This is a genomic window from Streptomyces spirodelae (assembly GCF_017676385.1).
GTDB lineage: Bacteria > Actinomycetota > Actinomycetes > Streptomycetales > Streptomycetaceae > Streptomyces > Streptomyces spirodelae.
In genome coordinates this window covers 170949-228619 of record NZ_JAFFZN010000002.1, presented here as the reverse complement: position 1 = coordinate 228619, position 57671 = coordinate 170949, and the positions used below count along the sequence as shown (strand labels likewise).

The 57671-nt window shown below is 71.5% G+C and carries 50 protein-coding genes and 1 tRNA gene (1 of these 51 only partly in view); 28 read left to right on the top strand and 23 right to left on the bottom strand.

Annotation, left to right across the window (positions count from 1 at the left end; genetic code table 11):
* The first annotated feature begins 63 nt into the window (after window positions 1-63).
* Both JW592_RS03305 and JW592_RS03300 read left to right on the top strand, forming a co-directional pair.
* The gene (locus JW592_RS03305; protein ID WP_209263316.1) at window positions 64-744 is read left to right on the top strand and encodes an HNH endonuclease family protein; all 681 of its coding nucleotides are present in this window, start codon (window positions 64-66) and stop codon (window positions 742-744) included.
* A 110-nt stretch (window positions 745-854) separates the two neighbouring features.
* Window positions 855-2582 (top strand): alkaline phosphatase D family protein, encoded by a 1728-nt coding sequence (locus tag JW592_RS03300; RefSeq protein ID WP_209263315.1) that lies wholly within the window; start codon window positions 855-857, stop codon window positions 2580-2582.
* A 67-nt stretch (window positions 2583-2649) separates the two neighbouring features.
* Here the strand turns inward: JW592_RS03300 and JW592_RS03295 are convergent, their stop codons facing one another.
* On the bottom strand, window positions 2650-3744 hold the full coding sequence (locus JW592_RS03295; protein ID WP_209263314.1) for a superoxide dismutase family protein: 1095 nt from the start codon (window positions 3742-3744) through the stop codon (window positions 2650-2652).
* 195 nt (window positions 3745-3939) lie between these two features.
* Here JW592_RS03295 and JW592_RS32450 point away from each other — a divergent pair, with 195 nt between their 5' ends.
* Window positions 3940-4941, top strand: a complete 1002-nt coding sequence (locus JW592_RS32450; protein WP_307805268.1) for a DedA family protein — start codon at window positions 3940-3942, stop codon at window positions 4939-4941.
* Here JW592_RS32450 and JW592_RS03285 read toward each other — a convergent pair.
* The gene (locus tag JW592_RS03285) at window positions 4904-5926 is read right to left on the bottom strand and encodes a chitinase (protein ID WP_209263313.1); all 1023 of its coding nucleotides are present in this window, start codon (window positions 5924-5926) and stop codon (window positions 4904-4906) included. The genes JW592_RS32450 and JW592_RS03285 overlap by 38 nt on opposite strands.
* Window positions 5927-6178: 252 nt before the next feature.
* Window positions 6179-6250: transfer RNA gene (locus tag JW592_RS03280), tRNA-Val, on the bottom strand.
* Window positions 6251-6419: 169 nt separating this feature from the next.
* Between JW592_RS03280 and JW592_RS03275 the strand changes: the two genes are divergently transcribed.
* Window positions 6420-7676 (top strand): hypothetical protein, encoded by a 1257-nt coding sequence (locus JW592_RS03275; RefSeq protein WP_229375150.1) that lies wholly within the window; start codon window positions 6420-6422, stop codon window positions 7674-7676.
* A gap of 117 nt (window positions 7677-7793) precedes the next feature.
* The gene (locus JW592_RS03270) at window positions 7794-8537 is read left to right on the top strand and encodes a DUF4383 domain-containing protein (protein ID WP_372446443.1); all 744 of its coding nucleotides are present in this window, start codon (window positions 7794-7796) and stop codon (window positions 8535-8537) included.
* Between the two features lie 20 nt (window positions 8538-8557).
* Here the strand turns inward: JW592_RS03270 and JW592_RS03265 are convergent, their stop codons facing one another.
* From JW592_RS03265 to JW592_RS03255, 3 genes are all read right to left on the bottom strand, one after another.
* Entirely contained in the window at window positions 8558-9322 is a 765-nt protein-coding gene (locus JW592_RS03265) for an HAD family hydrolase (protein ID WP_307805283.1), read from the bottom strand.
* Between the two features lie 143 nt (window positions 9323-9465).
* The gene (locus tag JW592_RS03260; protein ID WP_209263475.1) at window positions 9466-11934 is read right to left on the bottom strand and encodes a phosphoribosyltransferase; all 2469 of its coding nucleotides are present in this window, start codon (window positions 11932-11934) and stop codon (window positions 9466-9468) included.
* 89 nt (window positions 11935-12023) lie between these two features.
* Window positions 12024-13202 (bottom strand): HpcH/HpaI aldolase/citrate lyase family protein, encoded by a 1179-nt coding sequence (locus tag JW592_RS03255; protein WP_209263311.1) that lies wholly within the window; start codon window positions 13200-13202, stop codon window positions 12024-12026.
* A gap of 242 nt (window positions 13203-13444) precedes the next feature.
* Here JW592_RS03255 and JW592_RS03250 point away from each other — a divergent pair, with 242 nt between their 5' ends.
* Window positions 13445-14788, top strand: a complete 1344-nt coding sequence (locus JW592_RS03250; protein ID WP_209263310.1) for a TerD family protein — start codon at window positions 13445-13447, stop codon at window positions 14786-14788.
* A gap of 163 nt (window positions 14789-14951) precedes the next feature.
* On the opposite strand, the gene JW592_RS03245 is transcribed toward JW592_RS03250, so the two are convergent.
* From JW592_RS03245 to JW592_RS03220, 6 genes are all read right to left on the bottom strand, one after another.
* Window positions 14952-15713 carry a TerD family protein gene (locus tag JW592_RS03245; RefSeq protein ID WP_209263309.1) on the bottom strand — a complete coding sequence of 254 codons (762 nt, stop codon included), beginning with the start codon at window positions 15711-15713 and terminating at the stop codon, window positions 14952-14954.
* Between the two features lie 135 nt (window positions 15714-15848).
* Window positions 15849-17000: a DUF475 domain-containing protein gene (locus JW592_RS03240; protein ID WP_209263308.1), complete on the bottom strand. Its 1152-nt coding sequence runs from the start codon at window positions 16998-17000 to the stop codon at window positions 15849-15851.
* 98 nt (window positions 17001-17098) lie between these two features.
* Window positions 17099-17677: a TerD family protein gene (locus JW592_RS03235; RefSeq protein ID WP_209263307.1), complete on the bottom strand. Its 579-nt coding sequence runs from the start codon at window positions 17675-17677 to the stop codon at window positions 17099-17101.
* A gap of 188 nt (window positions 17678-17865) precedes the next feature.
* Entirely contained in the window at window positions 17866-18441 is a 576-nt protein-coding gene (locus tag JW592_RS03230; RefSeq protein WP_209263306.1) for a TerD family protein, read from the bottom strand.
* A gap of 195 nt (window positions 18442-18636) precedes the next feature.
* Window positions 18637-19095 (bottom strand): peroxiredoxin, encoded by a 459-nt coding sequence (locus JW592_RS03225; RefSeq protein ID WP_209263305.1) that lies wholly within the window; start codon window positions 19093-19095, stop codon window positions 18637-18639.
* A 385-nt stretch (window positions 19096-19480) separates the two neighbouring features.
* Window positions 19481-19918, bottom strand: coding sequence for a DUF3052 domain-containing protein (locus JW592_RS03220; protein ID WP_099880468.1), 438 nt, complete (start codon window positions 19916-19918; stop codon window positions 19481-19483).
* 518 nt (window positions 19919-20436) lie between these two features.
* Between JW592_RS03220 and aceE the strand changes: the two genes are divergently transcribed.
* Window positions 20437-23184 (top strand): pyruvate dehydrogenase (acetyl-transferring), homodimeric type, encoded by a 2748-nt coding sequence (aceE, locus tag JW592_RS03215; protein WP_209263304.1) that lies wholly within the window; start codon window positions 20437-20439, stop codon window positions 23182-23184.
* 154 nt (window positions 23185-23338) lie between these two features.
* On the opposite strand, the gene JW592_RS03210 is transcribed toward aceE, so the two are convergent.
* Both JW592_RS03210 and JW592_RS03205 read right to left on the bottom strand, forming a co-directional pair.
* Window positions 23339-23776 carry a peptidase inhibitor family I36 protein gene (locus JW592_RS03210; RefSeq protein WP_209263303.1) on the bottom strand — a complete coding sequence of 146 codons (438 nt, stop codon included), beginning with the start codon at window positions 23774-23776 and terminating at the stop codon, window positions 23339-23341.
* Window positions 23777-24098: 322 nt separating this feature from the next.
* Window positions 24099-25712 carry an MFS transporter gene (locus JW592_RS03205; RefSeq protein WP_209263302.1) on the bottom strand — a complete coding sequence of 538 codons (1614 nt, stop codon included), beginning with the start codon at window positions 25710-25712 and terminating at the stop codon, window positions 24099-24101.
* Between the two features lie 111 nt (window positions 25713-25823).
* Here JW592_RS03205 and JW592_RS03200 point away from each other — a divergent pair, with 111 nt between their 5' ends.
* From JW592_RS03200 to JW592_RS03170, 7 genes are all read left to right on the top strand, one after another.
* A complete protein-coding gene (locus JW592_RS03200; protein ID WP_209263301.1) occupies window positions 25824-26453 on the top strand; it encodes a TetR/AcrR family transcriptional regulator in 630 nt (209 codons plus the stop codon).
* A gap of 159 nt (window positions 26454-26612) precedes the next feature.
* On the top strand, window positions 26613-27872 hold the full coding sequence (locus tag JW592_RS03195) for an alpha/beta hydrolase (RefSeq protein WP_209263300.1): 1260 nt from the start codon (window positions 26613-26615) through the stop codon (window positions 27870-27872).
* Between the two features lie 143 nt (window positions 27873-28015).
* Window positions 28016-28894: a DUF4429 domain-containing protein gene (locus JW592_RS03190; protein WP_209263299.1), complete on the top strand. Its 879-nt coding sequence runs from the start codon at window positions 28016-28018 to the stop codon at window positions 28892-28894.
* A complete protein-coding gene (locus JW592_RS03185; RefSeq protein WP_372446442.1) occupies window positions 28891-30405 on the top strand; it encodes a sensor histidine kinase in 1515 nt (504 codons plus the stop codon). Before JW592_RS03190 ends, JW592_RS03185 begins: the two co-directional genes overlap by 4 nt.
* A complete protein-coding gene (locus tag JW592_RS03180) occupies window positions 30402-31142 on the top strand; it encodes a response regulator transcription factor (RefSeq protein WP_209263298.1) in 741 nt (246 codons plus the stop codon). Before JW592_RS03185 ends, JW592_RS03180 begins: the two co-directional genes overlap by 4 nt.
* A 291-nt stretch (window positions 31143-31433) precedes the next feature.
* A complete protein-coding gene (locus JW592_RS03175; protein WP_209263297.1) occupies window positions 31434-32633 on the top strand; it encodes an alpha/beta hydrolase in 1200 nt (399 codons plus the stop codon).
* Window positions 32623-33867 carry an acyltransferase family protein gene (locus JW592_RS03170; protein ID WP_209263296.1) on the top strand — a complete coding sequence of 415 codons (1245 nt, stop codon included), beginning with the start codon at window positions 32623-32625 and terminating at the stop codon, window positions 33865-33867. The genes JW592_RS03175 and JW592_RS03170 overlap by 11 nt, the downstream gene beginning before the upstream one ends.
* Here JW592_RS03170 and JW592_RS03165 read toward each other — a convergent pair.
* Window positions 33846-34349 (bottom strand): MerR family transcriptional regulator, encoded by a 504-nt coding sequence (locus JW592_RS03165; RefSeq protein ID WP_209263473.1) that lies wholly within the window; start codon window positions 34347-34349, stop codon window positions 33846-33848. The two genes, JW592_RS03170 and JW592_RS03165, sit on opposite strands and share 22 nt — an antisense overlap.
* 94 nt (window positions 34350-34443) lie before the next feature.
* On the opposite strand from JW592_RS03165, the gene JW592_RS03160 reads away from it, so the two are divergent.
* Window positions 34444-35256, top strand: a complete 813-nt coding sequence (locus tag JW592_RS03160) for a serine hydrolase domain-containing protein (RefSeq protein WP_209263295.1) — start codon at window positions 34444-34446, stop codon at window positions 35254-35256.
* Window positions 35257-35272: 16 nt separating this feature from the next.
* Here the strand turns inward: JW592_RS03160 and JW592_RS03155 are convergent, their stop codons facing one another.
* Complete coding sequence (locus tag JW592_RS03155) at window positions 35273-35950, bottom strand: pirin family protein (RefSeq protein ID WP_209263294.1); 678 nt, start codon at window positions 35948-35950, stop codon at window positions 35273-35275.
* A 90-nt stretch (window positions 35951-36040) separates the two neighbouring features.
* On the opposite strand from JW592_RS03155, the gene JW592_RS03150 reads away from it, so the two are divergent.
* From JW592_RS03150 to JW592_RS03130, 5 genes are all read left to right on the top strand, one after another.
* On the top strand, window positions 36041-37228 hold the full coding sequence (locus JW592_RS03150; RefSeq protein ID WP_209263293.1) for a PucR family transcriptional regulator: 1188 nt from the start codon (window positions 36041-36043) through the stop codon (window positions 37226-37228).
* Window positions 37229-37328: 100 nt separating this feature from the next.
* Window positions 37329-38276: an ACP S-malonyltransferase gene (locus JW592_RS03145; protein ID WP_209263292.1), complete on the top strand. Its 948-nt coding sequence runs from the start codon at window positions 37329-37331 to the stop codon at window positions 38274-38276.
* Between the two features lie 22 nt (window positions 38277-38298).
* Window positions 38299-39333 (top strand): ketoacyl-ACP synthase III, encoded by a 1035-nt coding sequence (locus JW592_RS03140; RefSeq protein ID WP_209263291.1) that lies wholly within the window; start codon window positions 38299-38301, stop codon window positions 39331-39333.
* Window positions 39334-39403: 70 nt separating this feature from the next.
* Window positions 39404-39652, top strand: a complete 249-nt coding sequence (locus JW592_RS03135) for an acyl carrier protein (protein ID WP_209263290.1) — start codon at window positions 39404-39406, stop codon at window positions 39650-39652.
* A 79-nt stretch (window positions 39653-39731) separates the two neighbouring features.
* On the top strand, window positions 39732-40997 hold the full coding sequence (locus JW592_RS03130) for a beta-ketoacyl-[acyl-carrier-protein] synthase family protein (protein WP_209263289.1): 1266 nt from the start codon (window positions 39732-39734) through the stop codon (window positions 40995-40997).
* Window positions 40998-41112: 115 nt separating this feature from the next.
* On the opposite strand, the gene JW592_RS03125 is transcribed toward JW592_RS03130, so the two are convergent.
* Both JW592_RS03125 and JW592_RS03120 read right to left on the bottom strand, forming a co-directional pair.
* Window positions 41113-42045, bottom strand: coding sequence for an NAD(P)-dependent oxidoreductase (locus JW592_RS03125; RefSeq protein ID WP_229375090.1), 933 nt, complete (start codon window positions 42043-42045; stop codon window positions 41113-41115).
* Between the two features lie 137 nt (window positions 42046-42182).
* Window positions 42183-42677, bottom strand: a complete 495-nt coding sequence (locus JW592_RS03120; protein ID WP_099880502.1) for a DUF3145 domain-containing protein — start codon at window positions 42675-42677, stop codon at window positions 42183-42185.
* Window positions 42678-43080: 403 nt separating this feature from the next.
* Between JW592_RS03120 and JW592_RS03115 the strand changes: the two genes are divergently transcribed.
* The gene (locus tag JW592_RS03115; protein WP_229375089.1) at window positions 43081-43950 is read left to right on the top strand and encodes an SGNH/GDSL hydrolase family protein; all 870 of its coding nucleotides are present in this window, start codon (window positions 43081-43083) and stop codon (window positions 43948-43950) included.
* Between the two features lie 108 nt (window positions 43951-44058).
* Here the strand turns inward: JW592_RS03115 and JW592_RS03110 are convergent, their stop codons facing one another.
* Complete coding sequence (locus JW592_RS03110) at window positions 44059-44487, bottom strand: organic hydroperoxide resistance protein (RefSeq protein ID WP_209263287.1); 429 nt, start codon at window positions 44485-44487, stop codon at window positions 44059-44061.
* A gap of 130 nt (window positions 44488-44617) precedes the next feature.
* On the bottom strand, window positions 44618-45667 hold the full coding sequence (locus JW592_RS03105; protein WP_209263286.1) for an NADP-dependent oxidoreductase: 1050 nt from the start codon (window positions 45665-45667) through the stop codon (window positions 44618-44620).
* Between the two features lie 88 nt (window positions 45668-45755).
* Between JW592_RS03105 and JW592_RS03100 the strand changes: the two genes are divergently transcribed.
* Window positions 45756-46199 carry a MarR family winged helix-turn-helix transcriptional regulator gene (locus JW592_RS03100; RefSeq protein ID WP_209263285.1) on the top strand — a complete coding sequence of 148 codons (444 nt, stop codon included), beginning with the start codon at window positions 45756-45758 and terminating at the stop codon, window positions 46197-46199.
* Here the strand turns inward: JW592_RS03100 and JW592_RS03095 are convergent.
* Entirely contained in the window at window positions 46168-46821 is a 654-nt protein-coding gene (locus JW592_RS03095) for a TetR/AcrR family transcriptional regulator C-terminal domain-containing protein (protein WP_209263284.1), read from the bottom strand. The two genes, JW592_RS03100 and JW592_RS03095, sit on opposite strands and share 32 nt — an antisense overlap.
* Window positions 46822-46951: 130 nt before the next feature.
* On the opposite strand from JW592_RS03095, the gene JW592_RS03090 reads away from it, so the two are divergent.
* On the top strand, window positions 46952-47344 hold the full coding sequence (locus tag JW592_RS03090) for a cupin domain-containing protein (protein WP_209263283.1): 393 nt from the start codon (window positions 46952-46954) through the stop codon (window positions 47342-47344).
* Between the two features lie 38 nt (window positions 47345-47382).
* On the opposite strand, the gene JW592_RS03085 is transcribed toward JW592_RS03090, so the two are convergent.
* Window positions 47383-48609 (bottom strand): PucR family transcriptional regulator, encoded by a 1227-nt coding sequence (locus tag JW592_RS03085; RefSeq protein ID WP_307805267.1) that lies wholly within the window; start codon window positions 48607-48609, stop codon window positions 47383-47385.
* Between the two features lie 2 nt (window positions 48610-48611).
* On the bottom strand, window positions 48612-48896 hold the full coding sequence (locus JW592_RS03080; protein WP_209263509.1) for a hypothetical protein: 285 nt from the start codon (window positions 48894-48896) through the stop codon (window positions 48612-48614).
* A 310-nt stretch (window positions 48897-49206) separates the two neighbouring features.
* Between JW592_RS03080 and pgfA the strand changes: the two genes are divergently transcribed.
* From pgfA to JW592_RS03055, 5 genes are all read left to right on the top strand, one after another.
* Window positions 49207-50166: a cell envelope lipid trafficking protein PgfA gene (gene pgfA, locus JW592_RS03075; RefSeq protein ID WP_209263282.1), complete on the top strand. Its 960-nt coding sequence runs from the start codon at window positions 49207-49209 to the stop codon at window positions 50164-50166.
* Window positions 50167-50450: 284 nt separating this feature from the next.
* Window positions 50451-51740 carry a glycosyltransferase family 4 protein gene (locus tag JW592_RS03070; RefSeq protein ID WP_209263281.1) on the top strand — a complete coding sequence of 430 codons (1290 nt, stop codon included), beginning with the start codon at window positions 50451-50453 and terminating at the stop codon, window positions 51738-51740.
* Window positions 51741-51747: 7 nt separating this feature from the next.
* Window positions 51748-52476: a class I SAM-dependent methyltransferase gene (locus JW592_RS03065; protein WP_209263280.1), complete on the top strand. Its 729-nt coding sequence runs from the start codon at window positions 51748-51750 to the stop codon at window positions 52474-52476.
* Window positions 52473-57041, top strand: a complete 4569-nt coding sequence (locus JW592_RS03060; protein WP_209263279.1) for an alpha-(1->3)-arabinofuranosyltransferase domain-containing protein — start codon at window positions 52473-52475, stop codon at window positions 57039-57041. Before JW592_RS03065 ends, JW592_RS03060 begins: the two co-directional genes overlap by 4 nt.
* Window positions 57038-57671, top strand: partial view of a condensation protein gene (locus JW592_RS03055; RefSeq protein ID WP_209263278.1) — the start only. The gene runs 845 nt beyond the window's last position; the window shows 634 of its 1479 coding nt (coding positions 1-634); its start codon is at window positions 57038-57040; its stop codon lies off the right edge, out of view. Before JW592_RS03060 ends, JW592_RS03055 begins: the two co-directional genes overlap by 4 nt.

Sequence of the window (57671 nt, the reverse complement as noted above, 5' to 3'; positions counted from 1 at the left end):
GCAGCACCACCGAGCACCACCAGACAGCACCGCTCGACTTCCCCCCACACACCGGGAGTTCGCATGGCGCACAAGCACCGGACAACCCTCACCCTCTACGCGCGTCGACGCTGGTCGGCGCTGTTCGCGGCTCTGGCGGCAGCCCTCGGCGGCCTACTGGTCGCCGTCACACTGGGCGCCTCCCCCGCCGCAGCCGAGCCCCCCACGCCGCCGAGCGCCTCGGAGGCCGCCACCATGCTCGGCGACCTCACCGAGAAGGGCGAGGGCTCGATGGACGGCTACTCACGCGAGAAATTCCCCCACTGGGCCGACCAGGGTGACAACTGCAACACCCGTGAGGCCGTCCTCAAACGGGACGGCAAGGGTGTCGAGACCGGCAGCGACTGCTACCCGACGAAGGGCAGCTGGACCAGCCCCTACGACGGTGAGACCTGGACCAAGCCCTCCGACCTGGACATCGACCACGTCGTCCCGCTCGCCGAGTCCTGGCGCTCCGGCGCCTCCGGCTGGACCCAGGACAAGCGCAAGGAACTGGCCAACAATCTGAAGATCGCCCAGCTGCTCGCCGTCACCGACAACGTCAACCAGGAGAAGGGCGACAAGGACCCCGCCGAGTGGATGCCGTCCGAGTCCGGCTACCACTGCACCTATGCGCGCATGTGGATCTGGGTCAAGCACACCTACGACATGACGGCGGACTCCCAGGAGAAGGCGGCCCTGAAGAAGGCCCTGGGCACCTGCTGAGTTCCTGAGTCCGCACCCGGTCAGGAAACTGGCCGGGCCGCTCCCTCGTTCCGTACGGTGCGGGTGCCAGGCCCGCATCGTACGGCGCCACATGGACGAGGGAGATCCGCATGACCGGCCTCCGACTGGGCCCGCTGCTGCGCTACGTCGACCAGGACACCGCGACCGTCTGGGTGGAGACGGAAGCTCCCTGTCAGGCCGAGGTCCACTGTGAGGGCAGCACAGCGGGCGGTACGGCCCGCACCTGGCAGGTCGCCGGGCACCACTACGCGCTGATCACCGTCGTCGGCCTGGAGCCGGGCACCGAGACGCCCTACCGGGTCACCCTCGACGGCGAGCAGGTGTGGCCACTGGCCGGCTCGCCCTTCCCGACCAGCACCATCCGCACCCTCCCGCCGCCCGACGCTCCGCCCGCCCGTACCCCGCCCCTGCGGATAGCCTTCGGGTCCTGCCGCTGGGCCGCCCGCCCCGCCGGCGCCCGGCACGACCCGATGGGGCCCGACGCGCTGGACGCGCTGGCACACCGGGCGATGAACGGCGGCCCGCGCCCGGACGTACTGCTCCTGCTGGGCGACCAGGTCTACGCGGACGAGACCTCCGAGCCGGTCCGCGCCAGGCTCGCCCGCCACCGCGATCTGTCCCGGCCCCCATGGGACCAGGTCGCCGACTACGAGGAGTACACCGAGCTGTACTACGAGTCCTGGCTGGACCCGGAAGTGCGCTGGCTGATGTCCACCGTGCCCAGCTGCATGATCTTCGACGACCACGATGTGATCGACGACTGGAACACCAGCGAGGCGTGGCAGCGCGGGATACGGGCCACCGACTGGTGGCGCGAACGCATCCTGGGTGGACTGAGCTCCTACTGGGTCTACCAGCACCTGGGCAACCTCTCGCCCGCCGAGCTCGCCGAGGACCCGGTCTTCGCCGCCGTACGGGCCGCGGACGACGGGGCGCCGCCGCTGCGCGCGTTCGCGGAGCGCGCCGACCAGGACCCGGCCGCGGCGCGGTGGAGCTACCGCCGCGACTTCGGCCGCACCCGGCTTGTGATGATCGACACCCGGGCGGCCCGTGTGCTGCCCGAGAGCGAGCGGCGGATGGTCGACGACGAGGAGTTCGACTGGCTGCACGCACAGGTACTGGACGGCGGGCCCGGCGCCGTCGACCACCTCGTCCTGGGCACCTCGCTGCCGTGGCTGCTGCCGCCCGCCGTGCACGGACTGGAGACCTGGAACACGGCCCTGTGCTCGGGGGCGCGCGGGACACGCTGGAGCAGCTTCAGCGAGAAGTTGCGGCAGCGCGCCGATCTGGAGCACTGGTCGGCCTTTCCACGCTCCTTCCGCGCCCTGACCGAACTGATCCAGCGGGTGGCCACCGACCAGGACGCGCCCGCCTCGGTCAACGTCATCTCCGGCGATGTGCACCACGCGTACGTCGCCGAACCGGAATTCGACGACCTGAAGGTCGCCGGTGGCGGACAGCGGTCCCGGGTGGTGCAGCTCACCTGCTCCCCGATACACAACAACATCCCGGCCGTGATGCGGTCGGGCTTCCGCTTCGGCTGGAGCCGGGCGGGGCGCCGGCTCGGCAGACTGCTGGAGCGGCACGCCCGCACCGGGGAACCGGCCCTGCGCTGGAACAGGACCGGCGGCCCCTGGTTCGGCAACATGCTGATGACGCTGACGCTGCACGGCCGCGACGCCACCTACCAGCTGGAGCAGGCCCGCCCCGCGACCTCGGCGCCGGACGGGACGCCGCGCTCCGGGTTGGAGCCGGTCTTCAGCGGCCGGCTCAGCGGAACCGAGCCGGCCGCCCCGCCGAGCCGGGACAAGAGCTGAGGGAGAGCTGAGACGAGGACCGGGGCGGGGGCTGAGACGAGGACCGGGGCGGGGTGCTGAAGGGGGATCAGGCCACGCTCAGCGGTACCGAGAAGCAGGCCACCCGCGCACCGGCCTGGCCCGCGTGCCCGGCCTCCGAACTGGTGCCCCTCTCGTGCAGCACGACGGACCTCGCCTCCCCCTCGCGGAAGGTCCAGTGGTGCCGCGAGACGGCCTCGCCGCGGCCCCTCGAGTCGGTGGTGAAGTCGAGCCACACCTCGTTGTGCGGGTTGGCGTAGCGCGGGTCGGTGGAGGGCTGCTCCGGGTCCTTGCGGTGCTGGTAGTGCGGCCCCGAGTCGTCGGGCTTGGCGCCGCACGGCTGAGTGTGGACATGCGCCCCGTAGGTGCGGTCCGGGACCAGGCCGCGCACCTGCAGCCGCACGCTGGTGCTGTGGTCGGTGGCCGTGCGCGCCACCATGATGCCCGCCCCGGCGGGCACCTTGCTCCGGTCGTAGGTGACCGCGTCGGGACGGATGAAGGCGTTCGCCGGTGAGAACCGGTCGTAGCGCACCAGGATCGACTTCCGGGAGGAGAAGGCGGATTCGTCGGCGGTGGTGCCGTCGACGGCGGCCGAGGCCGCGCCGGGCTCGCCGGTGCGCCCGTCCGTGGCCCCGTCGGTGCGCCCGTCCGTGCGCCCGTCCGTGGCCTCCCCGGTGTGCTCGCCCGTGGCCTCTTCCGTGGCCTCCTCGGTGTGCCGGACGATCGGGTCGGAGCTGTCGCCCCGGCCGAAGGGGAAGAGCCGCTGGCCGCCGCTGACGATCTCGACCTCCCCGGAACCCACCTTCACCTGCACGCTCCCGAATTGGGCGTGGTGGACGTGGTCGGGCAGATCACCTGGGTTCCGCAGCGCGGCGAGGCGGTCGATGTCCGCAGCACCGGAGGCCGAGCCGGCACGGGCGTCGGCACCGGCACCGGCACCTGCACGGGCGTCGGTATCGTCATGGGCATCGCTGAGGCTCTTGAGCACCTCGGTGAGGTGCCTGAGCCCGATGTCGCCCGCGCGGGCGGCGCGTTCCCGGTCGTCGTCCCGCGGCAGGCCGCTCGCCGTACCGGACCCGCTGCCCGCCAGCAGAGCCGTCACGAGCGTCACAGCCGCCACTCCCCGCACCCCCTCCGTGCGCATACCTGCCCTCATCGTGTCGGCCTCCACTGAATTGCGGTTGTCCTATGGTCCGATTCCGCAATATCCGTATCCCGGGTCGCGATGGGAGTGTCGCCACGAGCACCCAGCGTCCCTGAGCGGGGGACCCGGGCGTACGCTGTACGGCGGTAAACCGCCGGCGACGAGAGCCGGACAGGGGAAGAAACGGGGACAGCAGTGCCGGAAGTCCTGGGGTCGGTGACCGGATCCCCGTGGATCTACGTCGTCATCGCCGCATCCGTACTGCTCGACGTCTTCGTGCCCGTCCTGCCCAGTGGCGTACTGGTGATCGCCGCCTCCACAGCGGCGGCTGGAACCACCGCGGCCGACGCCGCCGACCTGCCCACAGCCGCCGCCCGCAGCGCGGCCGGGAACGGCCACCTGATCGAGGTGCTGCTGCTGGTGCTGTGCGCGGCGGCCGCCTCCGTACTGGGCGACCTGGTGGCCTGGCGGCTGGCCTGGCGGGGCGGCGACCGCTTCGACCGCGCGATGGCCCGCTCCCGTCGGCTCACCTCCGCACAGGAACAACTCGGCAGCGCCCTCTCCCGGGGCGGCGGCGCCCTCGTCGTCCTCGCCCGGTTCGCGCCCGCCGGACGCTCGGTCGTCAGCCTGACCGCGGGTGCCACCCACCGCAGCGCGCGGGACTTCGTGCCCTGGTCGGCGCTGGCCGGGGTGGCCTGGGCGGTCTACAGCGTGGGCCTTGGCTACCTCGGCGGCCAGTGGCTGGGCGCCAGTTGGCTGGGCACGGCCGTCTCCGTCCTCGCGCTGTTCCTGGCCGGTGGACTCGCGGCGTATCTGATACGGCGTGAGCCGGCAGCGGCAGCGGCAGCAGCATCGGGCGCGGACGCGGACGCGACGGCGAGCGAGGCGGTGACGCCGGACGACGCCGCCGCGGGAGCGGACACGGCAGCAGCCCGGGAACCGGCTCCGGGACCGGGACCTGGGCCGTGGAGAGAGTCCGGGCCGGGACCGGGGCCCGAGCCTGGGCCGTGGACAGGTTTCGCGGCAGGGGTGGGGTCCGGACCAGGGGCGGGGATGCTCCTCCCCGGACCCACCACATTCCCCCTGCTGCCCATGCTTCCTGTCCTGCCGGCGATGCGCGCGGTCGTGGACGAGGACAGCGGCATCGAGGACGGTACGGTCACACCCACCGCCACGGTTCCGTCAGCGCCCGCGTGAACTCCCACGGCTGCTGCGGCACTCCGGAGCAGCGATCCTCGGCCGGATAGGGCAACTCGCCGCACGGCCGGTCCCGGTTGACGGACCAGAAGGCGAGCCGGGCCAGCCCCCTGGTGTGGGCGTACCACGCGATGAGGCGGAAGTCCTCGACAGTGATGACCTCCTGATGCCCCGTGATGCCGTTCATGGTGGAGATGCCGCTGTGCGCGTACGCCCGCGTCCTGCTGTACCCGTACGCCTCGCGCAGCCGGGCGGCCAGCCCTTCGGCCGCCCGCACCGTGGTACGGCCCATGTCCTCGCGGCGGGCGTGCTGCTGGGCGCTCCCGGCGGTGGCCGGGCCGCTGCCGAACGCGAACGGCATGATGGTCCAGGAGTCCGGCTCCAGCCCCGCCCGCGCCGCGGCCCCGATCAGCCGTGCGTCGGGCCCGCCGCGTTCGCTGGGCAGCGTCACATGGATGGTGAGCCCCGGGTGGGCGGCCTTGACCCGCTTGAGCGCCCCGACGGTCTTCCTGCGGGACCCGGCGCTGTCGTACGCGCGCATCTCGATGTCCACGTCGATGGCGCGCAGCCGGTAGGCCCTGATCACCTTCTCGTAGGCCCCGGCGAGCGCCGCGGCATCCGGGCAGTCCTGCTCCAGCTTGCGCCCCGTGCCGCCGCCGAAGGACACCACGGGCTCCCCGCCGGCAGCCCGCACGGCCCGCACCGCGCGCTCGTCCGTCCCGCCGGTCAGCGGCCGCTCCCCGTCCCAGCGCGGCTCGCATCCCCCCGCGCTCAACATGAACGCGAACGTGAACCCACCCACCCCGGTCTTCCGCAGCACAGCCGCCGGATCGGGCGGGTCTCCCCACCCCAGGGAGAGATACGGCTCCACGGCGGGCCCCCACCCCCGCGCCTGTGCGTTCCCACCCCCCACCCCTGCACCGGCCAGTCCCACCAGCACCAGCCACACCCCCACCACCCGCGCCACCCGCCGCCGCGCTCTCATCCAGCGCTCCCGGCTCTTCAGACCCGTCCGACTCGTCCGGCTCTTCAGCCCCGTCCTTCTCATCCCGCTCATGAAGGACATCCCTGTCCCCCTCGCCCACAAGGCACCGGGCGGCCGGGAATCTTCATACCAACTGACGACAGCCCCCACGGCCCACCCGCACAAGCCCACTCTGGGCCCCGCACAGCAAAAGGCCCCCGCAGAGAACCTGCGAGGACCTTGTTCGCCTCTGGTCAGAGCTTGACCATCCGGTGGGCACAACTGGGATCGAACCAGTGACATCCTGCTTGTAAGGCAGGCGCTCTACCGCTGAGCTATGCGCCCGGGCATGTGTGGGACGACAGCGTACCTCGCCCGGTGCGGGGCAGCGCAAACGTGGGGTGGGGGAAGCGGCCGCGAACGAATCAGCTCGTGTGTTCGTTGAGCCCAGGTGGGAGAATGAGCACCGGTCGAAGAGCCACAGGCGCGTACGGGGAGAGGTTTCGTGACGGCGATGAACGGCGGTGGCATTCGCCGCTGGGGCTGGGGCAATGGCCGCGCGGAACACCTCAGGGCCGACGCGCAGGCCGCGAAGGACGCCGCGGCAGCAGCCTTCTACGACCTCGACACCGCCCAGCGTGAGCTGCGTATCTCCATAGAGACGATCAGCGCGGTCGACAGCTCACCGGCGGGGCGCAAGGCCGCCGGTGACTTCGCCGAGCTGGGCAGGCGCATCGACAGCGTCAGCCACGACTACATCACCGCCGTCGACGCCCATGACCTCGACCGGGACGACCTGGAGGCCGAGGCCGCCTCCCGTGCCCGCGCCGAGCTGGAGCGGGCGCGCGGTGAGCTGGAGCGGGTCAAAGGTGAGCTGGACAGGTTCGCGCAGAGCCTCGGCCCGATGCTGACCCGCGCCGAGAACCAGCTCGCCCGTCTCGCACCCGCCGTGGAGCGGGCCCGGCAGGCGCTGCTCGCGGCGAGCAACGCACTGGACGCGGTGCGGGCCCAGGGGCTGAAGGCCGACGATCTCGCGGCGCGACTGGCGGCGCTCTCGCCCGAGCTGACCAAGCTCAACGAGGGCGCGGGCACCCATGGGGTGCAGGAGACCATCCACCGTGCCGACCAGGTGGTGCGGGAGGCGGAGGCGATCCGCGCACAGGCCGATGGGCTGCCGCAGAAGGCGGCCGACATCGACAAGCGCCTCGCCTCACTGCGTACCCGCACCGAGGCGCTGCAGAACAGGGCCAAGCAGGTCGAGCCCGTCCTCAGTGAGCTGCGGCGCCGCTTCAGCGCGGCGTGCTGGCAGGACCTCCAGCAGGTTCCCCAGGAGGCAGAGCGCTCGGCGCGGCAGGCCGACGAGAAGCTGCGGGAGGCGCGCACGGCGCGCGAGGAGCAGCGCTGGCCGGACGCCACAGCGCTGCTGTCGACGGTGCGGGCGCTGCTGAACACCACGGACGAGGCGGTGAAGGCCGCGGGAGAGCGGCTGCAGCGGCTCAACGAGGTCTCCTTCGACCACAGCAAGGAGGTCGAGCGCACCCGCTTCGCCATCCGCGACGCACAGCGGCTCGCGATGGCCGGGCGCTCCACCCCCGACCCGCGGCACGCGCAGCCGCTGGACAACGCGGTGGAGCGGGTGGACCGCGCGGTCGCCTCGCTCACCGGCCGCCACCCGGACTACTGGCATCTGCTCACCGAGCTGGACGCGGTCAAGGAGACGGTGCAGCAGGTGGTCGAGCAGATCCGGCAGGAGCGCGCCGCCGGACGCTGACGACGGTCACCCCGCTGCGACCGCTACTGAGCGTCGCTGTTGAGACACAGGCGCTCCGGGCGGATGCTGGAATGCGCAAGGTGAGCGTCGCCTCCGGCCGTTCCGAGGAGGCCCCCCGTGGCCGCGTCCCCCACCCGTACGTTCCGCCATCGCAGGCTCCTGCCGCGCGGGCGGCGGGTACTGGACGAGCACATGCCGGTGCACCACAAGCTGAGCCGCGTCTACCGGGTGGGGGCCGGGGTGGTGGGGCTGGGGCTGACCGTCTTCGGCACTCTGGGGCTCACCGACAACATCGGTTTCTTCGACACCGGCGGCGACCAGGTGGCCGGCCTCAACACCAACGGGGCGCTCAGTGTGCTCTCCGTCGTCGTCGGGATGCTGCTCATCGGCGCCATGGTGCGCGGCGGAAACTTCGCCTCCAACGTCAACATCGCCTTCGGCGGACTGTTCCTGCTGAGCGGGTTCGCCAATCTGGCGCTGCTGGAGACGCGTCTGAACGTGCTCGCGTTCGAGTTGGAGAACGTGCTGTTCAGCTTTGCCGTCGGACTGCTGCTGCTGGTCTTCGGGATGTACGGGAGGGTGGGCAGCGCCCTGCCGCACGACAACCCCTACTGGCAGCAGCGCCACCGGGACGAGGTCGAACGCGCCCGCCGCGCCCGGGATCTGCGCGAGCAGCGCACCCGCGCCCGGGTGCGCGGCGAGGAGCTGCGCAGCAGGGCCTCGCTCTACGGGGGAAAGGGCCACGGGGAGGACGGCGGGCAGCGGCAGGAGCCCAGCGAGGAGCGAGGCAGGGGCGAGGAGCGGGGGAAGGACGGGAGGCGCGGGAAGGACGGGAGGAGCGCAGGCCGACGGCGTCGGTGAGCGGCGAGGGCGCACGCACGTCAGTCCGGCACCGGTGCCACCGCCCCCGGCTGGGTGATCACCGCCGAGCGCATCAGGCGCAGAATGGCCTCGCCCGCCAGTACTCCGCGCTCCGGCACTACCCGTACGTGTGACAGCTGCCAGCCGCTGTCGGCCAGCTCGCCGTGTGCCGGGCGCCAGGCCACATCGGCGGCGCGCAGCAGGTCCGCGTCGAGCAGGGAGTCGCCGGCCGCGAGGGTCCGCGCGGTGCCGGCCCGGCGTGCCACCTCCGCCACGGCGGCGCTCTTGGTGAGCGGGTGCGGTACGGCGTAGATCTTGCGGCCCTGGAGGGAGACGCTCCAGCCCTGCGGGCCCGCCCAGGCGGCGAGTTCCTTGACCCAGGTGTCGGGCAGCAGCGCCCGTTCGACCACCAGATAGGCGAACAGGCCGTCCGCGACGCGCTCCTTGAGGAGCCATTCGGGGCGCGCCCGGCCCAGCATGTGGTCGCGCACCTGGGCGAGCGGGGCGCACTCGGTCAGCCGCTCGCGCACCCGCTGACGCCACTCGGGGTCGCTCTCGCCGTCGACCAGCAGGTGGCCGCCGTTGGCGCAGACCGCGTAGCGGGGCGGCGGCCCCGGCAGCCGGACGCGGCGGTACTGCTCGGGGGTGCGCGTGGTGGCGGGCACGAAGACCGCCTGGCCCGCGAGGGCCGCCAGCAGTGCGGCGGCCTCCTCCGTCATGTAGGAGAGCGGACGGTGGTCGTACGTCTCCACGCACAGCAGCCGGGGCGCCCGGGTGTCGGGCATGGTCAGCTCCAGCGCAGCCGCCGAGTAGATCAGCGTACGGTCCAGGTCGCTGGCGACCAGGACGTCTCCTGCCGGGCCGGACCCGGCGGGTCCCGGCGTCACCGCGGTCCCCGTTGTCGGTGTGGTTCCCGTGGTCGCTTTGGTCACCGTGCGGCCTTTCCGTCGGCGCCTGTCGCACCGCGCGTGTAGCGGGGGTGGACGATTCCGACGCAGCTGTAGGGCAGATCGTCGGTCTCCTCGACGGGCACGCCGCGCTGTGCCGCCAGCAGCCGTACGTGGTCCAGGTCGGCGCCCACGCCGCGCCGGGCCAGGATGCGCCAGGGGACGCGGCGCAGCAGGACGCGGGTCGTCTCGCCGACGCCCGGCTTGATCAGGTTCACATCTCCGATGCCGTACGCCTCGCTGATGTCCTCCACGGCACGCCAGCCCGCCCAGGTGGGGGTGCGGTCGGCGCCCGCCAGCGCCGCCGCCTGCCGGGCCGCGCTCTCCCGCACCGCGGGGAAGCGCGCCGCGACCGTGTCGACGAAGTGCTGTGACAGGTCGCTGTCGGCCAGTTCGCGGTAGAACTTCGCACCGTGGAAGTCGTGCGGTCCCACCAGGTCGGCGCGGAGCACGGTGCGGGAGATCAGCCCGGAGACGGTCGAGTTGAGGCAGGCGGAGGGGATGAGGAAGTCCTCGCGGGTGCCGTAGGTGCGCACGCACGAGCCCGGGTCGGCCAGAACGGCCAGCTCGGGGTCGAAACGGGGATGCGCGGCGAGCGCCTGGGCCAGCTCCCGGGTGATGGCGCCCTTGCCGGTCCAGCCGTCCACGAAGACGACGTCGGCCGGATCGTGGTGGGCCGCCAGGTGGGCCAGCGCGTTGGTGTCGATGCCCCGGCCCCGCACGATGGAGACGGCGTAGTGCGGCAGGTCCAGCCCGTGCGCGTACCGCGCCCAGCGGCGCATCAGCACCCCGACCGGTGTACCGGCCCTGGCCAGCGAGACGAGCACGGGGCGGGGACCGCGTTCGGCCAGCACCGTCTCGGTGACGGTGCCGACCGCGCGGGCCAGGCGCTCTGCTGCCGACTCCAGCGCGCCGTGGAAGAGCTGCTGGTACTCCTTGGAGGGCTGGTACTCGACGGGCAGCGACTCGGCGTAGTGCGCACCGCCCGCCTGGATGGCCTCCTCCCGCTCCTCCGTCGGCGCCTCCAGTTCGATGTCGGACAGGTCGCGCAGCAGCCACGCCACGTCGGCCCGCGCGTACGAGGAGAAGGCGGGGCCGTGCAGCGGCCCGGGCGGGGCCGGCCGGGCCCGGTCCGGTACGTACGCCGGGACGACCGACAGCAGCACCTGCCGCGCGCAGCCGGCGAGCTGGTCCAGCAGGCCGCCGGGGGCGTGCAGTTCGGGGGTGTCGCCCTCGCTGTCCACGACGGCCACGACGGCGTCGAAGCCCTGGCCGGCGACGTTGTAGGCGTAGCGCTCGGCGGCGCCGCTCCCGGGTCCGGCCTGGCGGGGCAGGTCGTGCGCCGGGAAGCGCAGCGCGGTGCGTATCGCGTAGCCCGGGTCGTCGAGCGGAAGGACGGGTGAGCGGGTCGTGGTGGAGAAACGGACCTCCGCACGGCCCTTGGCGCGCTTTTCCATCTCGGACGCGAGCAGCAGCGGTGCGTACATCAGCTCCTCGTTGCCGAGGACGAGAACACGCGGCGGTTCGGTGCCGGCCGATTCGTCCGGTACGGCCGCCGGCTCCAGTGCGGAGAGCACCCGTTCGGCCATGTCCGGGAGCGCGGCTTCCAGCCGGACCTGCTCACGCGGGCCGAAGCCGTGCCGGCCGCCGTCCGGCACCTCCGCCGGCCAGCCGAGATCCACCCGCCGCACGGTGCCCTTCGGGACCGCGGACACGGCCGGCACGGCGGTCGCAGGTTCGCTGCCGTGCTGCTCCCCGCCGTACTTCTCGACCAGCTCCCGGCCGCGCTCCAGTACGTCGGCGGGGAGCTCCACGCGGCCTGCGGCCAGGGCCACCACATCGACGCGGGCGCCCAGTTCGGCGGCGAACTTCTCCAGCGCGGCCGCGTCGCCGTCGCCCCGGGTGTCGACCAGCGCGGCCACGACGTACCGGTCACGCGGATGGACGGCGTGCAGCGCGGCGATGGTGTTGCGTACGGTCCGGCCGGTGGACAGTTCGTCGTCCACCAGCACCAGCGGGCCGTCCGTGCGCAGCAGTCGCGGATTCTCCGGCAGGAGCAGATGCGCGGTGGCGTGGCTGTGCTCCTCCTCGAAGCCGCCGTACTGCCGCACCCCCGGCACCCGGCGGCGCGTGGAGTGCAGAGCGCTCATCCGGCTGCCCATGCTGTGCGCGACGGTGAGTCCCAGCCCGGTCGCGGTCTCGGCGAAGCCGAGCACGGCCGAACGGGCTGCCTCCTCGGCGCCGAGCAGCTCGCGCACCCGCTCTCCCAGGCGGCGGCCCGCGCCGAGCACCCGGGCCGGGCGCTGCGGCAGATGCTTGCCGAGGACGGTGGAGACCAGCAGGTGGGCCCGCTTGGGATTGCGCCGCAGCGCGAGGCCCAGCAGGTCCCGCAGTCCTTCGCCCTCCAGCCGCACCCCGAGCCGCTCGGCCACCCAGTGGCCCGGCCACACCTCGGCCCCGGACCTCTCGGTCCCGTCCGGCCCGCTCGTGCCCGTTTCGGTCCCGTCCGGCCCGGTCCCGGATTCCCGTACGCTTGCGTTCACTTGACTCCCGCCGCCAGCAGTTCCACGAAGCTCACGCCCTCGCGCGCCACCCCGAAGACCTCACCGCGCAGCAGTGTGCGCTCGGCCCAGGCCCGGTGCGGCTTCACCTCGTTCATCTTGTTCGTATACGCGGAGCGCAGCACTCCGCCTCCGCCGCGCTCCGGGCGCAGCACATCGGTCGCGTCGCAGAACTCCTCATGGCTCACCACCGACAGGGCGTGCACCGGGGCCACATGAGAGGGGTGGATACAGGTCTTGCCCAGCAGGCCGTTGGCCCGGTCGAGCTCGATCTCGCGCAGCAGACCGTCGAGGTCGTGCTCGATCAACGCGGCGCGCACGTCCTCGGCCCGGCCGCTCAGGAACGGGCTCTGCCGCAACTGCGGTTTGAACATCCTCTCCTGCGGCCGGAAATACTCCCATACCGGTCCGGTGACCGTGAACCCGGTGCCGTCGGCCCGGCCCAGCACATTGACCACGTCAGCGATGACCGAGGCGACGAGCTGCACGTCGTACGCGGTCATCTCCGGGGTGCGGCGCAGCCCGTAGGCGGCGCAGAAGTCGGTGACGCCCAGGCGCAGCGCGAGAACCCGCTCCCGGTACTTGTCCAGGGTGCGGGCGATGCCGACGAGCGCCTCCGTCCGGCTCTCCCGGTGCAGCAGCTCGGGCGACTCCAGCACGGGCATCGCGAACAGCCGCCGGCCGCACGCCGCCTCCGCCTCGGTGAGGGCCTCCAGGAAGGGCACCGAGTGGTCCTCGGTGAACTTGGGCAGCACGAATCCCGACAGCAGCCGTACGGCAGGGCCCAGCCTGCGCACCAGCGCGGTGATCTGTCCGTGCTCCCGTACGCGGACGAACAGCAGCGGGAGCGCGTCCTTCGCGAGGCGCTCGGGTACCCGGCCGGCCAGCTGACTCAGCTGGCCGACGAGGTTGTCCTCGGCCTCCGACACCTCCGCGTCGGCTATCGAGTCCTCCAGACACAGCACCATGGAGACGACGCCGCGCGCCGCCTGCTTGAGCACGTCGTCGGCGAGCGAGGGTCTGGTCGCGGGGCTGTAGAGGGTGGCGCCCAGCGCGACGGCGAGAACGCCCGGGGGCGAGTCCGGCGTGAACTCGACCGGCTCGCGGTGGAAGAGCGCGTTCCGGCGCTCAGGCGTCAGCTGGCTGAAATGCCGCATGGATGTATCCCCCGTCCCGCCGTCTCAGCGTCCTGCCCAGCTGTCATGGCGTACCTGGTGGCACACGCGGTGGCGGTGGTCCTGCCGGGGCCGCCATGGTGCCGCGTGGCTGCTCATCGTACGTACGAGGACCGGCCACAAGTTCCCTCGGTTCGGGATGCGGCCGCCGGGCCCCTCGCGTCCCACGCTGTCGATCACGTCCCGCGTTGTCGATGCCGTCCGTCCGAGGGCAGGATGAAGACATGACGCACGCGATGACGAAGGGGTCGAACATCCCGCTGGAGGCCACGGCGGTCCGCGCTGTGCTCTGCTGGGCGCCTGGTGCCGGTGTGCCGGATGTCGACGCCTCGGCGCTGCTGCTCGGCCCGGACGGCAAGGTTCGCTCCGACGACGACTTCATCTTCTACAACCAGCCCCGCCACCCCTCCGGACTGGTGCGGCACCTGGCCAAGAAGCGGGAGCCCGAGGGGCTGCGCGACACCGTCGAGGCGGACCTGGGCACGCTGGACGCCTCCGTGGACCGCGTACTGCTGGCCGCCTCCGCCGACGGCGGCACCTTCGCCGACGTGAGAGAGCTGCGGCTGCTGCTGCACGACGCGGGCAACCCGGATGGCGCAACCGACCCGGCCCGCGGTGGGCGGCTTCTCGCGCGCTTCGACATGGAGCCGGAGACCGGCGCCGAGACCGCCATGGTCTGCGGCGAGCTGTACCGGCGGGGGGACGGCTGGAAGTTCCGTGCGCTGGGCCAGGGCTACGACACCGGGCTGGTCGGCCTCGCCACCGAGTTCGGTATCACCGTGGACGAGAGCGAGAGCCCCGGTGAGGGCGAGGCCGGCACCAACGCCTCCGGCGACGCCACGGGCGGCACCGCAGCCACGGCCGAAGCCGACGGCGATGCCGACGCCGACCGCCAAGCGGCACGGGACGCGGAGCACGACCCCGACGCGACCGTGGCGCACACGCCCAGCCCCGACACGGTCGGCTCCCCGGACTTCCGGCTGGGCCCGCCGGCCGCCACCGTCCCGCAGCCACCGCCCGAGCCGGACTTCCCCGAGCCCGACCCTGTGCCGCCCGGGCCGCAGCCGGAGCCGTCGCCCAATCCGGAGCCGGGACCGCCGCCCGGGCCGCCGCCCTCGCCGCCCGGCCCGGGGCCCGAGCCGGTGCCGCCGGGGCCGCCTCCGGGGCCCGCACCTGGCCCGGGGCCGGTTCCCGGGCCCGACCCCGCACCGCCGCCCCAGCCGCCCGCTCCGGAGCCGCCACAGCCGACTCCGTCGCCTGAGCCCCAGCAGGACCCGGCGGGGGTGGGGGCTGCCCAGGCTTCGGCCTCCGCCGTGACGGCGCAGGTGCCGCCGCCCGGCGCGCCACCGTTCGGACCGCCGTTCGGGCCGCAGGGAGCCCCGAACATCCCGGCGCCGCCCATCCACCAGCCCGGGTACGGCTATCCGCAGCCTCCCCACCAGCCGCCCCAGCAGCCACCCGCCACCCAGCCCGCGTACGGCTATCCCCAGCCGGCCTACGGCTACCCGCAGCCGGACCCGGCGTTCGCGCTGCCGCCGCAGGGCCCGCAGTTCCTCACCAGCCGCTGAGTGCGCTCACCGGGCACACGGAGCGCGCAGGGTGCACAGGGTGCGCGGCCGGCTGAGAGAGCGCATGAAGGAGAGCGCACAGGCGAATGGCGAGGCCCCGCCCGGGTGACCGGACGGGGCCTCGCCCTCGTATGCGCGCATACGCGCTCGCTCCGGCGGCCGGTCAGACCTTCTGCGTCTTGTAGGCGCGGCCCCACTGCAGGCCCCAGCCGTAGAGCCGGTCCAGCTCCGCCTGGAAGCCGTAGACGTAGCGGACCTCACGGCGCACCCTCAGCTCGCCCTTGACGTTCTCCATCAGCATCACCGCGCACGAGCGCGCCTGGGGAGCCCGCTCGTCGAGGCCGACCTCCACATGGGGGCCGTTGCTGGGGATGAGCGTGACGACAGCGTGGGTCCGGTCGAAGGCCGGGGTGCCGTCGTAGATGTAGACGAAGAAGAGCAGCCGCCTGATCTCGTCCTTGTGGTCGAGATTGACGTACAGCGTCTCGCCGGACGGCGAACCGAACCGGTCGTCCCCGGTGAGCTTGACGTAGGGGGGCGCGTTCCAGTCCCCCGTGAAGTTGCCGAGCGGCTGGACGACGCCCTTGCTGCCGTCCACCAGCTCGTACATGCAGGCCAGGTCGAGGTCCACGTTGACGACGCCCTGCGTGTGCGCCTGTACAACGGTGGGCTTGAACGCTCTGAGCGGGTGCCGCAGCGAGCTGCCCGTACGGCGGCCGACCCCTTCCAGGTCCGAACTGCGCATCCGCCAGGAGAGATTGACCTGGAGGCTGCCGGTATCGGCTCCCTGTTTGGTCAGCGACAGCTCGGAGTGCCGTTTGGTCAGCTCCATCGCATACGTCGAAGGACCCCCGACCGTGTCGAACCTGGGTCCGCGCCGGGACATACCCACACCCCGTCGCCAGTTCTCCCACAGGGAGACCATCCCACACCCCCACTTGTCCTCAGCAAGCCCGACTCACCACTGCGGGGCGGCCCGAGGACGGCGGCCGGGCCGATTGGCCCGAGCCGACGCCGCCGCAAGCCGCCCCGCTGGGAGCGTTCCTCGTTCAGGAGCCGGTCACACGCGCGCGGGGGTCTCGGATTGCTCGGATTCGTCCCCACCGGACCCGTCTCCCCCGTTGGCCTCGATCGCACGGTTGCGGCGCAGCGAGGACCAGAAGGAGGTGGCGATCAGCACCACACCGACGAGGCCCGTGACGACCTCGTTGATCTCGTACTTGACGGTGATCAGGAGGATGGCCGCGAGGGCGCCGATGGCGTAGTGCGCGCCGTGCTCCAGGTAGACGTAGTCGTCCAGGGTGCCCTGGCGCACCAGGTAGACCGTCAGCGACCGGACGTACATCGCTCCGATGCCCAGACCGAGCGCCATCCAGAAGATGTGGTTGGTGATCGCGAAGGCGCCGATGACCCCGTCGAAGGAGAACGAGGCGTCCAGTACCTCCAGGTAGAGGAACATGAAGAAGGCCGCCTTGCCGGCCAGCCCGACCGCCGAGGGCTGTTTCCCGGCCTTCTTGGCCTCTTCCTCGGCTTCGTGTTCGCGCTCTTCCTCTTCTTCGAGTTTGTTCTCGAAGTGGCCGGAGAGGCCGCCGACGATGAGATAGGTGATCAGTCCCGCGACGCCGGAGAGCAGCACCGTGCCGGACTTGTCGGCGTGTCCGGCGTGCTGGTGCGCGGCAGTGGCCAGTGTGGTGGCCGTCACCAGCAGCACGACCAGCGCGATGCAGACGGAGAGTCCGTCGATCTTGCCGAGCCGGGACAGCGGGCGCTCGAGCCAGCCGAGCCACTTCTCCTCCCGCTCCTCGAAGATGAAGTCGAGGAAGATCATCAGCAGGAACATCCCGCCGAACGCGGCGATGGCCGGATGGGCGTCCGTGACCAACTGCTCGTAGCGGTCGGGGTTCTCGAGCGCGACCCGCACGGCCTCGACCGGCCCGACCTTCGCGCTGATGGCGACGATGATGACCGGGAAGATCAGCCGCATGCCGAATACCGCGATCAGAATGCCGATGGTGAGGAAGATCTTCTGCCAGAAGGCGTTCATCTTCTTCAGTACGCCGGCGTTGACGACCGCGTTGTCGAAGGACAACGAGATCTCGAGGACGGAAAGGATCGCCACGAGGGCGAACGCCTCCCACCCCCAGAAGAACGCCGCTGCGGCCAATCCGGCGGCGGTGACGCCGAAGGACCAGCCAAAGGTTTTCAGGAGCACTGGCTTCCCAATCCGGTATCCGGTCTACATGGATTCACAAGAGGCGAGAGTCCCGGAACGACTGCACCCTCGGAGCCGTCCAGGTGGTTGCGGAGCGACTAGGCGACATTGACGCCGAAGTCTAGAGCGATGCCCCTCAGACCCGACGCGTACCCCTGACCAACCGCACGGAACTTCCATTCCCCGCTGTAGCGGTACAGCTCACCGAAGATCATTGCCGTCTCCGAGGAGGCGTCCTCGGTGAGGTCGTAGCGCGCCAGCTCGACCCCGTCCTCCTGGTTGAGCACGCGGATGTACGCCTCGCCGACCTGGCCGAAGGTCTGGTGCCGGCTCTCTGCGTCGTAGATCGAGACCGGGAAGACGATCTTGTCCACCTGCGCGGGGACCAGGGTGAGGTCCACCAGCACCGTCTCGTCGTCGTCGCTGCCGGTGCCGCCCACCAGTTCGTCACCGGTGTGCTCGACCGAGCCCTCGGGGCTCTTGAGGTTGTTGTAGAAGATGAAGTACTCGTCGCCCAGGACCCGGCCGCCGGAGCACAGCAGCGCGCTCGCGTCGAGGTCGAAGTCGGCGCCTGTGGTGGAACGGGCCTTCCAGCCCAGACCGACCTGCACCTTGGTCAGGTTCGGTGCGGCCTTCGAAAGGGAGACGTTTCCCCCCTTGGCGAGCGTCACGCTCATGTTTCTGGTCCTCTCCCCGGCTTGCGGCACGGCCGTGCGGCCCGCGTCGCGGTGTATCCAGTCTCTCCGTACCACCGGGCGCCGCACACCTCCGGGTCACGGAAGTCTGCGGCGCCCGTGGCTGCCGGGCCCCGGCAGGTGCGCTCACCGGCCCACTCGCGGGCCGGTGGCGCTGCCCGTCAAGGTCCTCAGACGTTCACGCCGAAGTCCTGCGCGATACCGCGCAGACCGGAGGCGTATCCCTGGCCGATGGCGCGGAACTTCCACTCCGCGCCGTGCCGGTACAGCTCACCGAAGACCATCGCCGTCTCGGTCGACGCGTCCTCGCTGAGGTCGTAACGCGCCAGCTCGACGTTGTCGGCCTGGTTGACGACGCGGATGTAGGCGTTCCGCACCTGGCCGAAGCTCTGCTGGCGGCTCTCCGCCTCGTAGATCGAGACGGGGAAGACGATCTTCTCGACATCGGCGGGCACCCCGGCGAGGTTCACCTTGATGACCTCGTCATCGCCTTCGCCCTCACCGGTGAGGTTGTCACCGGTGTGCTCCACGGAGCCGTCGGGGCTCTTGAGGTTGTTGAAGAACACGAAGTTCTGGTCGTTGGCGACCTTGCCCTCCGCGTTCGTCAGCAGGGCACTCGCATCGAGGTCGAAGTCGCTGCCGGTTGTCGTACGCGCGTCCCAGCCCAGACCGACGATGACCGCGGTCAGGTTGGGCGCTTCTTTGGTCAGCGAGACGTTGCCGCCCTTGCTGAGGCTGACTCCCACGAGTCCTCCTGGTCAGTTGTTTCGTCGAGGAGCACCGCGTGCCCCCGTTTGTGGATGCCGTCGGATCAACGATTCGATCCTAGTGAGCGGTTCCCCGGCACACAGCCCTCTTACGGAGCGGAATCGGGGTTGTTCCCAGCGTCGCGGGAGCACGCGGCGGCGCCCCCGGCGCGGCGGGCCTGGCGGTCCTCGGGGTCAGAGCTTCTCGAGAACCTTCACGTAGTCCTTGAGGTCCCGCGCGTCGGGCAGTCCGTTGACGACGGTCCAGCGCACGGTGCCTTCCTTGTCGATGATGAAGGTCCCGCGCACCGCGCAGCCCTTCTCCTCGTCGAAGACCCCGTAGGCGCGGGATGCCTCGCCGTGCGGCCAGAAGTCCGACAGCAGCGGGTACTCCAGACCCTCCTGTTCGGCGAAGACGCGCAGCGCGAACGGCGAGTCGTTGGAGACCGCCAGCAGCTGCACATCGTCGTTGACGAACCGGGGCAGCTCGTCACGCAGGGCGCACAGCTCACCGGTGCACACGCCGGTGAAGGCGAAGGGGTAGAAGAGCAGGACGACGTTCTTCCGGCCCTGGTAGTCCGAGAGCCGCACGGTCTGGCCGTGCTGGTCCTTGAGCTCGATGTCGGGTGCCTGGGAGCCGGCCTCGATGGCCATGACGGGTTCCCTTCGGTGGACGGACAAAGACGTCCCCACCCTATGCACCGAGCCCCTGCCGGACATGGGCCGGTCAGGGGCTCGGTGCATACACGTTGGAACGTGTCGGGCACACACCGGAAGCAATCCGGAACACGGCACCGGGCGCCCAGGACGGGACCCCTTCTACTCCGGGCGGAATTCCACTCCGGGCGGAAAGGGAGCGGTCCCGTTCGGAACGACCGGGGACCCGGGGGCCGGAATCGGGCACAGTGCCGGAAACGGCGGCCGGGCACCTCTCGGCGCCGCTGCGCGGCTCGTCCGCGCCGCTGCGTGCCCTCGTCCGCGCCGCTCACGCGGCCTGGCACCGGCGGCCGGCCGTCGGCGCGTGGCGTGCCCGCGCCGCTCAGCGCTTGTTCGGGGCGCCCTTGGGGGTGACCAGCCGGCTGCCCGTCCAGTCCTTGGCCGCGTTGAAGCTCTTGGTCTGGGAGAGCCCAGCGGTCTGGGACGCCTCTCCGATGTCGCTGGGCTCCACATAGCCCTCGCGACCGGTCTTGGGGGTCAGCAGCCAGACGGGGGCACCCTCGTCGATCATCGTGGTCGCGTCCACCAGCGCGTCCGTCAGATCTCCGTCCTCGTCGCGGAACCACAGCACCACGGCGTCGGCCACATCGCCGTAATCCTCGTCGACCAGCTCCGTGCCGGTGATCTCCTCAATGGACTCGCGGAGCTCCTGGTCGACGTCGTCGTCGTAGCCGATCTCCTGGACCACCTGTCCGGGCTGGAAACCCAGCCTTGCGGCGGGGTTGGTCCGCTCCTCCGCGTGGTCCGCGGTCGCGCTCACGGATTGCCTCCAGTCATGTCTTTCGAATATGGGGTTGCACCCCGCGCACACGCGAGGCATGGGCCGTAGTCCACACGGGCGGGCCGGATCACGCAAGTACCCGGCGTTCCATCCCGCCCAAACGTTGACGTCTCATCCCACAATGCCTGATCGAGAGTGATTCAGGCCACATTGCGGGCGCTGGGATCTGCCAGGTTTGCCCCGGGTGAGCCGGGGGGAGCCGCAGGAATACCCCTGCGTACCGAACGGATGTTTGGGGTGGTCGGGGCGGAAGGCCGGGTACGACCCTCAACGGGCGTAGGGTTGCGGTTCCACCACGCCGCTGTGCCCAACGAGCACCTGCGTACACCGCTCCTCCGGCCCACCTCGAGAGGCGCCGGGTTACTTATCGGTAGAGATGACGCCACAGCGGCGGCGGTACACGATGGAGGCGGCGCGCCACCCCTTGAGCACAAATCCCGGCGTCCGCCGTCGCCCGGCCCCCGAGCACCACCCGACCGACACAGCGAAGGAACAGCGTGGCTTCCGGATCCGATCGCAACCCGATCATCATTGGCGGCCTTCCCAGCCAGGTCCCGGATTTCGATCCCGAAGAGACCCAGGAATGGCTCGACTCGCTCGACGCCGCCGTCGACGAGCGCGGACGGGAACGCGCCCGCTACCTCATGCTCCGGCTGATCGAACGCGCCCGCGAGAAGCGCGTCGCCGTCCCGGAGATGCGCAGCACGGACTACGTCAACACCATCGCGACCAAGGACGAGCCGTTCTTCCCCGGCAACGAGGAGATCGAGCGCAAGGTCCTGAACGCGACCCGGTGGAACGCGGCCGTCATGGTCTCGCGCGCCCAGCGCCCGGGGATCGGTGTGGGCGGCCATATCGCCACCTTCGCCTCCTCCGCCTCGCTCTACGACGTGGGCTTCAACCACTTCTTCCGCGGCAAGGACGAGGGCGACGGCGGGGACCAGGTCTTCTTCCAGGGACACGCCTCCCCCGGCATCTACGCCCGCGCCTACCTGCTCGACCGGCTCAGCGAGGCCCAGCTCGACGGCTTCCGGCAGGAGAAGAGCAAGGCGCCGCACGGGCTCTCCAGCTATCCGCACCCGCGGCTGATGCCGGACTTCTGGGAGTTCCCCACCGTCTCCATGGGACTGGGCCCGATCGGCGCCATCCACCAGGCGCGGATGAACCGCTACATGGAGGCCCGCGGTATCGCCGACACCTCCAGGTCGCGGGTGTGGGCCTTCCTCGGCGACGGCGAGATGGACGAGCCCGAGTCCCTCGGCCAGCTCTCCCTGGCCGCCCGTGAGGGGCTGGACAACCTCACCTTCGTGGTCAACTGCAACCTTCAGCGGCTGGACGGCCCGGTCCGGGGCAACGGCAAGATCATTCAGGAGCTGGAGTCCTACTTCCGGGGCGCCGGCTGGAATGTGATCAAGTTGGTGTGGGACCGCTCCTGGGACCCGCTGCTGGCGCAGGACCGGGACGGCGTACTGGTCAACAAGCTGAACACGACGCCCGACGGGCAGTTCCAGACCTACGCGACCGAGAGCGGCGCCTATATCCGCGAGCACTTCTTCGGCGGCGACCAGCGGCTCCGCAAGATGGTCGAGGGCATGACCGACGACCAGCTCCTCCACCTGGGCCGCGGCGGCCACGACCACCGCAAGGTCTACGCGGCCTACAAGGCGGCAGCCGAGCACAAGGGGCAGCCGACCGTCATCCTGGCGCAGACGATCAAGGGCTGGACGCTGGGCCCCAACTTCGAGGGCCGCAACGCCACCCACCAGATGAAGAAGCTGACGGTCGACGACCTCAAGGGCTTCCGCGACCGGCTGCACCTGCCGATCCCCGACAGCGAACTGGAGTCGGGCCTGCCGCCCTACTACCACCCGGGCCGCGACTCGGAGGAGATCCAGTACATGCACGACCGCCGCCAGGAGTGCGGCGGCTACGTGCCGACGCGGGTCAACCGGGCCAAGCCGCTGCGGCTGCCGGACGAGAAGGCGTACGCCACTCTGAAGAAGGGCTCGGGGCAGCAGCAGATCGCCACCACGATGGCGTTCGTGCGGCTGCTGAAAGACCTGATGCGGGACAAGGAGATCGGCAAGCGCTTCGTGCCGATCGCCCCCGACGAGTACCGCACCTTCGGGATGGACTCCTTCTTCCCCTCTGCCAAGATCTACAACCCGCTGGGGCAGCTGTACGAGTCCGTCGACCGCGAACTGCTGCTCGCCTACAAGGAGTCGCCGGCCGGGCAGATGCTGCACGACGGCATCTCCGAGGCGGGCTGTACCGCCGCCGCGATCGCCGCCGGCTCCGCCTACGCCACCCACGGCGAGCCGCTGATCCCGATCTACGTCTTCTACTCGATGTTCGGCTTCCAGCGGACCGGCGACCAGTTCTGGCAGATGTCCGACCAGCTCGCGCGCGGCTTCGTCCTGGGCGCCACCGCCGGGCGCACCACGCTCACCGGTGAGGGCCTGCAGCACGCCGACGGCCACTCGCAGCTGCTGGCCTCCACCAATCCGGCGGTGGTCTCCTACGACCCGGCCTTCGGCTTCGAGATCGCCCATATCGTCCGCGACGGGCTCCGCAGGATGTACGGCTCCAGCGACGAGCACCCGCAGGGCGAGGACATCTTCTACTACCTGACCGTCTACAACGAGCCCATCCAGCAGCCGGCCGAGCCGGAGAACGTGGACGTGGAGGGCATCCTCCAAGGGCTCTACCGCTACCAGGCGGGCGAGCGGGGCACCCATGCGGCGCAGATCCTGGCCTCCGGGGTCGCCGTGCCGTGGGCGCTGGAGGCCCAGCGCATCCTCGCCGAGGAGTGGGATGTGAGGGCCGACGTGTGGTCGGCGACCTCCTGGAACGAGCTGCGGCGCGAGGCCGTGGCGGTGGAGGAGCACAACCTGCTGCACCCCGAGGAGGAGCAGCGGGTCCCCTACGTCACCCGCAAGCTGCACGGCGCCGAGGGCCCCAAGGTCGCCGTCTCGGACTGGATGCGGGCCGTGCCCGACCAGATCTCGCGTTGGGTGCCGGGCACCTACCAGTCGCTGGGTGCCGACGGGTTCGGCTTCGCCGACACCAGGGGCGCAGCGCGCCGCTACTTCCACATCGACGCGCAGTCGATCGTGCTCGGTGTGCTGACCGAGCTGGCGAAGGAGGGGAAGGTGGATCGCTCCGCGCTGAAGCAGGCCATCGACCGCTACCAGCTTCTGGAGGTGGCGGCGGCCGACCCGGGCACCGCAGGCGGCGACGCCTGAACCGGCGCCCGAGCCGACGCGCGAGCCGGCTCCCCGCGGGGAGCCGGCAGGCTCCCGGCCCCGGCCCTGCGGCCGGGTGCTGTCCCTGCCGGGGCGGCACCCGGCCGCAGGCGTGCGGGGCCCGTCACCGCGCCCCGCGTGTGCGGCGGGCATCTCAGTGCTCCCAGACCTTGAAGGCGCGTGCCCGGTAGGGCAGCTCGGGGGTCCAGGAGCCGGAGGGATGGGTGTTGAATTCCGCCGTCTCCGCGCAGACCGCACTCTGGTAGAGCGTGACGGGCCGACCTGTGCGGTTTGCCGCCGAGAGGGTCGAGGCCCCGCCCGGCAGCGCCGTACAGCTCTCGATGTCGATGCCGCTCAGCTCGTGGACGCGCCGCTTCCCCTTGAACCGCGCGCTCTCCCACAGACACAGCTCTCCGGGACCGCACGTCCCGAGCCTGGGACCACTCCGGTGTTCATGCCGGGAACCATGCTGGGTCCCGTCCCTGGTCTGCGCCCCTACCGGCTGCGCTGCGCCCGTCAGCACCGCAGCGAGCGCCGTCACGGCCAGCATCACGGCCGCCGTCCTCGGACCTCGTCCGAACATGCCTTTCATGGCTGATCACTCCCCCGCCGAAGGCCGGGCACGTTCTCGCCCGGCGTGTGATCAGCATGTCGGCGCCGCCGACGGGCCGCCAAGAGCAAACGGCCCGGTTCACCGGGACAGGTGGCGGAGTTGTCCACAACTCGCGAGTTATCCACCGTCCCGGCGCCACCGGGCCGGAGAATTGCCGTGATACGTCCGGTTCGTCCGGCAGCCCCCTGCGTACGGCCTCTCGACCAGACGGCCCCCCGGCCAGGCCCGCCCGCCACCCGGCCGCCCAGGGCCGCTCCGCCTCCCGGCCACCCAAGGACGCTCCGTCACCCGGGGATGTCCGTCAGACGTGCACCGACGGCCCCGCGTCGTTCGTGCCGCGGCTGGTGAAGACGGCGACGCCGGCGGCCAGGGCAGCGACGATGCCCGCGCAGACGAACGCCAGTCCCATGCCGGAGACGAAGGAGTCGTGCACCACGTGCTTGATCGTCTGAGCCATCTGCTCCGGCGTGCCCTTGGGCACGGGGGCGATGCCGACCTCGGCGGCGTCCTTGAGGGCCGCCTCCTTCTTCTCCGGGAGCGGCGGGAGCTTGGACTCGGCCCACTTGCGGGGCAGTTCGCTGCCGACCCGGGAGGCCATCACGGCACCGAGCACGGCCGTACCGAGGCTGCCGCCCACCTGCATGGCAGCCTGCTGGAGGCCGCCTGCAACGCCCGCGTGCTGCAACGGGGCGTTGCCGACGATCACTTCGGTGGCGCCCACCATCACCGGCGCGAGCCCGAGGCCCAGGAGCGCGAACCAGAGCGAGGTGATGGCCATGCCGCTGTCCGCCTCCAGGGTGGAGAGGCCGAACATGGCGACGGCGGTCAGCACCATGGCGCCGACCAGCGGAAGACGGGGGCCCACCTTGGTGATGATGGTGCCGGCCAGCGGCGAGGCGACGATCATCATCGCGGTCAGCGGCAGCAGCCGCAGCCCGCTGTCCAACGGTGAGAGCCCGTTGACGTTCTGCAAGTAGAAGGTGACGAAGAACAGACCGCCCATGAAGCCGAAGGCCATGAGCACCATCAGGACGGTACCGGCCGTCAGCGGCACGGAGCGGAACATGCTCATCGGCAGCAGCGGCTCCTTGACCTTGGTCTCCCAGAAACCGAAGAGCACGAAGGCCGCCACGGAGACGGCCAGGAAGCCGAGCGTCCTGGCGTCCCCCCAGTGCCAGTCGGGCGCCTTGATGATCGCCCAGACGAGGCAGAACATCGCGCCGGACAGCAGCACGATGCCCAGCAGGTCGAAGGAGCGGGGAGCGTCCTTGGCACGCCGGTCCAGCAGCAGCACGAGGCCCATCACCAGTGCCAGCGCCCCGACGGGGACGTTGATGAAGAAGACCGACTCCCAGCCCTTGTGCTCGACCAGCAGGCCGCCGACGATCGGCCCGGCCGCTGTCGAGGCGCCGATGACCGCGCCCCAGATGCCGATGGCCGCGTTCAGCCGCTCGGCGGGGAAGGAAGCGCGCAGCAGGCCGAGCGCGGCAGGCATCAGCAGCGCCCCGCATATGCCCTGGAGCACGCGGAAGGTGATGACGAGAGCGACGCTGCCGGACAGTCCGATGGCGGCGGACGCGGCCGCGAAGCCGACGACGCCGCCGAGGAAGGTCTGGCGGTGTCCGAACCGGTCGCCCAGCTTGCCCGCTGTGATCAGCGAGACCGCGAGCGCGAGCAGATAGCCGTTGGTGATCCACTGGACGTCCGCGAGGGAGGCGTCGAGGTCGTCCTGGATGGCGGGGTTGGCGATGGCGACGATCGTCCCGTCGAGGGCGACCATCGCGACGCCGAAGGCGACGGTGACGAGGGTCAGCCAGGGGTGCCCGCGCAGCCCGCCGCGGGTCTTGTGGCCACCACCCTCGGGGCTTGCTGGATCCGGCGCGCCGTGCGCGACGGTGCTGGTCTGGGTGCTCATGACGCCACGGTAATGACAGCTACTGACAATTGACAAACTAAATTATTAGCCGGTAAATGTCAGTCGACGCTCACGTATCGTGAACACCCTGACGCGGGAGAGGAAGCGGCTTTGACGGGTCTGCGTGAACGGAAGAAACAGCGCACCAGGGACGCCCTGATCGTGGCGGCCCATGAGCTATTCGTCACGCAGGGCTATGAAGACACCACGGTCGACCAGATCGCCGAAGCCGTCGACGTCTCCCAGCGCACCTTCTTCCGCTACTTCGCAAACAAGGAGGAGGTCGCGCTGTTCGTGCAGGACATGGTCGGACAGCTGTACTACGAGGCCGTCTGCGCCCGTCCAGCCGGTGAGTCTCCGCTGGACTGCCTGCGCAACACCCTCGACGACGCCTGGGACGACGTCGGAGAGGCCGTGGAGGAGATCACCCCTCTCGACCTGCACCTGAAGATGTGCCAGGTGATCGAGACGACCCCCGCGCTGCTCGCCGCACACCTTCGGCACTCGCTGCTCATGGAGGAGAAACTCGTCCAGGAGATCGCCCGGCGCGCCGGCGTGGACGCCGAGAAGGACCCACGGCCCCGGGTGCTGGTGGCCGCCTTCAGCGGCGTGATGCGCACCGCCGCACGGCAGTGGAGCATGCGCAACGACTCCTCCCTCCAGTTGGCCCGCCAGGTCACCGGTGACTACGTGGCGCAACTGGGCCCCGCCCTCACCGCGGACTGGGGACAACAGGGCTGAACTCGACTGCCCTTCCCCGCACGGCAGTTGCGCACGGTGACCAGTACGCCAGATGGACGTGCCGCACTGACCCGACAGCGGAGTACGAAACGTGAGATGACTCACTGGGCACCCATCAATGCGGGACCTCCGCCCGGCATCTCCTAAGGTGTCGCCCCAGTGACTTACTTCTCCGCACTAGGCAGCCCGCTGTCCGGATCAGGCGTCCCCGCGCCGGGAGCCCCGGGCATCACGGCCTGGCGCGCGCTGCTCGCCCTGGCCGTCGTCTTCGTCCTGCTGGCGACGACCGGCTGGACAGCGGTCCGCAAGCACCAGGCCGATGCCGGCCCCCGCGCGACGGCACTGCACGCCTGGGAGAAGGGTTCTTTCGCCGGCCGCCCGCTGCCCGACCCGGACGCCTCCCCCAGCCGCATCTCCCGCTACTTCGGCCAGCTGAGCGCAGCACAGCAGCGCACCCTCGCGACGCGCTACCCGCTGGTCGTGGGCAACCTCGGAGGCGCTCCCCTGCAGCTGCGCTACCGGGCCAACCACACCGCGCTGCTCCAGGCACGTGACATCGAGCGCAAGCGGATGCGGGACCAGCGGCTGACGGACGAGGGCCGCGACCAGGCCGGACAGCGGATGCACCGCTTCGAGTCGATGCTGCGCCCCGGGCGGCAGATCCTCGCCTTCGACCCGACGGGACGCGGCCGGGCCGCCGAGGTCTTCGGTGACCTGCGGAAGGCACGGCGCGTCTCGGTGGTCGTCCCCGGGGTCGACACCGACCTGCTGTCCTTCGAGAAGTCGGCACGGCAGTACTCGGCACCGGTCGGCATGGCCGAGTCACTGCAGCGGCAGCAGCACGCCGCCCGCCCCGGCACCCGTACGGCGACGATCGCCTGGGCCGACTACACCGCGCCCGAGGGGCTCGGCGTGGACGCCGCCTCCGGGGCCGCGGCCCAGGACGGCGCCGTACGACTGAACAAGCTGCTGCGCGCCCTGCCTGCCACCTCGGCCGGCGCCTCTCCCGGGATCGCGCTGATCTGCCACAGCTACGGCTCTGTGGTCTGCGGGGTGGCAGCGCACCAGGTGCCGGACAGCGTCACCGACATCGCCGTCGCGGGCAGCCCCGGGATGCGCGTCGACAACGCCGCACAGCTGGGCACCCGCGCCCGCGTCTGGGCGATGCGCGACAGGGACGACTGGATCGCCGACGTGCCCCATATGGACGTCGGCGGGCTCGGGCACGGCGCCGACCCGGTCTCGGACGCCTTCGGGGCGCGGCGCCTGTCGGCCCGCGGCGCCGTCGGCCACACCGGCTACTTCGTGCCGCACACGGGCAGCCTCGCCAACTTCGCCGCGATCGGAACCGGCTCCTACCGGGACCTCAGATGCCACTCCTCCGACCCGAAGTGCTCCTTCGTCCCAAGCGTGTCCTGACATCACGCACAGGCGCACGAGGCGTCCTGGGACACCCTGTCCGAGCCGGCACGGGAGGCCGTATGCACCGAATCAGCGCGCGTAGCGTCGCGGAGAGCGGCGGAGGGGGGACGGACAGGCGGCAGCCGCATACGATGGCCCACATGGGTGACGTACTGGCTGGAATTCACTCCACCTGGGAGTTCGAACCGGACTCCGTGCTCATCCGCTTCGAACGGGGGATTCGCACACCGAAGCTCTTCCAGGTGCTCGGAGAGCGGCGTGTTCCGTACGAGGCGCTGAGCGCCGTCGAGCTGGCCCCGGGGGGCAAGCGGGGCACCGTCGTGCTGCGCGCCGTGCCTCGCGAGGGCGCGGACCCGCTGCTGGAGGCCGCCGCGGGACAGCTCAAGGAGAGCAGCGACCCCTACCGCCTGGTGCTGCCGGCGGAGCGCGAGACGCTGGCTGACTACTACGCGACCGAGCTGCGCGACGCGCTGCCCGCGGACGCGGCCAAACCCGCCGAGCGCTACCTGGTCGCCGCTCCGGCGGCGCCGCAGAGCTTCAAGGCGTACGACGGCAAGGCGTCCTTCGACGGCAAGGTCGTCGCCTTCCGCTGGTTCTGGACGGGCGCCTCCACGGCCAAATGGAAAGCCGGCGACCAGTTCTTCCCCGTGGGAGAGCTGGAGGACGTCGAATGGCGCTCCCCGGAGGGGCTCAGCGGCCATCTGCGGCTGCGTCCACGCGGAGCCGAGATGCTCGCGGAGGCCGACCAGGACCCGGCCTCCGTGGTGTTCGGCCTCGGCTACGGCCCCGTCTACGAATCGCTGCCCTTCGCCGCCTCGGTCCTGGAGGCGGTACGCGCGGCCGACCCGGTGCGGGAGCCGGCGAGCGCCTGCTCCGCGCCTGCGCCGCCGAAGCCGCACCGCTCCGACCCGGCCGACGTGGCCGAGCGCATCCGGCACCTGGGCGAGCTGCACGACGCCGGGCTGCTCACCGACGACGAGTTCACCGCCAAGAAGGCGGAGCTGCTGGCGGAGCTGTGAGCACACGCGCTGTCGCGCCCCGGCTGCGCGACGGTCTGCGCTCGCTCGGCATGGCGCTGATCGTGCCCGCCGCCTCCGACGAGCCGCTGCTGGCGCACGCCTCCTCCCGCGCTGTACGGCTGCTGCCCTACGCGGTGACGTTCGTGTTCGCCGTCTCGCTCCTCCCTTCCAGTATTCAGGTGCTCGCGCACGACTACAGGCTGCACGGCGGTCTCGCCGGCGCGCTGGGCGTGGCTCAGGCCGCACCCCTGCTGCTGGCCGTGACCAGACCGCTGCCCGCCTGGTGGATCATTTTCACCGCCGACCTGCTGGGCGCGCTGGCCCTGCTGACCGCCGACGGGAACGCGGGCCGCCCCTGGCCTTGGCCGCCCACGGTGATCGTGGGATACCTGGTGCTCTGCCTGGCGCTGGCACTGCGCGAGAGCCGCCGCACCCTGCTGTCCGTCTGGCTGCTCACCGTGGTCGCCTCGCTCACGCTCGGACAGCTGGCACCGGAGCGCAGCGAGGGGACGAACGTCCTGCTGATCGTGCTCAGCGGTGTCGTACTGCTGCTGGGTGCCGCACTGCGGGAGCGGGCGGAGGCACAGCGGCGGCTGGCCGAACAGGAGACCATCAGCGAGGCGGAGCGCGCCCAGCGCACACTGCTGGAAGAGCGCGCCCGTATCGCACGCGAACTGCACGACGTGGTGGCACACCACATGTCGGTCATCACCGTCCAGGCGGACAGCGCTCCCTACCGGATCGACCAGTTGCCCCCTCAGGCACGTGAGGAGTTCGGCTCCATCGCCGCGACGGCACGCGAGTCGCTGAGCGAGATGCGTCGTCTGCTGGGCGTCCTGCGGAGCGAGAAAACCCGAGGGGAGCGCGCACCGCAGCCCGGTCTGGACAGGCTGGAACAACTCGTGGAGGCGACCGTACGGGCCGGCGTCCCCGCCGAACTGAGTATCACCCTCCCTGAGGACGAGGACGAGGACGAGGACGAGGGCAAGGGCGAGGACGGTGCGGCAGGCGAGGCGTCCGGCTCCGGGCCGGCGCCCAGTGTGACGCTGTCTGCGTACCGGATCGTCCAAGAGGCGCTCGCCAACGTCGTACGGCACGCGCCCGGCGCCCGGACCCGCGTCTCGGTGACGGCGCCGGACGGCTTCCTGTCCGTCCTGGTCGTCAACGGGCCCTCCCCGGAGCCGGAGGCCGCGCCGCTGGAGACCAGCGGGACCGGACACGGTCTGGTCGGCATGCGGGAGAGGGTGCGGCTGGTCGGCGGCAGCCTGGAGGCCGGCCCGCTGCCGGACGGCGGCTTCCGCGTCGCAGCGCGGCTCCCGCTGGACCCGCCGCCCGCAGCCCTGGACGACGAACCGCACGGCACAGCGGAAGGGGCCGAAGCCGAGGGCACGCACTCGCAGACGACGCACTCGCAGACGACGCACTCGCAGGTGACGCACTCGCAGGTGACGCACTCGAAGAAGATCCGCTCGAAGAAGACCAAGAAGACGAAGGGCTCCGCGACCGAATGAACGGCATTGGCGCCCCCGGCGCCTTCCCATCGGACCAGGTGACCCGCGTGGTCATCGTCGACGACCAGGCCATGGTCCGTGCCGGGTTCGCGGCCCTGCTTGCCGCCCAGAGCGACATCGACGTGGTGGGCGAGGCGCCCGACGGCGTGGCGGGCGTCGAGCTGTGCCGCCGTGCCCACCCGGACGTGGTGCTGATGGACGTACGGATGCCACGGCTGAACGGTCTGGAGGCGGCGCAGCAGCTCCTCGATCCGCCGCCCGGCGTCACCCACCAGCCCAAGGTGCTGATGCTGACCACCTTCGACGTGGACGACTACGTCTACGAGGCACTGCGGCTGGGCGCGAGCGGCTTTCTGCTCAAGGACGCGCCACCGGCCGATCTGATCGCCGCGGTACGGGTGGTGGCCGAGGGCGAGGCACTGCTGGCCCCCTCGGTGACCCGGCGGCTGATCGCTGAGTTCGCCAAACAGCGATCAGGGCACGCCCCGCGCAAGGGGCGCACCTCGGGGCCCGAGGTGCGGCTGAACGCGCTGACGGAACGGGAGACCGAGGTGCTGGAACTGGTGGCACGCGGCCGGTCCAACACCGAGATCGCGGAATTTCTCGTGCTGGCCGAACAGACGGTGAAGACCCATGTGAGCCGTATCTTCGCCAAGCTGGGGCTGCGTGACCGGGCCCAAGCGGTGATCTTCGCCTACGAGTCGGGGCTGGTCGCACCCGGCGACCACGACCAGTAGCGCCGACCCGAACCCGCCCTCGTAGGACCCGTCGACGCATCCGGCCTCGACGCGTCCGGCCTCGACGCGTCCGCCCTCGACGCGTCCGGCCTCGAGGCATCCGCCCCCCAAGGTGTCCGAGCTGCCGACGCATCCGCCCCGCAGACGCGTCGGCAGCGCTCTCCTCCACCCCCTACCCCGGTAGCACTCCGCGATTGGCTCCGCGGTGTGACGACCTGCGCACAGCCGGGCCCGCACTCTCCTCCTGTCGCCATTCGGAGACTCCGGAACGGCGGTGGGAGGAGGGACCGTATGAAGCGCCGCCGCAAGCGTGCACTGCTCGTCACCCCGCTCGTCGCGGGGATCTTCGCCGCGACAGCAGGTGTCACCAGCGGGACGGAGCAGACGCCCGTCACAGGGCCGGCGCCGGGCGCCGCCGCCTGGCGCGCCGACCACTCGCTGGGGCGCACGCTGCCGGACCCCGCAACCGCGAGCCCCGAAAGAGTCGCCGCGTTCTTCGCGGGGCTCGGGAAGAGTGAGCGGCGGGCGCTTGTGCGGCGGCACCCGCTGACGGTGGGGAACCTGGACGGCGCCCCCCTGGGTATCCGTTACCAGGCGAACAGGGTGGCGCTCAAGGAGGAGCGGCGGGCGCAGTTGGCGCGGGCGCGGGGCCGGGCCGGGGAGGGCGGGCTGACGCGGGCCGATCGCCGGGAGGCCCGCGAGAAGGCCGAGCGGTACGCCGAACTGCTCGCTCCGGGACGGCAGATCCTCGCCTTCGACCCGCGCGCCCGTGGCCAGGTCGCCGAGGTGTACGGGGATCTGGCGCACGCCACCCGGACCGCTGTCGTCGTACCCGGCTCGGACATCGATCTGGCCACCTACGACGGCCGTGGCAAGAACCGGTACGGCAAGCCCGCGGGGATGGCCACCGCGCTGCGCCACCGGATGGCGGCACTCGCTCCGCACACCCGTACCGCGGTCGTCGCGTGGGTCGGCTACACCACCCCCGTCGGCCTCGGCCCGGACGCCGCCACGGCACGGCTCGCGAACGCCGGTGCTCCCCGGCTGGTGCGCTTCCTGCGCGGGCTACGGCGGACCGGGGTGCCCGCTCCCGCGGTGCTGTGCCACAGCTACGGCTCGGTGGTCTGCGGCCGGGCGGCACCACGGCTCGACAGCTCGGACGCTGCCGACCTGATCGTCTTCGGCTCCCCCGGGATGCGCGTCGGTTCGGTGGAGGGGCTGCACACCCGGGTGCCGGTCTGGGCGGCCCGGGCCGCCGAGGACTGGATCGGCCGCGTGCCCAATGCCGAGGTGCTCGGACTGGGACACGGCGCCGACCCCACGGACGCCGGATTCGGTGCCCGTGTCGTCACAGCGGCACGGGCCGACGGGCACAGCGGCTATCTGAAGCCGGGCACCGACTCGCTCGACAACTTCGCCGCCATCGTACTGCGCGCCTACGGCTCCATCCGGTGCGCGCCCGCCTCCCAGGAGTGCGCCGATGCCCGCTGAGACGACTGCACGGCGCCCGCTGCTGCACCAGGCGCGAAAAGCCGTCCGCCGTATCGAGGAACGTACTCCACCGCACCGTGACCGTGCGGTGGACGGGCTGCGCGCACTGGCGCTGCTCGCCGTGCCCCTGGGGCACTGGATGCTCGGCGGGTTCACCCGCGGCCCGCAAGGAGCCCTGCACAACGCGAGCCCGCTCGCCACGTTCGGCTTCTTCGCGCCGCTGAGCTGGATGCTGCAACTGCTGGGCATCTTCTTCCTGGTGGGCGGCTACTCCTCAGTGCTCTCCCTGCGGCGCGCCACCGAGCGGGGCGAGAGCGCCGGGCACTGGCTGCGTGGCCGGCTGGTGCGGCTGGGCCGTCCCGTGCTCGGCGTCACCGCCGTATGGGCGGGGCTGCTGCCTGTGCTGGCGTTCTGCGGGGTGCCGCAGGCGACACTGCGCACGGCGGCGGTGCTGGTGGTGCAGCCGCTGTGGTTCGTCGCCGTCTACGCGGGTGTCACCGCGCTGACGCCGTACTGCGTGCGGGCGGCGCGGCGGTGGGGAGCAGGGGCGGCTGTGCCGCTGCTGGGGACGGTCGCTGTGGTGGACTTTCTGCGCTACGGCGTTGTGGCACAGCAGATGCCGTCCTGGTTCGGTCTGGTGAACCTGCTGCCGGGGTGGCTGTTCGGCTATCAACTGGGTGTCTGCTGGGGCGTCGGCAGGCTGGGGCGCAAGGGTGCCGCCGTGCTGTGCGTCGGGGGTGCTGCACTGTTCGCCGTGCTGCTGCTCGGTTTCGGCTATCCGGCGTCCATGGTGGGCGTTCCCGGGCAGGCGCGTACCAATTCGCATCCCCCGTCACTGCTGGTGCCGGCGCTCGCGTCCGCGCAGTGCGGTGCGGCGGTGCTGCTACGGGAGCGCATCGGCCGTCTGCTGCGCCGTCCCGCGCGGTGGGCGCCTGTGGTGGTGGTGAATCTGTCGGCGATGACGATCCTGTGCTGGCACCAGACGGCCATGCTGGCGGCAGCGGTGCCCGCTGCCCGGCTGGGTGTGGTGCCGGGGCTGACGACGGCGCCCGACTCGCTCGGCTGGGTGGCGGCCCGGCTGGTGTGGCTGCCGGTGTTCGCCGTGGTGCTGGTGGCGATCGGCAGGGTCACCCGCCGGTTCGAGGCCCCGTGGTACGGCGCAGGGCGGGGCGCACGGGCGGCTGCCGGGGCGCTGGCCGCCGCTTTCGCGCTCTACGCGTTCGCCGTGGTCTGAGGTGTGGTGTGGGCGAGGACGGCGCGGGTCGCGGGGAGTTCCCCGGTCTTCTCCGCGTAGATGTCGATCTTGTAGTCGAGGACGGCGAGGGTGTCGTGCAGCTCCGCGATACGTGTGAGCACGTCCTGGCGAGTGGCCTCCAGGAGCTCTTTGCGCTCCGCGAATGTCTCGGTGCCCCGGCGCACCATCTCGGCGTAGCGCACCATGTCGGCGACGGACATCCCGGTCCGCCGCAGTTTGCCGACGAGTTCCAGCCAGTCCAGGTCGCGGTTGGTGAAGCGCCGCTGCCCGGTGTGGGAGCGGTCCACGTGCGGCATCAGGCCGATCCGCTCGTACCAGCGCAGCGTGTGCGCGCTCAGCCCGCTCAGCGCCGCCACCTCGCTGATCGTGTACCTGTCCTGACCGTCGGGCCTGGGGTGGACGGCTCCGCCGTCGGCGCACTGCCGCGGTGAGCGGGGCTGCGGGGTGCGGGGGTTCTCCATCTGCGTCACGGTCACAAGTGAACGCTATGGACTTGGAGTGCACTCCAAGCAAGGGCAAAATCGTCGGCAAATCGATGCCGTTAGGCTCGGTGCCATGGACAGCCTGCGGATGATCGAGAACTGGCCGGTGCCCACAGCGGCGGCGGCTGTCGTACGCGCCGACGGCACCGTGGCCGGCACGCACGGTCCGGCCGACCAGCGGTTCGCGCTGGCCTCCGTCACCAAGCTGCTGACCGCCTACGCGGCGCTGATGGCGCTGGAGGAGGGCGCCGCGGAGCTGGACGAGGCGGCCGGTCCCGAGGGTTCGACGGTGCGGCATCTGCTGGCTCACACTTCCGGTCTCGCCTTCGACGAGCAGCGCTCCATGGCCGAGCCCGGCACCCGCCGGATCTACTCGAACGCGGGTTTCGAGACTCTGGCCGACCATCTCGCCAAGGCGACCGAGATGCCCTTCCCGCAGTATCTGCGCGAGGGTGTGCTCGACCCGCTGGGCATGGCCGCCACCGAGCTGGAGGGCTCGGCCGCCAAGGACGCCGTCTCCACACTCACCGACCTGGTCCGCTTCGCCGCCGAGCTCCAGTCCCCCGCGCTGCTGGACCCCTCCACGGTGCGCGAGGCGACCCGTGTGGTCTTCCCCGGGCTCAACGGTGTGCTGCCTGGCTACGGCAACCAGAAGCCCAACGACTGGGGCCTGGGATTCGAGATCCGCGGCGCCAAGTCCCCGCACTGGACGGGCGAGGCGTCCTCGCCCGGCACCTTCGGGCACTTCGGCCAGTCCGGCACGTTCCTGTGGGTGGACCCGGAGGCGGGTGCCGCGTGTGTGGCGCTCACCGACCGCGACTTCGGCCCGTGGGCCGTGGAGGCGTGGACGCCGTTCACCGACGCGGTCCTGGCCGAGCTGCGGTAGCGGCGGCGGGCGCGGCTCAGCCGTAGCCGGGCTCCGCGTGCATCTCCCACAGCAGCACCTCTGCACTGCCCTCGGCGCGCAGTTCACGCGTGGCGCCCTGGTCGGTCAGCCGGGCGGCGTCGCCCTCGGCCAGCGCCGTACCGTCCAGCAGGGCCGTGCCGCGCGTCACGTGGACGTACACGAAAGCGGCGTCCGGCACGGCCGTGCGCTCGCCGTCGGCCAGCCGCCGCACATGCAGCACGGCTTCGGTGCGCGGCAGCGCGAAAGGGGTGTTGTCCGCGATGCCGCGGACGATCTCGTATTCGGGCTCGGTGCCGAACGCGCCGGGCACCAGCCACATCTGGACGAAGCGCAGCGGGGTGTCGCCCGCGTTCCGCTCGGTGTGCCGCACGCCGCTGCCCGCGCCGAGCCGCTGCACGTCACCTGCGCGTACGACGGTGGCGCCGCCGGTGGAGTCGCGGTGTTCCAACTCGCCCTCGACGACCCAGGTGACGATCTCCACATCGCGGTGCGGGTGCTCCTCGAACCCGGCGCCCGGTGCGAGGCGCTCCTCGTTGCAGGCCACCAGCAGCCCGAAACCGACGTTGTCGGGGTCGTAGTAGCCGGAGAAGGAGAAGGCGTGCCGGGTGTCGATCCCGGCCCGCTGGTCGCCGCCCCGGTACCGGTCCTCGGCCCGCCACACCACCTGCTGCATGCGCTCCACGGTAGCCCCGGCCCGCTGCCCGCAAAGTCCCGGTCCGCCCCCCGCGCCCTTGAAAGGCATCCGGTAAGGCAGGCTTGTCCCGTGCCCGAAGCCACAGACCCACCATCCCAGCACCCCCACCTGGCCACCCTGCGCCGTCTGGAGCAGTCCTCAGGGAAGCTCGCCGCCGCCGCCATCGCGCGGATGGACGAGCAGCTGCCCTGGTACCGGGCGATGCCACCGGAGAACCGCTCGTGGATCGGCCTGGTCGCCCAGGCGGGTATCGCGGCGTTCACCGAGTGGTTCCGGCACCCGGAGACGCCGCAGGCCATCAGCACCGATGTGTTCGGCACCGCGCCGCGCGAGCTGACGCGGGCGATCACGCTGCGGCAGACCGTGGAGATGGTGCGTACCACGATCGAGGTCGTCGAGGCGGCCATCGACGAGGTCGCGGCGCCCGGGGACGAGGCGGTGCTGCGCGAGGCGCTGCTGGTGTACGCGCGGGAGATCGCCTTCGCCACCGCGCAGGTCTACGCGCAGGCCGCCGAGGCGCGCGGCGCGTGGGACGCCCGGCTGGAGTCGCTGGTCGTCAACGCGGTGCTCTCCGGGGAGGCGGATGAGGGAGCGGTCTCGCGTGCGGCGGCGCTGGGCTGGAACTCGCCCGAGCATGTGGCCGTGGTGCTGGGCACCGCGCCGGACGGCGACAGCGAACTGACCGTCGAGGCGATCCGGCGCGCCTCCCGGCACGCCAAGCTCCAGGTGCTCACGGGTGTACTGGGCAGTCGGCTGGTGGTGATCGCGGGCGGTTCGGACGACCCGCTGAAGGCGGCCAAGTCGCTGATCGGCCCGTTCGCGGCCGGCCCTGTGGTCGCCGGTCCCGTGGTCGGCGATCTGCTGGCGGCGACCCGCTCGGCACAGGCGGCGATGGCGGGCCTGAAGGCGTGCGCGGCCTGGCCGGACGCGCCCCGTCCGGTGCTCGCGGACGATCTGCTTCCGGAGCGCGCGATGGCGGGTGACCCGGTGGCGCGGGAGCTGTTGGTGGAGGAGATCTACAGACCGCTGGAGGAGGCCGGGTCGGCGCTGCTGGAGACGCTCAGCGTCTACCTGGAACAGGCGAGTAGCCTGGAGGGTGCCGCGCGGATGCTGTTCGTGCACCCCAACACCGTCCGCTACCGGCTGCGACGTGTGACGGACGTCACCGGCTGGTCGCCTTCCGATGTACGTTCCGCTTTCACCCTGCGTATCGCGCTGATCCTGGGGCGTCTCGCCGACTTCCCCGGTCAGCCGTAAGCTGTCGGGCGTCTTTTGTCGAGGGTCCACAATTCCCCTCACTGTTCTTCGTCTCGGTCCCCACCGGCCGAGACCCGTGCCCACAGGAGAGAGTGAAAGAGTGCTCGTACTCGTCGCTCCCGGCCAAGGCGCTCAGAAGCCTGGCCTGCTGACCCCCTGGCTCGAACTCCCCGGCGTCGCCGACCGGCTCGCTCAGTGGTCGGCCGCCATCGACCTCGACCTGGTGCACTACGGCACCGAGGCCGACGCCGAGGCGATCCGTGACACGGCCGTGGCCCAGCCGCTGCTGGTCGCCACCAGCCTGCTGTCCGCGTACGAACTGCTGGAGGGCGAACCCACCCAGGACGCGCCCGGCCGGGCCGCCGGCATCGGCGCGTTGGCCGGCCACAGCGTGGGCGAGCTGGCCGCCGCCGCGCTGACCGGTGTCCTCACCCCGCTGGAGGCGCTGCGCGTCGTGCGCGCCCGGGGCAGGGCGATGGCCGAGGCCGCCGCCGTGACCGAGACGGGGATGTCCGCCGTGCTGGGCGGCGACCCGGAGACGGTCACCGGGCATCTGCACAAGCTCGGCCTGACGCCCGCGAACAGGAACGGCGCGGGCCAGATCGTGGCCGCCGGTACCGCCGAGCAGCTCGCCGCGCTCTCGGAGAACCGCCCCGAGAAGGCCCGGGTCGTCCCGCTGAAGGTCGCCGGAGCCTTCCACACCGACCACATGGCCGGTGCGCTGCCCGCCATGGAGGCGGCCGTCGAGGACGTCGCCCCCGGCGCCCCGCTGACCCGCTATGTCTCCAACTTCGACGGCCAGGTCGTCGAGTCGGGGCCCGAGGTCGTCCGCCGCCTGGTGCACCAGATCTCGGCGCCGGTGCGCTGGGACCTGTGCATGGACACGTTCCAGGAGCTGGGGGCCACCGCGCTGATCGAGCTGTGCCCCGGCGGCACCCTGACCGGCCTGGCCAAGCGCGCCCTGCCGGACGTACGGACGCTGGCGCTGAAGTCGCCCGACGACCTCGCCGCGGCGCGGGACCTGCTCGCCGCTCACACGTCCGCCTGACCTCCAAGGAGTCCCGAGAAGCATGACCGCGAAGATCAAGCCCGCGCAGGGCTCACCGTACGCGCGCATTCTCGGCGTCGGCGGATACCGACCGACCCGCGTCGTACCGAACGAGGAGATCCTCAAGCACATCGACTCCTCGGACGAGTGGATCCGCTCCCGTTCGGGGATCGCGACCCGGCACTGGGCGAACGACGAGGAGACGGTCGCCGAGATGACCCTGGAGGCCGCGGGCAAGGCCGTGGCCGACGCCGGGATCACCGCCGACCAGGTGGGCGCGGTCATCATCTCGACCGTCTCGCACTTCAAGCAGACCCCGGCCATCGCCACCGAGATCGCCGACCGGATGGGCGCGCGCAAGGCGGCGGCCTTCGACATCAACGCGGGCTGCGCCGGCTTCGGCTACGGCCTCACCCTGGCCAAGGGGCTGGTCGTCGAGGGCAGCGCGGACTACGTGCTGGTGGTCGGCGCCGAGCGGCTCTCGGACCTGACGGATCTGACCGACCGCTCCACCGCGTTCCTGTTCGGGGACGGCGCCGGAGCCGTCATCGTCGGCCCTTCCGACGAGCCGGGCATCGGCCCCTCGATCTGGGGTTCGGAGGGCGACAAGCGGGACGTCATCTCGCAGACCATCCCGTGGGACGGCTTCCGGGTGGGCGACGTGGCACAGCTGCCGCTGGGCGAGGACGGCTCGGTGAAGTTCCCCGCCCTGCGGCAGGAGGGCCAGACGGTCTTCCGCTGGGCCGTCTTCGAGATGGCCAAGGTCGCGCAGCAGGCCCTGGACGCGGCCGGGATAACTCCCGAGGACCTGGACGTCTTCATCCCGCACCAGGCGAACATGCGGATCATCGACTCGATGGTGAAGACCCTCAAGCTGCCCGAACACGTCACGGTCGCCCGCGACGTGGAGACCACGGGCAACACCTCGGCTGCCTCCATCCCACTGGCGATGGAGCGGCTGCTGGCGACGGGGAAGGCGAGGAGCGGCGACACCGCCCTCGTCATCGGCTTCGGGGCGGGTCTCGTGTACGCCGCCACGGTCGTTACCCTCCCCTAGTCAAGATCCGAGCAGCCCCGTACGACAGGGTCGGGCGCTGCGGACTCACCGAATACGAAGGAGCGCCGCAATGGCCGCCACGCAGGAAGAGATCGTCTCGGGCCTCGCCGAGATCGTGAACGAGATCGCCGGTATCCCCACCGAGGACGTCCAGCTGGAGAAGTCCTTCACGGACGACCTGGACGTGGACTCGCTGTCCATGGTCGAGGTGGTCGTCGCCGCCGAGGAGCGCTTCGGCGTCAAGATCCCGGACGACGACGTGAAGAACCTCAAGACCGTCGGCGACGCGACCGACTACATCCTCAAGCACCAGAGCTGAGACATCCCTTGACGCGTTTGTCGCCACCCGGCGTGTGGGTGGCTCAAACGAGTCACCCCCTACCGTGGAGAGAATTCCAGTGAACGCGACCAATGACACCGTGGTCGTCACCGGTATCGGCGCAACCACACCGCTGGGTGGCGACAGCGCATCGACCTGGGAAGGGCTCGTCGCCGGGCGCTCGGGCGTCGCACTGCTCGAGGAGGAGTGGGCCGCCGACATGCCGGTACGCATCGCGGCGCGGGCCGCGGTCGAGCCGGGTGAGAGCATTCCCCGTCCCCAGGCCAGGCGGCTGGACCGCTCGGCGCAGTTCGCGCTGATCGCGGCCCGGGAGGCGTGGGCCGACGCGGGCTTCACCGCCCGGGCCGGCGAGGACGCCTCCGTCAACCCGGACCGGCTGGGTGCCGTCGTGGCCTCCGGTATCGGCGGCGTGACCACGCTGCTGGACCAGTACGACGTACTGCGCGACAAGGGCGTTCGCCGTGTGTCGCCGCACACGGTGCCGATGCTGATGCCGAACGGTCCCTCGGCCAACGTCGGGCTCGAGGTCAACGCCCGGGCCGGGGTGCACACCCCGGTCAGCGCCTGCGCCTCCGGCTCCGAAGCGGTGGGGTACGCGATCGAGATGATCCGCACCGGCCGCGCCGACATCGTGGTCGCCGGCGGCACCGAGGCGGCCATACATCCGCTGCCGATCGCCGCGTTCGGCAACATGATGGCGATGTCCAAGAACAACGACGACCCGCAGGGCGCCTCCCGCCCCTACGACGTGGACCGCAACGGGTTCGTGCTCGGCGAGGGCGCCGGGGTGATCGTGCTGGAGTCGGCCGAGCACGCCCGGCGGCGCGGGGCGCGGATCTACGCCGAGGCCGTGGGCCAGGGCATCTCCGCCGACAGCCACGACATCGTGCAGCCCGAACCCTCGGGCAACGGCATCGCGCACGCGCTGCAGAACCTGGTCTCCAGGACCGGTCTGGACCCGGCCGAGATCATGCACATCAACGCGCACGCGACCTCCACCCCGCAGGGCGACCTGGCGGAGCTGAAGGCGCTGCGCAAGGTGTTCGGCGACGACGTCGACCACATGGGCATCGCGGCGACCAAGTCGATGACCGGCCATCTGCTGGGCGGCGCCGGCGGTGTCGAGACGGTGGCAACGCTGCTGGCGCTGCACCACCGCACGGCCCCGCCGACGATCAACATCGACAACCTCGACCCGGAGGCCGACGGCGACATCGTGCGCGACACCGCGCGCGAGCTGCCGGCCGAGGGCCGTATCGCCGCGCTGAACAACTCGTTCGGCTTCGGCGGCCACAACGTGGTACTGGCGTTCCGTACGGTGTGATCCCGGCTCTGTGCCGGTAAGGGGCGGTCTCCATGGGAGGCCGCCCCTTACATGTGCGCTCATGCGCTCATGCACTGGTGCGCTCATGCACTGGCGCGCACTGGCGTGCGCGCTGCTACGCGGAACCCCGGGCATCGCCCCTGCCGTAATCGGAGGTCTCGTAGCTGGTGTAGAACGAGGCCGCCGCGTCGTCTCCGCCGTGCCCCTGCGACTCGGCGCGCCGCAGCCGATCGGCCATCGCGGGGGTTGCGTCCAGCCGCACACCGGCGTCCCGTGCCGCCCGCGCGATGAGTTCGGCGTCCTTGCGGGCGCCGGAGAGCGGGAAGCTGGCCTCGTAGGCGCCCTCCAGGATGAGCCTGGCCTTCGCCTGCAGGTAGGGCGCGTCCAGCGGGCCCCCTGCGACGGCACCGAGGAAGTCGTCGGCCTCGACACCGAGCCCTTCGGCGAGCGCGAGCGTCTCGGCGGTGCCGTTGATGAGGGTGAGCACCCAGTTGTTGACCACGAGCTTGAGGCGGCTGGCGGCACCGGGCTCCTGGCCGAGCCACAGGGTCCTGGTACCGATGGCATCGAAGACGGGAGCCGTCCGTTCGCGCACGAGCGCGCTGCCCGAACCCCCGGAGACCAGGACGGTCAGCTCCCCGGCCTCGGCGGGCGCCTTGGTGCCCAGTACGGGAGCGTCCAGGAAGCGCAGCCCGTGCGCCTCGGCGAACTCGGCCAGCGGCGCCAGTCCGGCGGGCCCCACCGTGCTGGCCTGGACCCACACGGCGCCCTCGGCCAGGCCGGGCGCCGCCGCGCGCATCGCCGCCAGCACGGCGGGGCCGTCGTGGAGGGAGGTCAGAACGGTACCGGCGCCGCGTACCGCCTCGGCTGCCTCGTCGGTGACGGTGATGCCGTGGCCGGTCAGCGGTTCGGCGCGGGCGCGGGTGCGGTTCCAGGCACGGACCCGCAGCCCGGCCGCTGCGAGGTTGCGGGCCATGGCGGCGCCCATGGTGCCGGTGCCGAGCACTGCGACTGAGGTTTCGTCAGGCATGCGGGATTCGTCAGGCATGCGGGAACGGTAGGCGTTCGAGCGCCCTTGAAGGCAAGCGGCACGCATACGCGCCTTCCGGCTTCAGGCGTGCGGCGTGCGACGGCGGGCCCCATGACCTGGTGTGGGCGGCCTCAGACGACCTGGCGCGGGCGGCCTCAGACGACCTGGTGCAGCCAGCGGACCGGCGCGCCCTCTCCGGCGTAGCGGAACGGCTCCAGTTCGTCGTCCCAGGGCTTGCCCAGCAGCTTGGAGATCTCGGCCTCCAGCTCGCTCTCGCCCCGGCCCGCGCGGGCGACGGCGGCGCGCAGCCGGTCCTCGGGGATGAGGATGTCGCCGTGCATACCGGTGACCGCGTGGAAGATGCCGAGGTCCGGGGTGGAGCTGTACCGCTCGCCCTCGGCCGTCGCACACGGCTCGGCCGTCACCTCGAACCGGAGCAGATGCCAGCCGCGCAGCGCGGAGGCGAGCTTGGAGGCGGTGCCGGGGTCCCCCTGCCAGGAGAACTCGGCACGCCAGGTGCCGGGAGAGGCGGGCTGTCTGATCCAGTCGAGGTTGACGCGCGCGCCCAGCACGCCCGCGACGGCCCACTCGACGTGCGGGCACAGGGCGCGGGGCGCCGAGTGGACGTACAGAACTCCACGTGTCGTCACCGGGACCTCCAGTGCGCTCCGAGGGTCGCCACCGGGCGGCCTCGATCACCTACCGGTCACGCGCCGGAAAAGCGCCTGACATTTTGCACCACCGGTCACTTTCCTATCAGCTCCCGAGGTTACGAATAGTAAACACCATTGCGCCCAATTCTCTCCGAAAGGGACAGTATGTGACGCGAGGTAATATTTACCAGTCGCTGTGCCGGTCGGCTCACCCGCTCACCGACCACGGCACAAGCTATCGCGAGGCGGCGCACGGTGGGTGACGTACCGTCGGTTGGGCACGGGCGAAACAGGGGGTCGGATGACGGAGAGCCGCAAGCCGGGGAACGCACGTCCACTGAGCGCGCGCCCCACCGCGCCGAAACGGTCCCGCACCACCGCGATCTGCGCTTTCGCCCTGATGACCCTAGCGGGTCTGGTGCTCGCAGTGGCGTGCGGCAGCTTCCCCGGTGGAGGCGACAAGCGCGGCGCGCAGCGCGCCGAAGACTCCTCACGCCCCCACCCGAAATCCACCCCACGGCGGATCTGGGACCGCGCCCCTGACTCACTGGCAGCGGTCGGTGACTCCATCACCCGTGGGTTCGACGCATGTTCCCTGCTGGCCGACTGCACCAAGGTGTCCTGGTCCACCGGCACGGCGAAAGGTGTCGACAGCCTGGCGCGGCGGCTGCTGAGCGATCCGGAGAAGGAGAGCTGGAACTACGCGGCCAGCGGCGCGGTGATGGCCGACCTGCCCGCACAGATGCGCCGGGCCGCCGCACACAAGCCGGACATGGTGACCGTGATGAGCGGCGCCAACGACGCCTGCCGCCCCACGGTGGAGCAGATGACCCCCGTGGCGGACTTCCGTGCCGACTTCCGCGAAGGGCTGCGAACGCTGCGCAGCGAGACGCCCAAGACGCAGGTGTACGTCTCCAGCGTCCCCAACCTCAAGCGGCTGTGGCGGGAGGGCAGGAAGAACCCGATAGGGCAGCGGGTGTGGGGGCTCGGCATCTGCCAGTCGATGCTCAAGGACCCGCAGTCGATGGCCACGGCCGACCAGGAGCGGCGGCAGCAGGTCTACGACCGGGTGGTGGCCTACAACTCCGTGCTCAAGCAGGAGTGCGCCAAGGACCTGCGCTGCCGCTACGACAACGGGGCGGTCTTCAACTACCGGTTCACGGGGGCCGAGCTGAGCAACTGGGACTGGTTCCACCCCAGCAAGGAGGGCCAGCGCAGCCTCGCCGAGCTGGCGTACGGGCAGATCACCGCGCGACGCTCCGCCAGGTAGCCGCCGGGCAGCACCGCGCGGTCAGCACCATCGGGGACGCCGGCCCGGGGCCGGGCCGCGGAGCACCGCCCACGCTGCGGCGCTCGCGGCCCGGAAACGGGAGCCGGATCAGGCGACGTGCAGCGCGACCTCGATGTTGCCGCGCGTGGCGTTGGAGTACGGGCAGACCTGGTGGGCCTTCTCCAGCAGATCCTTCGCCGTGGCCTCGTCCACATTGGGGATCGTGGCCCGCAGGGCGACGGTGAGGCCGAAGCCACCCTCCGGCGTGTTGCCTATGCCGACCTCGGCGGTCACGGTCGAGCCGGATATGTCGGCACCCTCCTTGCGGGCGACGACGCCGAGCGCACCCTGGAAGCAGGCGCTGTACCCCGCGGCGAAGAGCTGCTCGGGGTCGGTGCCCGCGCCGCTGCCGCCCATCGCCTCGGGCGGGTTGACGACGACGTCGAGCTGGCCGTCGTCGCTGGCCACGCGGCCGTCACGGCCGTTCTCGGCGGTGGCGACGGCGGTGTACTTGACGTCGATCGGCTGTATTGCCATGGATGTCCTCCTGTTGATGGCACGACCGGGGGAACTCGCGCCCAGGTTCCCGCCGGTGCGGGCACCAGCGTAGGCGCTCGGTGCGCGGGCGGAGCAGGGAGCCCGGCCGGGAGCCCCGTCCGGCCAGGGCTCAGGCATCCAGGGTGACGATCATCTTCCCGACGTTCTCGCCGCGCAGCAGGCCCAGGAAGGCGTCCAGGGCGTTGTCGATGCCCTCGGCCACAGTCTCCCGGTACTTCAGCTCCCCGGAGCGCACCCAGGGGGCGACCTCCTCGACGAACTTGGGCTGGAGGTCGTAGTGGTCCATCACCAGGAGCCCCTCCATACGGAAGCGCTTTGCGATGATCTGTGCGAGATTGCGCGGGGCCGGGGTGGGCTCGGTGGCGTTGTACTGCGAGATCATTCCACACACCGCGATCCGGCCGTGCACGTTCATGGCGGCGATGGCGGCCTCGAGATGGTCACCGCCGACGTTGTCGAAGTAGACGTCGATGCCGCCCGGTGCCGCCTCCTTGAGCTGTTCGGCGACGGGGCCGTTCTTGTAGTTGAAGGCCGCGTCGAAGCCGTACTCGTCGGTCAGCACCTTGACCTTCTCGTCGGAGCCCGCCGAGCCGATCACCCGGGAGGCGCCCTTGAGCCGGGCGATCTGGCCGACCTCGCTGCCGACGGCGCCGGCCGCGCCGGAGACGAAGACGGCGTCACCCGGCTTGAAGTCGGCCACCCGGAGCAGACCCGCGTAGGCGGTCAGGCCCGGCATACCCAGCACACCGAGATAGGTGGAGAGCGGGGCGGCCTCGCCGTCGACCTTGGTGGCGTACTTGGCCCGCAGCGTGGCGTACTCCCGCCAGCCCAGGTCGTGCAGCACATGGTCACCGGGTGCGAAGCCGGGGTCCTCGGAGGCGAGTACGACGCCGATGGCGCCGCCGGTCATCGGCTCGTTCAGTTTGAAGGGCTCCACGTAGGACTTCGCCGCGCTCATCCGGCCACGCATGTACGGGTCCACCGACAGATGGATGTTCCGCACAAGGATCTGCCCCTCGGCCGGGGCGCGGACCGGCTCTTCCCGCAGCGCGAAACCGTCCGGTGTGGGCCAGCCCTGCGGCCGCTCGGTCAGATGCCAGGCCCGTCCGGTGGCCGGGATCTGATGCGCGGCGGAGTCGGGGGATACGGATGAGGTCACGGTGTCGCCTCCTGCAATTGCTTCAGGTACTGAAACAACCATGCTCCTGGATATTTCATGTTGTCAAGCATTGCGCTAGGCTGGTCGCATGGCAGCAGCGGAGAGTCGCACCCCGGACGCGCTCACCATCGAGGTGGCCGAGCTGATCGGCACGGTGGTCGCGCGCTATCACGAGGAGTACGAGCTGGCCGCTGCCGAGCACGCGCTGACCGGTGCGCAGGCCCGGGTCCTGGCCCTGCTGGCACGGGAACCCACCCCGATGCGGCAGCTCGCCCGCCACCTCAAGTGCGAGCCGTCGAACGTGACGGGCATAGTCGACCGTCTCGAGTCGCGCGGGCTGGTGGAGCGCAGACCCGACCCTGCCGACCGCCGGGTGAAGATCGCAGCGGCCACCGAGGAAGGGCGCGACACAGCGGCGCGGCTGCGCGGCGAGCTGGACTTCGCCGGCGAACCCCTCCAGGAGCTCACGCTCGCCGAGCGAAGGCTGCTGCGCGATCTGCTCAAGCGGATGCTGGGCGAGCCCCCGCGCTGAGCCCGGCCACCAGCAGGTCGAGACCCGCCCGGAACTCCTCGGTGCGGTCCCCCTGCGCCGAGGCTGTGGCGATCTCCACGACGCGCGGATAGCGCTCCGCCGGGAGCGTCCGGCCGCGTTCGATCACCTCCTGGGCCGAGCCGCCCGTCAGGCTGAAGGAGTCGGCCCCGGCCTCGCCCTGCGTGAAACCGATGACGAACCCGGTCACCAGCCGGAAGGCAACCAGCAGATCCCGGCCGGATCTGCCGCTTTCGGCCAGGGCCTCCAGCATCCGCTCCCCGAAGTCGAGGGTCGCCTCGTCGGTGGTCCGGCGCGCCACGATCAGCGGTACCACCTGGGGGTGGCTGCGGATGGTGGACCAGTAGGACTCCGCGAGGGCACGCACCTCCTCGCGCCAGTCCGCCGCGGGCTGCGGCGGGTAGTCGGCGTGCCGGACGACCGCCTCGATGACCAGCGACTCCAGCCCTTCACGCCCGTCCACGTAGTTGTAGAGCGTCATCGGGCCGGTACCGAGCCGTGCGGCGAGCGTGCGCATCGAGAGGCCGCCCAGCCCCTTCTCGTCGGCCAGCTCCAGCGCCGCCGAGGCGAGTTGCTCCCTGCTGAACTTCTTCGGTGCGGGCACCGGATATCCACCTTTCCGACTTTCCCGATCTGTCCGCTCGCATCATCGGCAGAGCGGGGGTTGACTACGTACGGCGTACGTGTTGCACTGAGATCCGATCACGTACACCGTACTTGATGAGGGGGCGGCGATGACCGCGGTGGATCTGTTCTCTTCCATGTTCCGGCTCGGCCCGGCAGGCGACGTCCGCGCCGAGGAGCGCCGGATGTCGCCCGACCTGGACGGCTGGACGGTGATGACGCTGCACGTCGAGAGCGACGCCGAAGCCCACCCCGAGTCGTGGGAGCAGCACAGGGACGGTGAGGAGGTGCTGTGTGTGCTGACCGGCGCGGTGCGGATCTACTTCCGCGCGGAGGACGACCCGCAGGACCCCGACGGGGAACTGGTGGCCAGACTCACCCCGGGCACGGCATTCGTCATACCCCGGGGCCGGTGGCACCGTACGACGGTCGAGGAGCCGAGCGACATCATGGCGTTCTCGCGGATAGCCGGGACGCGCATGGAGCGGCGCGCCGGCTGGTGAGCGGCAGCAGGGGCCGGCGTGGTGGCCGCTGCCCTGCGCTAGGGCGGTCCCAGCTCGCCGCGTAACCGCATCGACCGCAGCACCAGTTCCAGCTCGAAGCGGCTGTCCGGGTCGTCGATCTCGTCGCCCCACAGCTCGCGGATCTGGCGCAGCCGGTAGCGCACCGTCTGGGGGTGCACCCCCAGACGTCCGGCCACTTCCGGGGCGCCCCCGCGGGTCTCCAGCCAGGCCAGCAGAGTCTCGGCCAGCCGGCGGCGGTGGGCGGGGCCGCAGGACTCCAGCGGCGCCAGTCTGTGCCGGGTCAGCCCGGCGATCAGCTCCTCGGGCGGCAGCAGTACAAGGGCCTCGGTGTGTTCGGTGCAGTAGAGCAGGTCCCCGCCCGGCAGCAGCCCGCGCTCCATCAGCCCGACGGCGGCCTGGGCCCAGCCCAGCGACTTGGCGGCCTCAGCCAGCGGCACCGGAGGCCCCACAGCGCCGGACCAGCCGGCGATGGCGCGGCGCAGCAGCTCCGGTCTGCCGGGTGCCTCCGGTTCGGGCACCACCATGCGGGGCTGCTCGCACTCCATGTCGAGCAGCACCTCGTCCCCCACGGCGGGCGGGACGGCCGAGCGGGCGGGGCGCACCAGGACGGCGACGGCGACCGTCTGCGGCAGCCGCCAGCCGATGCGGGCGGCGCGGTCGGCGAGCAGATCGGCGCGGTCGGTGCCGCCGCGAGGAGGGTGGTCGGACAGCAGCAGATCCAGCAGTCGGCGCTGGAGGCGCAGCCGCTCACCGGCCTGCCGTGCCGCGGCCTCCGCGTAGCCGCGCACCGACTCGGCCACCAGGCCGTCGAGGTACTGGAACCCGGACTCGGCCAGCTCGTACATCGCGGGCGGCGGAATCTCCATCTGGGTGCCGATCTCGGCGAAGCGGCGCCAGGCCAGCCGGATGCCGAGCCGGTAGATGGCCTGCAGCGAGTCGAGGCTGCGCCCGTGGAGGACCTCACCGCGGCCGAACTCCTGGAAGACCTGCGGCGGCACGTGGGGGGCCTCCAGACCGGTGGCCAGGTTCTCCACGAAGTGCTCCAGCGCGCGCCGGATTCCGACGAGCGCCATCGGCTCGCCCGAGTCGTCCAGCACCAGCGGCAGGCCGGGGTACTCACGCCGGATGGCGGAGAGGATGTCCTGGGCGAGCACCGGCACCTCGGCCATGGCGCGCTCGGCGAACTGCCGTACCCGCAATGGTGGTACGTCCTGCCAGGCCGAGCGGGCGGGCGCGGACGTCACCGTCACTCACCCGGCGCGGCGGAGGACGCCGAGGGCGCGGCCCCGTCCCGGTCGCCCGGGGAGGGGGCGGGGCTCTTCGACGGGCTCGCGGACTCGCTCGGTGAAGCCGACGGCGGCACCGACTCGCCGAGTCCGGGGACCTCGTCCGGCGACGAATGGAAGTGCACCAGCGGCACGTTGGGCTGCTCGGGTGTGGCGTCGAGCGCGGCGACGATGCCGAAGCCCGTACCGACGGCGAGACCGGCGGCGGCCACGCAGACGAGCGTGGCGGCGAGGAGTCTGTGCATGGCGGAGGCGAACCTCTCTTCGTGGGTGCCGTGGTGGCCGTTACCCGCCGCGCCAAGGCGCGACTGTCCGGTGTGACGGCCCCGCCCCAGGAGCCAACCCCTTGTGAGTTGCCGAGTGTCGATGGGCATTGACTCCGTGTCAAGCGACGGCCTACGGTTTCCGGCCCATACGGACCGTCCAGACGAACCGACCGTTCCCTTCACGTGGTTGGGCGGCCCGTCATCGAACGTGCACTTCCCCGTCGTAGCGCCGCACCTGCCGCAGGACCGACCTGTGTGCGGGCCAAGACCACCCTCGGAGTGCCCCGTCATGCGCCGTTCCGCATCGCCTCTCGGCCTGGTCCTGCTGGGCCTGGGCGTCTTCCTGCTCGTGCTCTCTCCCATGCTCGCCTGGTACGTCGAACCACGCGCCAAGCGCACTCCCACGGATGTGAACATCACCTCTGTCTTCACCGGCACCGGCACCTATTTCGACCAGCAGGAACTCAAGCCCAGGAGCGGCCAGAAGCTGACCGTGACCCGCCGCGTGCTGGGGGATGTCGCGGCCAGTGAGAAGAGCGGGCGAGCGGTGTGGAACGTCTCGCAGACCATCGACAATCCCAGGACCCGGAAGCTGGACGACCCGCGCAAGTCGTTCCAGTGGACGACCGAGCGCCTGGTGACCGACCGCAAGAGCAACCGGCCGGTCGACTGCTGCCGTGCCAAGCCGAAGAACATCGCCGGAGAGGCGTATCTGAAGTGGCCCTTCGACGTGGAGAAGCGCGACTACGCCTGGTGGGACAGCAGCCTGGGGGCGACGGTTCCGCTGCGCTACAAGGGCGAGGCGAAGGTGCAGGGCTACCAGGGGCTGCGGTTCTCCGGCACGGTGGAGCCCACCCGGGCCGGCACCCGGCAGGTTCCCGGCGTTCTGGTGGACCGTCCCGACAGCGGCCAGGTGAACGCCGAGGAGTGGTACTCGAACTCGGGCCTGGACTTCGTCGTCGACCAGCGCACCGGCCGCATCCTCTACGCGGCCACGGGGCCGAAGCTGGTGCTGCGCGCGCCGGGCGGCAAGGCCGACAAGGTGACGCTGCTGCAGAGCGACAAGCTGGCCTTCACCGAGAAGACCCAGCGGGAGGCCATCGGCCTGGCCAAGGACGACAACTCCCGGCTGCGGCTGGTCGGCAGCGTGGCTCCCATCGGTGCGGTGACGGCCGGCGGGGTGTGCGCGGCGTTGGGGGCCGTACTGGTTGCCAGGCGACGCCCGGCCCCGTCGGCGGCAAATGGTTGAACACGCGACAGAGCGCGAAGTGATGAAGCATCAGCCTCATTCCGGAGCAAAATTGTCACTCCGGTGAGTAGCCACCCTCGAACGCAGCGGCGAACACTGAGCCATCCGACGCGCACCGCCCCGCACAGTCCGCGCGCACGGCCCCCGCAAGACCTTCCCACCCCTTGCGAGTCACCTCCCTGCCGCAGCACCCCTACCGCAACACCCCTACCGCAGCTCCCCCCTTACCGCAGCACACCCCTACCGCACCTCCCCACCGCATCCTGAGACGAGTTGGAGCACCGATGCCCCAGCACGTACAACCCTCCCTGGTCCCCCCACACGACCGGCACGCAGCGCTCGCGCCCGCGCCCGCCACCGGGCGGGGCTCCACCCCGCGCAGGCAGCGTCCGGCCGACCCAGGGTCCCCGTCCCCCCGCCGCATCGTCTTCCTGGCGCGGCGCGATCTGGGCAATCCGGCCGCCGGCGGCTCCGAGCTGCTGATCGACCGGATAGCCGAGGGGCTCACCCACCACGGCCATCAGGTCACCCTGCTGTGCGGCGGCCCGGCCGCCTACCGCGACTACCGCGTCGTGTCGGCGGGCGGGGACGCCACCCACTTCCTGCGCGCCCGCAGCGCCTTCTCCCGGCAGGTGGGCGACTGCGACCTGCTGGTCGAGGTCTGCAACGGCATGCCCTACCTCGCGCCGCTGTGGCACCGCGGGCCGACGCTCTGTTTCGTCAACCATGTGCACACCGACCTGTGGGGCATGCGCTACCCGGCGCCCGCCGCACGGCTCGGCCGGCAGCTCGAACACTGGGCGCTGGCCCGCAACCACCGGCACAACCTCAAGGTCGCCGTCTCCGGGTCGACCGCGCGGGCGCTGGCCGAGATCGGCGTGCCCGAGCAGGAGATCCGTATCGTCCCCAACGGTGTCGAGGAACCCGGCCCGCCGCACCCCAAGGCGCCCGAGCCGCTGTTCCTGGCGATGGGGCGGCTGGTCGAGTACAAGCGGGTCGATCTGCTGCTGCGGCTGTGGGAGCGGGTCAGGCCGGTCACCGGCGGCCGGCTGGTCATCGTCGGCGACGGCCCCGAGCGATCCGCGCTGGAGGCCATGGCCGGGCCGGACGTCACCTTCACCGGGCACATCGGCGAGGGCGAGAAGCACCGGCTGCTGTGCCGCTCCTGGCTCCTGCTGCACCCCTCGCTGGTGGAGGGCTGGGGACTGGTCGTCACGGAGGCCGCCGCGCGCGGCACTCCGGCGATCGGTTTCGACATCCCCGGACTGCGCGACTCCGTGGAAGACGGGGTGACCGGGCTGCTGGCGCGCGGTGAGAGCTCCTTCGCCGCGCACTGGTGCGCTCTCGCGTTGTCGGCCGAACGCCGGCTGGCGCTGGGCCACGCGGCAGAGCACAGAGCCGCCCAGTACCGCTGGGCACACACGGTGCGCAGCTTCCGGGCCGTCGCTGCAGAGGCGTACGCCCGCGCCGCAGACACTCCGGCAGCAGCCGGCCGCACCGACCCGGGCGCCGGGCAGCACTCCGGTCCCGGAAGCCCGCACGGCGCCCCGCGTCACGTCCCCCTGGGGCGGTGACAGGGCAGTGCGGGATCCCTCCATCAGACGATCCGTCGCGCTCTTCCGTGCCTTCCTGCGCGAGCAGTCCGACCCGGAGCACTGCTACGGCCTGCTCGCGCGGGACGCGGCCGGGCAGGTGGAGCGCTACATCCCGGTGGAGGGCCGCACTGTCGTGGACATCGGCGGCGGCAGCGGGCACTTCACCGAGGAGTTCCGCCGTCGGGGAGCGCACTGCTATCTGTTCGAGCCGGATGCAACGGAACTGCACGCGGGCGGGCGCAGACCGCGGGGCGCGGTGCTGGCAGACGGCTATCTGCTGCCGCTGGCCGACGGGGTGGCGGATGTGTGCTTCGCCTCCAACGTCCTCGAACACGTGGCGGACCCGCAAACGTTCCTGTCCGAGATGGTGCGGGTGACCCGCCCGGACGGGCTGATCTATGTGTCGTTCACCAACTGGCTCTCCCCCTGGGGCGGCCACGAGACGGCTCCCTGGCACTACTTGGGCGCCGACCGTGCCAGCGCGCGCTACCGGCGGCGTACCGGACGCGCTCCCAAGCACACCCTGGGCGTGAATCTGTTCGCCGTGCACATCGGCCCCACCCTGCGGCATGTGCGTGCCCGGGACGACGTCCAGCTCGTCGCAGCGCGCTCCCGCTACTGGCCGTTCCTCGCGGGCGCCGTCACCCGGGTGCCCGGACTGCGCGAGTTCGCCACCTGGAACCTCCTCCTCATCCTCCGGCGGTGTCCCTCATGACCACGACTGTCCAGGCGCCACCTCAGACCCCGGCCCCGCCCCCCGGGCCCGCTCCCGCACCGGAGCGGCCCAGGAGCCGGCGCTGGCTGTTCGGTTTCTGGGCGGTCGTCCTGGTCGCCTTCCTGGCCAAGTCGCCGGGGAAGATGACGTTCGAGACGAAGCTGGGCGTGGCGACCGACCCCTGGCAGTTCCTGGGGGACCTCGGGCAGCTGTGGCACGACCGGGGCGGGTTCGGCGGGATCGCCGACCAGTACGCCGGCTATCTCTTCCCCGCACTGCCGTACTACGGGCTGACCGACCTGCTCCAGATACCCACCTGGCTGGCCGAACGGTTGTGGATGTCGCTGATCGTCTCGGCGGCGTTCTGGGGCGCGCTGCGGCTGGCCGAACGGCTCGGCGTCGGCACCGGCCCCACCCGGCTGACGGCCGCCGCGGTCTACGCCCTGTGGCCCACCTACACCATCGTGATCGGTTCCACCTCGGCCGCGGCGCTGCCGGGCGCCGTACTGCCATGGGTGCTGCTGCCGCTGACCTCCGCCCTGCTGGCTCCCCGGGTGGCGGCTGCCCGCTCGGCGCTGGCGATCCCCTTCATGGGCGGCGTCAACGCGGCCTCCACGCTGGCGGCTCTGCTGCCGGCGCTGCTGTACGTCGCCACTCGCACCGGACGCACCCGCCGCACCCTGCTGGCCTGGTGGCTCCCCGGCGTCGTCCTGGCCACCATCTGGTGGTGGGTGCCGCTGCTGCTGCTCGGCACGTACGGCGAGGACTTCATGCCGTACGTGGAGAACGCCGAGACGACCACGAGCACCATGTCGGCCACCGAGATGCTGCGCGGCAGTGGCAACTGGACCGCCTATCTGCACTTCGGCGAACCCTGGCTGCCCGCCGGGTGGTCGGTCGCGGCGGGCCCGCTCGCCATCCTGGGCGGCGCTTTCGCGGCCGCGCTGGGTCTGGCCGGGCTGGCTCGGCGCGACCTGCCGGAGCGCCGCTGGCTGCTGCTGACGACCGTGACGGTCACCGGCATCATGCTCGCCGGATACGGGGGAGCGCTGGGCGCGCCGTTCGCCGAGCAGATCCAGGGCTGGCTGGACGGCTGGCTGCGCCCCTTCCGCAACATCTACAAGTTCCAGCCGGGACTGGCCCTCGTGCTCGCCCTCGGTCTCGCGCATCTGACCGCCGTCGTTCCCGGTACCCGGGGCAGCAGAGCCGCCAGAGGCGCCGACGGCTCGGGGCCACCGGGACGCGGACTGCTGCTGTGGGTGGCGACGCTTGCCGTACTGCCGGGGCTGTGCCTGCCGTACGTCACCGGGGACGTCCTGCAGCCGGGCGCCTTCGACAAGCTGCCCAGGCACTGGCAGCAGACGGCGGACTGGCTGGAGAAGCACAGCCCGCACACCCGCGCCTACGTCACACCCGCGACCGCACACGGCGTGTACACCTGGGGCTCCCCCATCGACCAGCCGCTGGATGTGCTCGCCGAGTCCCCCTGGGCGCAGCGCGACTACGTGCCGTTCGGCACGCCGGGCAACCGCAGGGCGACCGACGCGGTGGAGCAGGCCCTGATGAGCGGCGGCGAAGTGCCCGGCCTGGCCGACTTCCTGGCCCGCGCTGGCCTCTACGACGTGGTCGTACGCAACGACCTCGATCCTGACCAGCTGGGCTATGTGCCGCCGCAGATCGTCAAGCGCACCCTGGAGGCTTCCGGCTACCGGAAGGTGAAGGCTTTCGGCCCGACGCTGACCGGGGGCCGTATCCCCGAGGGAACGCCCGTGCAGGTCGCGGGCTTCTACCCGCGCCAGCGTGCCGTGGAGATCTACCAGCCGACCGGAACGGCACGCCCGGACAGAGCGGCGCTCAAGCCGGTGTCCCGGACGGCCGAGGTCAGCGGCGGCCCGGAGGCGCTGCTGCCGCTGGCGGGCGACCCGCGGATCAAGGGCAGGCCGACCGTGCTGACCGGCGACAACCACCCCGGTCTCGGCACCCCGGCTCTCCAGGTCAAGGGCGACGGCCTGCGGCGCGCGGACACCCGCTTCGGGCTGGTCAACACCAACACCTCGTACACCTACTCCGCCACCGAGCGGAACCATCCCGACAGCGTGCAGCAGCCCGGCGAGAAACCGAAGCAGATCCTCCCGGCCGAGGGCACCCGGCACCAGACGACGTCGGTACTGCGCGGCGCCAAGTCGGTGACGGCCTCCAGCAGCGGCAACTGGCTCTTCCACCTGCCGCAGTACGAGCCGGTCGGCGCCTTCGACGGCAATCCGGACACCGCCTGGGCCGAGGGCACGGCGGGAGAGCCCGAAGGCCAGTGGATCAAGGCCGAGTTCCGCGGGAGCGTGGACATCCCACGCCGGATCGAGGTGACTCCGCTGCCCGGTGACGCCACCCGGGCAGCCCCCACCCGGGTGCGGGTGGAGACCGAGCACGGCAGCGCCTCCAGCTTCCTGCGGCCCACCGGTGAACGGCAGCAGATCAAGGCACCGCGGGGTGCGGCACGGTGGCTGAAACTGACCATCACTCAGGCACAGTCGCCGCGCGCCGGGCTGTCCGGTGCCGGGTTCTCCGAAATCAGCATCCCCGATGTGCAGGTGACGCGGCTGTTGAAGCTCCCCGCGGACGCCGAGAAGGCCGGTGCGGACAGTGAGCTGATCTCCCTGCACCGGGGCGACGATCCCGGCGGCCTCTCGCCGGTCGCCGCCGAGGTGGGGCTGCACCGGAAGTTCACCACTGCCGCGAGCTCGGACTACGACATACGGGCACGAGCACTCCCCGTGCCGGGCGGCGAGCTGGACCGGCTGCTGGACGAGGCGGCACCCGGGTCGCGCGACCGGATCACCGCGTCGGTCGACTCCACGGCCAGAACCGGCACCTCGCTCGGCGCGCGCAATCTGGTGGACGGAAACCTCTCCACCGCCTGGATCGCCGGGGACAAGCCGACCATCCGGCTCGAGTGGCCCGGGAAACGGAAGATCGACGAGATCGTCCTCGCCCCGGCCGGCGGCATCTCAGCGGCGGCCGAGGAGGTGCGGATCAGCTCGCCGGACGGCGCGACGACAGCCGCGGTCGACAAGAACGGCCAGGCCCGCTTCGAGCCGATCGAGACGGACAGGATGACGCTCACGGTCACCAGGACCAAGCAGCTCACCGTGCACAACCCCGTCGCGGACCGGAAGCTCCAGCTGCCCGTCGGGCTGAACGAGGTCTATCTGCCCGCACTGGACGACTTCCGGGTGCCCGCCCCCGACGCCGACCAGAAGTTCGAACTGCCCTGCGGCAAGGGCCCGGTACTCGCCGTGGACGGCACCTTGCACGCCACCAAGGCGGCCGGCACGGTGCGCGACCTGACGCAGCGCCGCCCCATCGATGTGGAGCTGTGCGCCGGCGAGGCCGAGGACGGCAGCCTCGAACTGGCCGCCGGAGCCCACACCGTGGAGAGCGGGGACACAGGCCCGCTGGCCATCACCGATGTGACGCTGGGCAGCGGCGAGGAGGGAGCTGTCCCGCAGGCCACCGGGGGCGGTGACGCCGCTGCGGAAGCGGGTGCCTCAGCGGAGACCGAGGACCGCAAGAGCGCCGTCCGCGACTGGGCGGGTGACGAGCGCACCGTCGAGGTGGGCGACGGTCCCGACGCCTACCTCCAGATGTACGAGAACGCCAACGACGGCTGGAGGGCCACCCTCAACGGCAAGGAGCTGCGTCCTGTGCGGATCGACGGCTGGCAGCAGGGTTTCCTGGTGCCGGCGGGTGCGACGGGCACGGTGAAACTGGAGTACCGGCCCGCCACCTGGTACCACGCCGGGTTCGTCGCGGGCGGGCTGGGAATCGCCGCCCTGTTGAGCCTCGCCTTCATCGGCGTGCGCCGTGGTACGCCGCTGGGCGGGGAGCGCCCCGATCCGGTGCCCGCACCCGGCCGGGTCCTCGGCACAGTGGTGCTCACCCTGGTGGTCGCGCTCGTCGCGGGCCCGTACGCGCTGGTGGTGCCCGCGCTGGCGGTGGCGGCGCGGCTCCGTCCCAGGGTGCTGGCGCCGGTGGCGCTGGTGGCCATGGCCGGTGCAGGGGTGCTCGCAGCGCTGGGCGCCGGATCAGCCCTCGCTGACGGGCGGGGCGCCTTCGGGCACGCGGCGCAGGCGCTGGCTCTGCTGGCACTGGCCGCCGCGCTGGTGACGCTGCCCGCCAGGGAGCCGGAGCCCGCCCTCGTCTCCGAGCGGGGCCCCGGGGCCTCCGAGCAGGGCCCAGGAGCCGCCCAACCGCCCTCAGGAACCGCTGAGCCGCCCCCTGGAGCCCCGGAGACGCAGCCGTTGGCCCCCGAGGCCGGGCCGCCGCCCCCGGCCGCGCCACCCGCGCCCTACGCCCCGCCGCACGGCGGTGGCGGGCAGCACGGCGGGCAGCAGCAGCCGTACGACCCGGAAGCCGCGACGGCGCAGTTGCCGCCCGTGCCATCCGCCGCGTACGGCGAGCACTCCACGGCCCTTCCGGAATCCCCCGCCCCGCCCGACGATCCGCGGCCCGACCCGCGGCAGGCCCGCCGGCACGATCCGGACGAGGGGGAGGGAGCCGCCCCATGACACCACCGCACAAGGGCATGGGCACCACAGGCGCGTCGGTACCAGCCGTCGTCTCGGGCGGGGCGGCGCCGAAGGCGTCAGCGGCGGGCGCGCCCGGTGGGGGCAGGTCCCGCGCAGAGCAGCGCATTGCGTTCCCCACCGTCGACGAGATCACCCGGCACTGTCTGGACGACGACGAGCCGGAAACGGTGCATGTGGAGATCCATCTGCCCGGACTGCCCGATCCTGACCGGCTGCGTGCCGCGTTCGCCGAGGCGATGCGGCGGCACCCGCGCATCCTGCTGCGGCAGGCGCCCACCCGCTGGTGGGCACCCAGGTACGAATGGGTGCTGACCGAACGTCCCGACCGGGACCCGGTCTCCTTCCCCGGCGGCACCCTGGAGGAGGCGCGCTGCCGGGCGCTGGCCCAGTGCCCGTCGCTGAATGCCTCACCGCCGTTCCGCGCCGAGGTGATCGAGCAGCACGGGGGCGGGTGCGTGCTGCTGGTGACGATCAACCACACGGCGCTCGACGGCCCGGCGTGCCTGCGGGTGGTGGCGACAGCGGCCGAACTGTACGGCGGCGCCGACAACTCGCCCGCGCCACCGCCCGTACGGACCGCCCCCGCCCAGCAAGGCGGCGCGGACGGGC

Bases quoted from the DNA above. Each gene is read 5' to 3' on its own strand.
- JW592_RS03190 (WP_209263299.1), top strand. From the start codon at position 28,016: ATGGGTGACGTACTGGCTGGAATTCACTCCACCTGGGAGTTCGAACCG.
- JW592_RS03140 (WP_209263291.1), top strand. From the start codon at position 38,299: ATGACCGCGAAGATCAAGCCCGCGCAGGGCTCACCGTACGCGCGCATT.
- JW592_RS03205 (WP_209263302.1), bottom strand. From the start codon at position 25,712: ATGAGCACCCAGACCAGCACCGTCGCGCACGGCGCGCCGGATCCAGCA.
- JW592_RS03175 (WP_209263297.1), top strand. From the start codon at position 31,434: ATGAAGCGCCGCCGCAAGCGTGCACTGCTCGTCACCCCGCTCGTCGCG.
- JW592_RS03295 (WP_209263314.1), bottom strand. From the start codon at position 3,744: ATGCGCACGGAGGGGGTGCGGGGAGTGGCGGCTGTGACGCTCGTGACG.
- JW592_RS03300 (WP_209263315.1), top strand. From the start codon at position 855: ATGACCGGCCTCCGACTGGGCCCGCTGCTGCGCTACGTCGACCAGGAC.
- JW592_RS03090 (WP_209263283.1), top strand. From the start codon at position 46,952: ATGACCGCGGTGGATCTGTTCTCTTCCATGTTCCGGCTCGGCCCGGCA.
- JW592_RS03170 (WP_209263296.1), top strand. From the start codon at position 32,623: ATGCCCGCTGAGACGACTGCACGGCGCCCGCTGCTGCACCAGGCGCGA.
- JW592_RS03060 (WP_209263279.1), top strand. From the start codon at position 52,473: ATGACCACGACTGTCCAGGCGCCACCTCAGACCCCGGCCCCGCCCCCC.
- JW592_RS03210 (WP_209263303.1), bottom strand. From the start codon at position 23,776: ATGAAAGGCATGTTCGGACGAGGTCCGAGGACGGCGGCCGTGATGCTG.
- JW592_RS03165 (WP_209263473.1), bottom strand. From the start codon at position 34,349: ATGGAGAACCCCCGCACCCCGCAGCCCCGCTCACCGCGGCAGTGCGCC.
- JW592_RS03245 (WP_209263309.1), bottom strand. From the start codon at position 15,713: ATGGTCTCCCTGTGGGAGAACTGGCGACGGGGTGTGGGTATGTCCCGG.
- JW592_RS03155 (WP_209263294.1), bottom strand. From the start codon at position 35,950: ATGCAGCAGGTGGTGTGGCGGGCCGAGGACCGGTACCGGGGCGGCGAC.
- JW592_RS03225 (WP_209263305.1), bottom strand. From the start codon at position 19,095: ATGGCCATCGAGGCCGGCTCCCAGGCACCCGACATCGAGCTCAAGGAC.
- JW592_RS03265 (WP_307805283.1), bottom strand. From the start codon at position 9,322: ATGCCCGACACCCGGGCGCCCCGGCTGCTGTGCGTGGAGACGTACGAC.
- JW592_RS03115 (WP_229375089.1), top strand. From the start codon at position 43,081: ATGACCCTAGCGGGTCTGGTGCTCGCAGTGGCGTGCGGCAGCTTCCCC.
- JW592_RS03305 (WP_209263316.1), top strand. From the start codon at position 64: ATGGCGCACAAGCACCGGACAACCCTCACCCTCTACGCGCGTCGACGC.
- JW592_RS03235 (WP_209263307.1), bottom strand. From the start codon at position 17,677: ATGAGCGTGACGCTCGCCAAGGGGGGAAACGTCTCCCTTTCGAAGGCC.
- JW592_RS03125 (WP_229375090.1), bottom strand. From the start codon at position 42,045: ATGCCTGACGAATCCCGCATGCCTGACGAAACCTCAGTCGCAGTGCTC.
- JW592_RS03160 (WP_209263295.1), top strand. From the start codon at position 34,444: ATGGACAGCCTGCGGATGATCGAGAACTGGCCGGTGCCCACAGCGGCG.
- JW592_RS03110 (WP_209263287.1), bottom strand. From the start codon at position 44,487: ATGGCAATACAGCCGATCGACGTCAAGTACACCGCCGTCGCCACCGCC.
- pgfA (WP_209263282.1), top strand. From the start codon at position 49,207: ATGCGCCGTTCCGCATCGCCTCTCGGCCTGGTCCTGCTGGGCCTGGGC.
- JW592_RS03285 (WP_209263313.1), bottom strand. From the start codon at position 5,926: ATGAGAGCGCGGCGGCGGGTGGCGCGGGTGGTGGGGGTGTGGCTGGTG.
- JW592_RS03080 (WP_209263509.1), bottom strand. From the start codon at position 48,896: ATGCACAGACTCCTCGCCGCCACGCTCGTCTGCGTGGCCGCCGCCGGT.
- JW592_RS03250 (WP_209263310.1), top strand. From the start codon at position 13,445: ATGACGCACGCGATGACGAAGGGGTCGAACATCCCGCTGGAGGCCACG.
- JW592_RS03180 (WP_209263298.1), top strand. From the start codon at position 30,402: ATGAACGGCATTGGCGCCCCCGGCGCCTTCCCATCGGACCAGGTGACC.
- JW592_RS03100 (WP_209263285.1), top strand. From the start codon at position 45,756: ATGGCAGCAGCGGAGAGTCGCACCCCGGACGCGCTCACCATCGAGGTG.
- JW592_RS03275 (WP_229375150.1), top strand. From the start codon at position 6,420: ATGAACGGCGGTGGCATTCGCCGCTGGGGCTGGGGCAATGGCCGCGCG.
- JW592_RS03070 (WP_209263281.1), top strand. From the start codon at position 50,451: ATGCCCCAGCACGTACAACCCTCCCTGGTCCCCCCACACGACCGGCAC.
- JW592_RS03135 (WP_209263290.1), top strand. From the start codon at position 39,404: ATGGCCGCCACGCAGGAAGAGATCGTCTCGGGCCTCGCCGAGATCGTG.
- JW592_RS03255 (WP_209263311.1), bottom strand. From the start codon at position 13,202: ATGCGGCATTTCAGCCAGCTGACGCCTGAGCGCCGGAACGCGCTCTTC.